Source organism: Pantoea sp. EKM21T, assembly GCF_011800405.1.
Taxonomy (GTDB): domain Bacteria; phylum Pseudomonadota; class Gammaproteobacteria; order Enterobacterales; family Enterobacteriaceae; genus Pantoea; species Pantoea agglomerans.
In genome coordinates, this window is sequence record NZ_JAALFV010000002.1 from 57,376 (window position 1) to 115,046 (window position 57,671).

Annotated in this window: 50 protein-coding genes (2 of these 50 only partly in view); 29 read left to right on the plus strand and 21 right to left on the minus strand. The window is 57.1% G+C overall.

Annotation, left to right across the window (positions count from 1 at the left end):
• The 3 genes from HFD87_RS03780 to HFD87_RS03790 all read left to right on the plus strand — a co-directional run.
• Positions 1–385, plus strand: partial view of an RNA polymerase sigma factor gene (locus HFD87_RS03780; RefSeq protein ID WP_010245893.1) — the 3' portion only. 161 nt of this gene lie to the left of the window's left edge; only the last 385 of its 546 coding nucleotides appear in the window; its start codon lies beyond the left edge, outside the window; it ends in the stop codon at positions 383–385.
• Positions 386–511: 126 nt separating this feature from the next.
• A complete protein-coding gene (locus tag HFD87_RS03785; RefSeq protein ID WP_167422965.1) occupies positions 512–1,987 on the plus strand; it encodes a PAS domain S-box protein in 1,476 nt (491 codons plus the stop codon).
• Positions 1,984–2,625 carry a response regulator transcription factor gene (locus tag HFD87_RS03790; protein WP_010245888.1) on the plus strand — a complete coding sequence of 214 codons (642 nt, stop codon included), beginning with the start codon at positions 1,984–1,986 and terminating at the stop codon, positions 2,623–2,625. Before HFD87_RS03785 ends, HFD87_RS03790 begins: the two co-directional genes overlap by 4 nt.
• Positions 2,626–2,820: 195 nt before the next feature.
• Here the strand turns inward: HFD87_RS03790 and ychF are convergent, their stop codons facing one another.
• Together ychF and pth are read right to left on the minus strand one after the other, a co-directional pair.
• Positions 2,821–3,912 (minus strand): redox-regulated ATPase YchF, encoded by a 1,092-nt coding sequence (gene ychF / locus HFD87_RS03795; protein WP_010245885.1) that lies wholly within the window; start codon positions 3,910–3,912, stop codon positions 2,821–2,823.
• A gap of 108 nt (positions 3,913–4,020) precedes the next feature.
• Entirely contained in the window at positions 4,021–4,608 is a 588-nt protein-coding gene (gene pth, locus HFD87_RS03800) for an aminoacyl-tRNA hydrolase (protein ID WP_167422966.1), read from the minus strand.
• Positions 4,609–4,863: 255 nt separating this feature from the next.
• Between pth and ychH the strand changes: the two genes are divergently transcribed.
• A complete protein-coding gene (gene ychH, locus HFD87_RS03805; RefSeq protein WP_010245880.1) occupies positions 4,864–5,139 on the plus strand; it encodes a stress-induced protein YchH in 276 nt (91 codons plus the stop codon).
• On the opposite strand, the gene HFD87_RS03810 is transcribed toward ychH, so the two are convergent.
• The 4 genes from HFD87_RS03810 to lolB all read right to left on the minus strand — a co-directional run bounded on the left by HFD87_RS03810 (position 5,136) and on the right by lolB (position 9,063).
• Positions 5,136–6,287, minus strand: a complete 1,152-nt coding sequence (locus HFD87_RS03810) for a GGDEF domain-containing protein (protein WP_167422967.1) — start codon at positions 6,285–6,287, stop codon at positions 5,136–5,138. The two genes, ychH and HFD87_RS03810, sit on opposite strands and share 4 nt — an antisense overlap.
• A gap of 214 nt (positions 6,288–6,501) precedes the next feature.
• Entirely contained in the window at positions 6,502–7,449 is a 948-nt protein-coding gene (gene prs, locus HFD87_RS03815; protein ID WP_010245874.1) for a ribose-phosphate diphosphokinase, read from the minus strand.
• A gap of 136 nt (positions 7,450–7,585) precedes the next feature.
• The gene (ispE, locus tag HFD87_RS03820; RefSeq protein ID WP_033771575.1) at positions 7,586–8,443 is read right to left on the minus strand and encodes a 4-(cytidine 5'-diphospho)-2-C-methyl-D-erythritol kinase; all 858 of its coding nucleotides are present in this window, start codon (positions 8,441–8,443) and stop codon (positions 7,586–7,588) included.
• Positions 8,440–9,063: a lipoprotein insertase outer membrane protein LolB gene (gene lolB / locus HFD87_RS03825; protein ID WP_167423092.1), complete on the minus strand. Its 624-nt coding sequence runs from the start codon at positions 9,061–9,063 to the stop codon at positions 8,440–8,442. The genes ispE and lolB overlap by 4 nt, the downstream gene beginning before the upstream one ends.
• A gap of 216 nt (positions 9,064–9,279) precedes the next feature.
• Between lolB and hemA the strand changes: the two genes are divergently transcribed.
• The 6 genes from hemA to kdsA are packed head-to-tail and all read left to right on the plus strand — an operon-like array spanning position 9,280 to position 14,601.
• Positions 9,280–10,536: a glutamyl-tRNA reductase gene (gene hemA, locus HFD87_RS03830; RefSeq protein WP_010669985.1), complete on the plus strand. Its 1,257-nt coding sequence runs from the start codon at positions 9,280–9,282 to the stop codon at positions 10,534–10,536.
• Between the two features lie 42 nt (positions 10,537–10,578).
• Complete coding sequence (gene prfA / locus HFD87_RS03835; protein WP_010245863.1) at positions 10,579–11,661, plus strand: peptide chain release factor 1; 1,083 nt, start codon at positions 10,579–10,581, stop codon at positions 11,659–11,661.
• Positions 11,661–12,494 carry a peptide chain release factor N(5)-glutamine methyltransferase gene (gene prmC / locus HFD87_RS03840; protein WP_167422968.1) on the plus strand — a complete coding sequence of 278 codons (834 nt, stop codon included), beginning with the start codon at positions 11,661–11,663 and terminating at the stop codon, positions 12,492–12,494. The genes prfA and prmC overlap by 1 nt, the downstream gene beginning before the upstream one ends.
• Before the next feature lie 23 nt (positions 12,495–12,517).
• Complete coding sequence (locus HFD87_RS03845; protein ID WP_022625782.1) at positions 12,518–12,910, plus strand: SirB2 family protein; 393 nt, start codon at positions 12,518–12,520, stop codon at positions 12,908–12,910.
• A gap of 1 nt (position 12,911) precedes the next feature.
• Positions 12,912–13,721 (plus strand): invasion regulator SirB1, encoded by an 810-nt coding sequence (sirB1, locus tag HFD87_RS03850; protein ID WP_167422969.1) that lies wholly within the window; start codon positions 12,912–12,914, stop codon positions 13,719–13,721.
• A gap of 25 nt (positions 13,722–13,746) precedes the next feature.
• A complete protein-coding gene (gene kdsA / locus HFD87_RS03855; protein WP_010669989.1) occupies positions 13,747–14,601 on the plus strand; it encodes a 3-deoxy-8-phosphooctulonate synthase in 855 nt (284 codons plus the stop codon).
• Positions 14,602–14,660: 59 nt separating this feature from the next.
• Here kdsA and chaA read toward each other — a convergent pair whose 3' ends face one another.
• Entirely contained in the window at positions 14,661–15,752 is a 1,092-nt protein-coding gene (gene chaA, locus HFD87_RS03860; RefSeq protein ID WP_010669990.1) for a sodium-potassium/proton antiporter ChaA, read from the minus strand.
• Between the two features lie 373 nt (positions 15,753–16,125).
• On the opposite strand from chaA, the gene chaB reads away from it, so the two are divergent.
• The gene (chaB, locus tag HFD87_RS03865) at positions 16,126–16,356 is read left to right on the plus strand and encodes a putative cation transport regulator ChaB (RefSeq protein ID WP_167422970.1); all 231 of its coding nucleotides are present in this window, start codon (positions 16,126–16,128) and stop codon (positions 16,354–16,356) included.
• A gap of 226 nt (positions 16,357–16,582) precedes the next feature.
• Positions 16,583–17,257, plus strand: coding sequence for a gamma-glutamylcyclotransferase (locus tag HFD87_RS03870; RefSeq protein WP_164480396.1), 675 nt, complete (start codon positions 16,583–16,585; stop codon positions 17,255–17,257).
• Between the two features lie 73 nt (positions 17,258–17,330).
• Here the strand turns inward: HFD87_RS03870 and HFD87_RS03875 are convergent, their stop codons facing one another.
• The 8 genes from HFD87_RS03875 to HFD87_RS03910 all read right to left on the minus strand — a co-directional run bounded on the left by HFD87_RS03875 (position 17,331) and on the right by HFD87_RS03910 (position 26,337).
• Positions 17,331–18,758, minus strand: coding sequence for a serine/threonine-protein kinase (locus HFD87_RS03875; RefSeq protein WP_022625780.1), 1,428 nt, complete (start codon positions 18,756–18,758; stop codon positions 17,331–17,333).
• A 44-nt stretch (positions 18,759–18,802) separates the two neighbouring features.
• Positions 18,803–19,756, minus strand: a complete 954-nt coding sequence (locus tag HFD87_RS03880; RefSeq protein WP_010245838.1) for a hypothetical protein — start codon at positions 19,754–19,756, stop codon at positions 18,803–18,805.
• A 14-nt stretch (positions 19,757–19,770) separates the two neighbouring features.
• Entirely contained in the window at positions 19,771–20,547 is a 777-nt protein-coding gene (locus HFD87_RS03885) for a PP2C family serine/threonine-protein phosphatase (protein ID WP_010669994.1), read from the minus strand.
• The gene (gene tagH, locus HFD87_RS03890) at positions 20,544–21,680 is read right to left on the minus strand and encodes a type VI secretion system-associated FHA domain protein TagH (protein WP_010669995.1); all 1,137 of its coding nucleotides are present in this window, start codon (positions 21,678–21,680) and stop codon (positions 20,544–20,546) included. The genes HFD87_RS03885 and tagH overlap by 4 nt, the downstream gene beginning before the upstream one ends.
• A gap of 36 nt (positions 21,681–21,716) precedes the next feature.
• Entirely contained in the window at positions 21,717–22,415 is a 699-nt protein-coding gene (tagF, locus tag HFD87_RS03895) for a type VI secretion system-associated protein TagF (protein WP_010245828.1), read from the minus strand.
• A 13-nt stretch (positions 22,416–22,428) separates the two neighbouring features.
• Complete coding sequence (gene tssM / locus HFD87_RS03900; RefSeq protein WP_167422971.1) at positions 22,429–24,543, minus strand: type VI secretion system membrane subunit TssM; 2,115 nt, start codon at positions 24,541–24,543, stop codon at positions 22,429–22,431.
• On the minus strand, positions 24,543–25,760 hold the full coding sequence (gene icmH, locus HFD87_RS03905; protein WP_010669997.1) for a type IVB secretion system protein IcmH/DotU: 1,218 nt from the start codon (positions 25,758–25,760) through the stop codon (positions 24,543–24,545). The genes tssM and icmH overlap by 1 nt, the downstream gene beginning before the upstream one ends.
• An 85-nt stretch (positions 25,761–25,845) precedes the next feature.
• A complete protein-coding gene (locus HFD87_RS03910; RefSeq protein ID WP_010245819.1) occupies positions 25,846–26,337 on the minus strand; it encodes a hypothetical protein in 492 nt (163 codons plus the stop codon).
• A 488-nt stretch (positions 26,338–26,825) separates the two neighbouring features.
• On the opposite strand from HFD87_RS03910, the gene HFD87_RS03915 reads away from it, so the two are divergent.
• From HFD87_RS03915 to cobA, 7 genes are all read left to right on the plus strand, one after another.
• Positions 26,826–28,040, plus strand: a complete 1,215-nt coding sequence (locus tag HFD87_RS03915; RefSeq protein WP_167422972.1) for a nitrate regulatory protein — start codon at positions 26,826–26,828, stop codon at positions 28,038–28,040.
• Between the two features lie 262 nt (positions 28,041–28,302).
• Positions 28,303–29,553, plus strand: coding sequence for a CmpA/NrtA family ABC transporter substrate-binding protein (locus tag HFD87_RS03920; RefSeq protein WP_010245814.1), 1,251 nt, complete (start codon positions 28,303–28,305; stop codon positions 29,551–29,553).
• Positions 29,554–29,564: 11 nt separating this feature from the next.
• Positions 29,565–30,440, plus strand: coding sequence for a nitrate ABC transporter permease (ntrB, locus tag HFD87_RS03925; protein WP_167422973.1), 876 nt, complete (start codon positions 29,565–29,567; stop codon positions 30,438–30,440).
• A gap of 10 nt (positions 30,441–30,450) precedes the next feature.
• Positions 30,451–31,239, plus strand: a complete 789-nt coding sequence (locus HFD87_RS03930; protein WP_010245808.1) for an ABC transporter ATP-binding protein — start codon at positions 30,451–30,453, stop codon at positions 31,237–31,239.
• A 10-nt stretch (positions 31,240–31,249) separates the two neighbouring features.
• Positions 31,250–35,314, plus strand: a complete 4,065-nt coding sequence (nirB, locus tag HFD87_RS03935) for a nitrite reductase large subunit NirB (protein WP_167422974.1) — start codon at positions 31,250–31,252, stop codon at positions 35,312–35,314.
• Complete coding sequence (locus HFD87_RS03940; RefSeq protein WP_167422975.1) at positions 35,311–37,929, plus strand: nitrate reductase; 2,619 nt, start codon at positions 35,311–35,313, stop codon at positions 37,927–37,929. The genes nirB and HFD87_RS03940 overlap by 4 nt, the downstream gene beginning before the upstream one ends.
• Entirely contained in the window at positions 37,929–38,768 is an 840-nt protein-coding gene (cobA, locus tag HFD87_RS03945; RefSeq protein WP_010670001.1) for a uroporphyrinogen-III C-methyltransferase, read from the plus strand. Before HFD87_RS03940 ends, cobA begins: the two co-directional genes overlap by 1 nt.
• A 452-nt stretch (positions 38,769–39,220) precedes the next feature.
• On the opposite strand, the gene HFD87_RS03950 is transcribed toward cobA, so the two are convergent.
• Positions 39,221–39,574, minus strand: a complete 354-nt coding sequence (locus HFD87_RS03950) for a DUF6404 family protein (RefSeq protein ID WP_031292988.1) — start codon at positions 39,572–39,574, stop codon at positions 39,221–39,223.
• A 109-nt stretch (positions 39,575–39,683) separates the two neighbouring features.
• A complete protein-coding gene (locus HFD87_RS03955) occupies positions 39,684–40,496 on the minus strand; it encodes a DeoR/GlpR family DNA-binding transcription regulator (protein WP_010245789.1) in 813 nt (270 codons plus the stop codon).
• Positions 40,497–40,848: 352 nt separating this feature from the next.
• Here HFD87_RS03955 and HFD87_RS03960 point away from each other — a divergent pair, with 352 nt between their 5' ends.
• From HFD87_RS03960 to HFD87_RS03990, 7 genes are all read left to right on the plus strand, one after another.
• On the plus strand, positions 40,849–41,646 hold the full coding sequence (locus HFD87_RS03960; protein WP_064691245.1) for a GolD/DthD family dehydrogenase: 798 nt from the start codon (positions 40,849–40,851) through the stop codon (positions 41,644–41,646).
• A gap of 55 nt (positions 41,647–41,701) precedes the next feature.
• Positions 41,702–42,637, plus strand: a complete 936-nt coding sequence (locus HFD87_RS03965) for a D-ribose ABC transporter substrate-binding protein (protein WP_124889915.1) — start codon at positions 41,702–41,704, stop codon at positions 42,635–42,637.
• Positions 42,638–42,682: 45 nt separating this feature from the next.
• The gene (locus HFD87_RS03970) at positions 42,683–43,294 is read left to right on the plus strand and encodes a DUF2291 family protein (RefSeq protein WP_124890444.1); all 612 of its coding nucleotides are present in this window, start codon (positions 42,683–42,685) and stop codon (positions 43,292–43,294) included.
• A 10-nt stretch (positions 43,295–43,304) separates the two neighbouring features.
• Positions 43,305–44,837: a sugar ABC transporter ATP-binding protein gene (locus HFD87_RS03975; protein ID WP_033779320.1), complete on the plus strand. Its 1,533-nt coding sequence runs from the start codon at positions 43,305–43,307 to the stop codon at positions 44,835–44,837.
• Positions 44,838–45,063: 226 nt separating this feature from the next.
• Positions 45,064–46,131 carry an ABC transporter permease gene (locus tag HFD87_RS03980; protein WP_010245772.1) on the plus strand — a complete coding sequence of 356 codons (1,068 nt, stop codon included), beginning with the start codon at positions 45,064–45,066 and terminating at the stop codon, positions 46,129–46,131.
• Between the two features lie 11 nt (positions 46,132–46,142).
• A complete protein-coding gene (locus HFD87_RS03985) occupies positions 46,143–46,940 on the plus strand; it encodes an SDR family oxidoreductase (protein WP_061704029.1) in 798 nt (265 codons plus the stop codon).
• Positions 46,941–47,113: 173 nt separating this feature from the next.
• The gene (locus tag HFD87_RS03990) at positions 47,114–48,547 is read left to right on the plus strand and encodes a YchO/YchP family invasin (protein ID WP_171820329.1); all 1,434 of its coding nucleotides are present in this window, start codon (positions 47,114–47,116) and stop codon (positions 48,545–48,547) included.
• A 167-nt stretch (positions 48,548–48,714) separates the two neighbouring features.
• Here HFD87_RS03990 and HFD87_RS03995 read toward each other — a convergent pair whose 3' ends face one another.
• The 3 genes from HFD87_RS03995 to HFD87_RS04005 form a co-directional block, all read right to left on the minus strand.
• Positions 48,715–48,915 carry a hypothetical protein gene (locus HFD87_RS03995; protein ID WP_194709459.1) on the minus strand — a complete coding sequence of 67 codons (201 nt, stop codon included), beginning with the start codon at positions 48,913–48,915 and terminating at the stop codon, positions 48,715–48,717.
• Positions 48,916–49,017: 102 nt separating this feature from the next.
• The gene (locus tag HFD87_RS04000; RefSeq protein ID WP_082203996.1) at positions 49,018–49,512 is read right to left on the minus strand and encodes a MarR family winged helix-turn-helix transcriptional regulator; all 495 of its coding nucleotides are present in this window, start codon (positions 49,510–49,512) and stop codon (positions 49,018–49,020) included.
• Positions 49,513–49,833: 321 nt separating this feature from the next.
• Positions 49,834–51,378 carry a methyl-accepting chemotaxis protein gene (locus tag HFD87_RS04005; protein ID WP_010245756.1) on the minus strand — a complete coding sequence of 515 codons (1,545 nt, stop codon included), beginning with the start codon at positions 51,376–51,378 and terminating at the stop codon, positions 49,834–49,836.
• A 552-nt stretch (positions 51,379–51,930) separates the two neighbouring features.
• Between HFD87_RS04005 and HFD87_RS04010 the strand changes: the two genes are divergently transcribed.
• Positions 51,931–53,487 carry a bifunctional diguanylate cyclase/phosphodiesterase gene (locus tag HFD87_RS04010; protein ID WP_167422976.1) on the plus strand — a complete coding sequence of 519 codons (1,557 nt, stop codon included), beginning with the start codon at positions 51,931–51,933 and terminating at the stop codon, positions 53,485–53,487.
• A gap of 76 nt (positions 53,488–53,563) precedes the next feature.
• Here the strand turns inward: HFD87_RS04010 and HFD87_RS04015 are convergent, their stop codons facing one another.
• Entirely contained in the window at positions 53,564–54,637 is a 1,074-nt protein-coding gene (locus HFD87_RS04015; RefSeq protein ID WP_022625766.1) for a porin, read from the minus strand.
• A 927-nt stretch (positions 54,638–55,564) separates the two neighbouring features.
• Here HFD87_RS04015 and HFD87_RS04020 point away from each other — a divergent pair.
• Both HFD87_RS04020 and astA read left to right on the plus strand, forming a co-directional pair.
• Positions 55,565–56,785 carry an aspartate aminotransferase family protein gene (locus HFD87_RS04020; protein WP_045140423.1) on the plus strand — a complete coding sequence of 407 codons (1,221 nt, stop codon included), beginning with the start codon at positions 55,565–55,567 and terminating at the stop codon, positions 56,783–56,785.
• Positions 56,782–57,671, plus strand: partial view of an arginine N-succinyltransferase gene (gene astA, locus HFD87_RS04025; protein ID WP_033757454.1) — the 5' portion only. Its footprint extends 142 nt past the window's final position; 890 of the gene's 1,032 nt are visible here — the first part of the coding sequence; it begins with the start codon at positions 56,782–56,784; its stop codon lies off the right edge, out of view. The genes HFD87_RS04020 and astA overlap by 4 nt, the downstream gene beginning before the upstream one ends.

The following is a 57,671-nucleotide window of genomic DNA, read 5'->3' on the forward strand; positions in this document are numbered from 1 at the left end:
TCTGGAAGTGTTGTGTAATCGCCATAAGTTTCGCGGCGCATCCCGTCCGGAAACGTGGGTATTTGGCATCGCAGTTAATTTGATTCGCAACTACTACAAATCAAAACAGATCCACTATCTGTTTGATAATCTTAATGATGAAGTTATCGCCGATCTGCTGCTGGATAATGATCCCAGCGATCTGACGGAAAACAGGCAATTACTGAGTCATACGCTGGCATCCCTCGAAATTTTACCGAAAGACGTCAGGGTGATGCTGTCTATCCTTGTGGAGGAGGAGGGCAGCTATCAGGATATCGCTCAGCAGTTAGAAATCCCGGTAGGCACCGTGCGCTCTCGGCTCTCACGCGCGCGGGAAACATTAAAGGGGAGAATTTACGCCTGAATATGGGCCTGCGAAAAATGGCAATTTAACTGCTAAGCTTATCAGCTCGTTAATATTTAGCGGGTTATGACTATCATGCCGTCGGAACGTTATTCTCTGCGGCTTGATAAATCCGTGGAGGGAATAATGCTTTTACAGGGTGTATCTGACCAGAATGACAATGACAAAACTACTATCACAGGTTTATCAAATATTGCCTTAAACAAAATTCATGATGCGATATATTTGATAGACAGCCAGCTGCATATCAAATATGTCAATGAAAAGGCCTGCCAGTTGACGGGATATTCCCGCGAGGCATTTTCGCAGCTCAGCTTTGACATCATTGATAAAGAGCTGCGCGACAATGATGTTTTTGCCCTGTGGTGGAAACTCAGTACCCGCCCTGAAGGGATACAATTCACTTCACATCATACCGGCCGGCATAACGTTTTTCCCGTAGAAGTGAGTTGTAGCGGATATCACCAGGATGGTGAGCTGCATATCTTATGCATTGTGCACGATATGCATGAAATTCGCCGGCAAAAAGAGCAGCAGCAACTTCGGGAAAAACAGCTGCATCAGGTAGTGGAAAATTCTCCCGACCTCATTTTACGGTTTGATTTGCAGACCCGCTGCCTCTATGCCAACCTGGCGGTCCGCAGCTGGTTTAATCTTAGCGAAAACGATATCAGTCGGGTGCCGCTGACTGAAAGCGTGCAGCGCGGGGGGATTGGACTGAGCCTGTTTAAGCTGGTCTCACGCACGATGGTTGATGAGAAAGTGGCCGAAGATGAGCTGGTGGTAAAGCATCAGGGTGATAAACGCACCCTGCATGTGCGCTGCGTGCCGGAATATGATTTACAGGGCGAGCTGGTTAGCGTGCTGGCGGTTGGGCGCGATATCACTGCAATCCGCAAGACCGAAGAGGAGTTGCGGCAGTTAACTCATAATCTCGAGCGGGCGCGGGAAGCGGAAAAAAAACAGCTGGCGCGTGATATTCATGACGAGCTGGGCCAGCATTTAACCGCTCTGCGTACAGGGTTGTCGCTGCTGGCGATGCGTAAAGATCAGCCTGTCGATGCGCAGCAGGCAAAAATTCAGCAGCTGATGGTGCATCTGGACAGCACGATTCAGGTGGTACGGGATGTCTCGACCCGCCTGCGGCCTAACGTTCTCAATCTTGGTTTAATTCCGGCGCTGGAATGGTTGCGCGATCAGTTTATAAAAAACAATGGAATCCGCTGCATTTTACTGGCACCTGATGAACATACCGTGGTGCTGGATGAAGCGACGCTGACGGCGGCGTTTCGCGTGGTACAGGAGTCTCTCACCAATGTCGTCCGCCATGCCAGAGCCAGCAATGTTTATATCTTCGTCAAACTCACGCCGGATGCGCTGCTCATCGAAGTTGTCGATAACGGTAAAGGGTTTCATCTGAATCGAGTGAAGAAAGGGACGTGTGGGCTGCACGGCATCAGGGAGCGAGGACGCATGCTAAATGGAGAAGCGACCATCGATAGTACACCTGGTAAAGGGACCCGGGTTAAACTGAAATTCCCCCTCTCTGTAAGCGCTAAATCAGTCGCATCCTGTCCGAAAACCGGGAGTATTAACCGATGAGTAAATGCATACGTCTGATGATTGCCGACGATCATGCCATTATGCGCGAGGGCCTGAAGCAAATTTTTGCTCTTGATGACAATATCGACGTGGTATGCGAAGCATCGGATAGCGGCCAGGTGCTGGAGCGCCTGCGTCAGCACGAAGTCGATCTGCTGCTGCTCGATATTTCGATGCCTGGCATGAGCGGAGAAGATCTGATTACCCGCCTGATGCCTCTCTATCCCCGGCTGCGCATTCTGGTATTGAGTATGTACAACGAACCGCAAATTACCCGGCGGGTGTTAAATAATGGTGCGCTGGGCTATATCACCAAAGACAAGTCGCCGGATGTTTTACTCAAAGCGATTCGCACCGTGGCGCAGGGATCACGCTATATCGATCACGATCTGGCACAGGAGATTATCTTCTCCGACTACCAGAGCAATAATCGTGCGCCTCATGAGAGCCTGACGATGCGCGAACGGCAAATCATGATCATGCTGGCCCACGGGGAGTCGATTAATGCGATAGCCGATGCGCTCTCCATCAGTAATAAAACCGTCAGCACCTATAAATCACGCATGATGAAGCGAATGAAATTTACCAATAATGCCCATATCGTGAAATATTCCCTGCAGCATAACCTGGTGCAATAACGTCTTAAGGCTCCGCCTGATAAGCCTCGGGCGGGGTCGATCTGAAAGTATTTTGCAGCACGGCTAATGGGAAGGACGTGTCCGCCTGAATTTTACCCCGACCGCATAATAAAAAATCCACGCCATGGCGTGGATTTTAGGGAGTCTGTCAGACTTCATAGTTTTGATGAAACCCCATGAGACAACAATCTTTAATCAGACGTTAAACAGGAAGTTCATCACATCGCCATCTTTCACGATGTACTCTTTACCTTCTGAACGCATCTTGCCGGCTTCTTTAGCACCTTGCTCGCCTTTATAAGCGATGAAATCTTCAAACGCGATGGTCTGGGCGCGGATAAAGCCTTTCTCGAAGTCGGTATGGATTTTACCGGCTGCCTGTGGAGCTGTCGCGCCAACCGGGATAGTCCATGCACGCACTTCTTTTACGCCAGCGGTGAAGTAGGTCTGCAGGTTCAGCAGGGAGTAACCAGCGCGGATAACGCGGTTCAGGCCTGGCTCTTCCAGTCCCAGCTCTGCCATGAACTCGTCACGGTCTTCATCTTCCAGCTCGGCGATATCCGACTCAACGGCGGCGCACACGGGCACCACGACTGAACCTTCCGCTTCGGCGATAGCGCGCACCTGATCCAGGTACGGGTTGTTCTCGAAACCATCTTCATTGACGTTAGCTATGTACATGGTGGGTTTCAGAGTCAGGAAGCTCAGATAGCGGATTGCCGCTTTGTCGTCCTCATCCAGATTCAGTGAACGCAGCATGCCCGCTTCAGAAAGATGCGGCAGACACTTCTCCAGCGCAGCCAGCTCAGCCTTAGCATCTTTGTCGCCGCCTTTGGCTTTCTTCTGCACGCGCTGAATCGCACGTTCACAGGTTTCAAGATCGGACAGCGCCAGCTCGGTGTTGATCACATCAATATCTTCAGCCGGGTTCACTTTACCCGCCACGTGGATGATGTTGTCGTTTTCAAAGCAGCGCACCACGTGGCCGATCGCTTCGGTTTCACGGATGTTGGTCAGGAACTGGTTGCCCAGGCCTTCACCTTTTGACGCGCCTTTTACCAGACCGGCGATATCGACGAATTCCATGGTAGTCGGCACCACGCGCTGCGGCTTAACAATCTCAGAAAGCTGGTCGAGACGCAGGTCAGGCATCGGCACCACGCCCGTGTTTGGCTCAATGGTGCAGAAGGGGAAGTTAGCCGCTTCGATGCCCGCTTTAGTCAGCGCGTTAAACAGAGTGGATTTACCGACGTTCGGCAGGCCCACGATACCGCATTTGAATCCCATGGTTTGATACCCTTTATAACTGGATGGACAGTGCGCCAGAAGGCGGACTGTCGGAGACGAATTGAAAAATTTCGCGCATTATACACGGAATCACGACGATTCGGGCGTTTAAGCAGGCTTGAAGGCGTGCAGCCGGTTCATCGCCTTGATACGATCCTCTTTCAGCCATAGTTCGGTGCAGCGCGCCGCCTCATCAATGGCATCATCAATCAGCTTCTGCTCACTGGCGGGCGGCTTGCCCAGCACAAATCCGGTCACCTTGTTGCGATCGCCGGGATGTCCGATACCGATGCGCAGCCGATGGAAATTGTTGTTGTTGCCCATTTTGCTGATGATATCTTTCAGCCCGTTATGGCCGCCATGCCCGCCGCCCTGCTTGAACTTCGCCACGCCGGGTGGCAGATCGAGTTCATCATGCGCCACCAGGATCTCTTCTGGCGCGATGCGATAAAAGGTCGCCATCGCCGCCACGGCTTTCCCGCTCAGGTTCATAGAGGTGGTCGGCACCAGCAGGCGCACATCCTCTCCGGCTATCGCCAGGCGTGCGGTATAGCCATAGAATTTGCCTTCCTCTTTCAGTGACTGATTGTGGCGCTCAGCCAGTAAATCCAGATACCAGGCACCGGCATTGTGGCGCGTGGCGGCATATTCAGCGCCTGGATTAGCAAGGCCCACAATCAGTTTAATGCTGCTCACAATGATTATCCTGCTGTTATCGCGAAAGGGCGTTAGTTTACTTCGCCACGGGCGAGATGACAAAGTACAAGCATCGAAATGGTTCATGACGGTGATTAATCATTTTCCATCTGAATCAACAGGCTGTAATCAGGGCCAGTTAATTATTTATGGCTGATGTGTGATCCAGTCCGCAACGTTATCTTCACCCATTGCCTAAGCTTATGGCACTTAACATTGTGTGCGGTTATTGACTCATATGGATGGAGGTGCAGCATGAAACATCAACACTGCCGCGTAGCGGGTAACAGCTTGATGGTACTGGGATTAGTCACAATGGTGCTGGGCGTGGGTTTCTCAATTATGAACCAGCTTCCCTCGCTTGATCTGCCAGATGCGCTGGCGCAGGGCGCAATCTTAGGCATCTTTGTTGGTGCAATGATGTGGCTGGTCGGGGCGGGTCTGAGTGGTCGTGAAAAGGTTGAAGATCGTTATTACTGGCATCGTCACTATGACAAACGTTGTCGCCGGTCGCACAATTCTCACCATTAACTGATGCCAGCAGTGACCGGATGCTGCGCTATGCGGTTCCGGCCGCTGGCCTTGGCGTGATAGAGCGCTTTATCCGCCAGTGCGAGTAAATCGTCAAAACCCTGCTGCTGATGTGTGACCGTGGCAAACCCAATGCTGACCGAATAGGCAATTGAATTGGGTTGTGACGCACAGACCTCCCGCCGAATCGTCTCGCACCAGGCCTCTGCCTCTGTTGCCGCCGCCGGAATTATTGCCGCAAACTCCTCTCCGCCCAGTCGCGCAAAACGCCCCTCAGCCGGTATCAATCCTCTGACAATGTCGCAAAAGTGAATCAATATCTGGTCGCCCTGTTGATGGCCATACCGATCGTTAATGCTCTTAAAATGATCCAGATCGAACAGAATCGCGCTAAAAGGTCGGTTCTGACGGCGGCATTGCGCCACAATCTTCTCTGCTTCATTAAATAAAGCCCGACGATTCCAGACGCTGGTCAGAGGATCGTGCATTGAGGCATGTTTTAAGACTGACTGCATCCGTTCATTCACCATGGCCAGGATAGTAAATGTCAGACCGATGACAAACAGAATCGATTCCAGGATGACGTAAATCGAGAAGTTTGATCCGCCAATGGCGCCAGGCAGCGTGCTGGGAATCGCGCTGTCCAGAAACAGGCGAGCCAGGTGAAACAGCAGATGGATCCACAGCAGCAACTGCGCAGGCCAGAAGGTCACCTTTAGCGTGGCACGCGCCAGCCAGACCAGCTGGATCAGTGCCGCGGTATAGACGATGCAGGCGATGCAGAGCACCAGCACCCGTTTGGGTAAGCTGTAATAGAATGCCGGGAAACAGCAGAGGAGTGCCCAGAGCAGGGCGCCCAGCAGCCAGTGAGTGCCGATGGGCTTACCGCAGAAGCGCCGGAACGCATTTAACAATCCGCCGTAAGCCAGCATCACTAAAACGTTACCCACTGCAACGGGCAGGAAATGCAGGCCACTGCTGCGCAGGCTACTTAAGAATACCGCAATCAGGGTAAAAACCAGCGACAGGCAGGTGAAGCCGAGAACGCGATCATACTGCGATCCGATCCAGGCAAAAAACATGATGATGCTCAGAAACCCCAGCACATAAAGCTCGCAGACAAATAACGTATAGATATCCAGGCTCATGGCGGTCAGGGTTCTTATGAAAAGTGCGCTGCAAATTACCACTTAACGGCACAGGGCAGAAGCGGGGAACGCGGCGTTTTATCAAAAGAGTGGGTGGCGTTGAAAATAGTCGATTTTGGGGAAATTTATCGCGAAAATATCAGAAAAAGAAGCGCGTTAATCGGGCGCCCGGCAGGCATAAAAAAACCGGGCACAGGGCCCGGTTCCGCGAAGATTAATGCTCGAACATTGCCGAGATTGACTCTTCGTTACTGATGCGGCGAATGGCTTCGGCCAGCATGCCAGATAAGGTCAGCGTGCGCACATTCGGCAGTGACTTAATTTCCTGAGAGAGTGGGATGGTATCGCAGACGATTACCTGGTCGAGCACAGATTTACGCAGGTTTTCAACCGCATTGCCGGAGAAGATCGGGTGGGTCGCGTAAGCAAATACGCGTTTAGCACCACGCTCTTTCAGCGCTTCAGCCGCTTTGCACAGCGTGCCGCCGGTGTCGATCATGTCGTCGACCAGCACGCAGTCGCGGCCAGCAACGTCACCAATGATGTGCATCACCTGAGAAACGTTCGCGCGAGGGCGGCGTTTATCGATGATGGCCATATCGGTGTCGTTCAGCAGTTTAGCGATAGCACGGGCACGTACTACGCCACCAATATCGGGAGAAACAACAATCGGGTTTTCCAGACCGATCTGCATCATATCTTCCAGCAGGATCGGACTGCCAAATACGTTATCAACCGGGACGTCGAAGAAGCCCTGGATCTGCTCGGCGTGCAGGTCAACCGTCAGAACACGGTCAACACCGACGCTGGAAAGGAAGTCTGCCACTACTTTAGCGGTGATAGGTACACGCGCGGAACGCACGCGGCGATCCTGACGGGCATAACCAAAGTAGGGGATGACTGCGGTAATACGACCAGCAGAAGCACGACGCAGCGCGTCGACCATCACAACCAGTTCCATCAGATTATCGTTGGTGGGGGCACAGGTGGACTGGATGATGAAAATATCACCACCGCGTACATTTTCGTTGATCTGTACGCTCACTTCACCATCACTGAAACGTCCTACAGCGGCGTCTCCCAGGCTGGTGTAAAGGCGGTTGGCAATACGTTGTGCTAGTTCCGGGGTGGCGTTACCAGCAAATAGCTTCATATCAGGCACGAGAAGAACCTCAGGCTTTGCGTCCAGAGAATGAACGGCATGACTGTAACCGGCGCGTACGGTCATGTGCGTTCACACGGGTGTGTTGATGCGAAACGTGCAGTGTCCGGAACGTGGTGACACTGTCACGCATTCGCTAATCGCCTCGCAGGGTACGCTGTAGCGGCGAAACATTTACGCCCCGGGCTACAAATGCGCGTACCCCATTCGGGGCAAGCTCCAGCACCTGGCGGGCAGCAGACTCGGTGTCGAATTCAGCAAACACACAAGCGCCCGTGCCAGTCAGGCGTGACGGCGCGTATTCTAGCAGCCAGGAAACAAGCTCATCAACCTCACGAAAACGTTTTCTTACCACTGCTTCACAATCATTGGTGAAGGGTGATGCTAAAAGCGTCGATAAACTGCGCGATGGAGTATCTCGCGTCAGTTCGGGGTCGTTGAATACTACTGGGGTGCTGATATTCACGCCGGGATGGGCGACAAGATACCACTTTTCTTCCGGCTCTGCGGGATGAAGTTGTTCACCCACCCCCTGGGCGAAGGCCGCGAAGCCCTGGACAAACACCGGCACATCCGCGCCCAGCTTCACACCCATCGACGCCAGCTCATCCGGCGTGAAGCCGGTTTGCCACAGATGATTCAGCGCCACCAGTACGGTTGCCGCATCAGAGGAGCCGCCACCGAGACCGCCACCCATGGGCAGGTTTTTCTCAACGGCAATCTGCGCGCCCGCGTGAGCGGACAGGCGATTGTTATCCTGCGCCGCCTGTTTCAGCATGTTTGCGGCGCGGACAATCAGGTTATCCGCATCCGCAACGCCTGCCACGGGCGTTAACAGTGTAATCGAGCCGCTTTGATCGACAGTAATCTGCAGCTGGTCACCGTAATCAAGAAACTGAAACAGCGTCTGCAGGTTGTGATAGCCGTCGGGACGACGGCCGGTGATGTAGAGAAAAAGATTCAGTTTTGCCGGGGCAGGCCAGTGGGTGATCATTGAACGGTCCAGCCGTCCATACGCAGTTTAATCCGCTGGTCACCCTCTTTCAGCTCCAGGCTCGAAGGCAGCGGCGGGGTGACTTTGCTGTCGTAGCCCGCAATAGAGACCTGCCAGTTCTGACCGTCGCGGCTGTAGTTCAGGCTGCTCAGCTGATAGCTCTCGTTGAGCTGATAGTCGGTGGCATCGCCTGGCAGACCCATCATCCACTGGCGCAGATTCGCCAGCGGAATGTTCATGCCGGTCAGCTGCGAAATCATTTTCTGCGCATCGTTGCTGACGTAACGCTTTCCATTGTTATCGACGATCTGTACCACTGAGCCCTGCGCATCCAGCTGCAGTTCGGTGCTGCCCAGCGGATTGGTCAGCAGCAGGCGATAGCGATCGGGCGCGGTCTGCTGCCAGTTGAAGCGGGCATAGACTTTCTGCTTGTCAGAAAGATAGGCAAAGGCGCCGCGGGTCTGATAGTGCGTGACCTTTGAGACCGCCTGCTGATGCTGTTGCCACTGTGGCGCGGTAACGCTGGGGCCCGGGCCTTGCGGTTTGTTGACGCTACAGGCTGCCAGCAGCACGCTGGCAAGGGGCAAAAGGCGCAACAGATTGCGTGGTGAATTAAGCATCAAGTGGTCATCTCCTCGGACACATTTATTATTCGTAACGGATAACGCTAACCGTCCCGGTTTTAACCGTCAATGCTGTTATGCAGCAAATTGAGCACGATCGGGTTAATCTTATTACAGTCATAGCCTTTGTATGGCTTTTCTTGATCTGCCGCATCTTGTAGAATGCGCCTCACAAAACCCTGACATTATTGGGACATCCCAACCAAAACCGCTATGACGCTGCTCGCTCTCGGAATCAATCACAAGACAGCCCCCATTGCTCTGCGCGAACGCGTCTCGTTCGGGCCGGAGACGCTTGAGCAGGCGTTAAACAGCCTGTTATCACAGCCAATGGTGCAGAGCGGCGTGGTGTTGTCCACCTGTAACCGGACTGAACTCTACCTGAGTGTAGAGCAGCAGGCCGACTTACAGGCGCGTCTGGTGAGCTGGTTATGCAATTATCATCAGCTGGATGAAGAGGATGTGCGAAACAGCCTCTACTGGCATCAGGATAACGAGGCGGTCAGCCACCTGATGCGCGTCGCCAGCGGACTCGACTCACTGGTGCTGGGCGAACCGCAAATCCTCGGTCAGGTGAAAAAAGCCTTTGCCGACTCCTCACGCGGTCAGGCGCTGAGCAGTGAACTGGAACGCATGTTCCAGAAAACCTTCTCGGTTGCCAAACGCGTGCGTACGGAAACCGATATCGGTGCCAACGCGGTGTCGGTGGCGTTTGCCGCCTGTACGCTGGCCCGTCAGATCTTCGAATCGCTCTCCTCCGTCAATGTCTTGCTGGTTGGCGCAGGTGAGACCATTGAGCTGGTGGCGCGTCATCTGCGTGAACATCAGGTCAAAAATCTGATCATCGCCAACCGTACCCGCGAACGCGCCGAAACGCTGGCGTCGGAAGTGGGTGCAGAGGTGATCACCCTGGCGGAGATCGACGCCCGTCTGGCAGAAGCCGACATTATTATCTCGTCAACCTCCAGTCCGCTACCGATTATCGGTAAGGGGATGATGGAGCGCGCGCTGAAAGCGCGACGTAACAAGCCAATGCTGCTGGTCGACATTGCAGTTCCGCGCGACGTAGAGCCGGAAGTGGGCGACCTGCCTAACGCCTATCTCTACAGCGTGGATGACCTGCAGGCGATCATCGAGCAGAACCTGGCGCAGCGCAAAGCGGCCGCGGTTCAGGCCGAAAGCATCGTGGTTCAGGAAAGCAGCGAATTCATGGCGTGGCTGCGCTCACAGGGCGCGGTGAATACGATCCGTGAATATCGTTCTCAGGCGGAAGAGATCCGCGCTGAGCTGGAAGGCCGTGCGCTGCAGGCGCTGCAGCAGGGTGCCGATCCGCAGAAAGTCATGCAGGAACTGGCGCACAAGCTGACCAACCGTTTAATACACGCTCCAACCAAATCACTTCAGCAGGCCGCCCGCGACGGCGATAATGAACGCCTGCAGATTTTACGCGACAGCCTGGGTCTCGATTAGGCACACCGCTGTCGCCACCTGTTACGGGAATCCCACATTTAAATGAAAACCTCTATAGTTGCCAAACTGGAAGCCCTGCAGGAGCGCCACGAAGAAGTGGAAGCGATGCTGGGCGATGCAGGCGTGATCGCCGATCAGGAGCGTTTCCGTGCGCTGTCACGCGAATATGCTCAGCTGACCGATGTGACCCGTTGCTTCCGCGACTGGCAGCAGGTGCAGGAAGATATCGAAACCGCGCAGCAGATGCTCGACGATCCTGAAATGCGTGACATGGCGCAGGAAGAGTTGCAGGAAGCGCGTGAGAAGAGTGACGTGCTGGAGCAGCAGTTGCAGGTTCTGTTGCTGCCGAAAGATCCGGATGATGAGCGCGCCTGTTTTATCGAAGTGCGCGCCGGAACCGGCGGCGATGAAGCGGCGATTTTCGCCGGCGATCTCTTCCGCATGTACAGCCGCTATGCCGAAGCGCGTCGCTGGCGCGTGGAGATCATCAGCGCCAACGAAGGCGAGCATGGCGGTTACAAAGAAGTGATTGCCCGCGTCACCGGCGAAGGTGCCTATGGACGCCTGAAGTTTGAGTCAGGCGGCCATCGCGTGCAGCGCGTGCCGGAGACCGAATCCCAGGGCCGCATTCACACCTCAGCCTGTACCGTTGCCGTGATGCCGGAAATCCCGGAAGCGGAACTGCCGGAAATCAATGCGGGCGATCTGAAGATCGATACTTTCCGCTCATCCGGCGCAGGCGGTCAGCACGTTAACACCACCGACTCCGCTATTCGTATTACCCACCTGCCAACCGGTATCGTGGTGGAGTGTCAGGACGAACGTTCACAGCATAAAAACAAAGCCAAAGCGCTGGCGGTGCTGGGCTCGCGTATTCATGCTGCAGAGATGGCCCGCCGTCACGCCGCCGAAGCCAGTACCCGACGCAACCTGCTGGGCAGCGGCGATCGTTCTGACCGTAACCGCACCTACAACTTTCCGCAGGGCCGCGTGACCGATCACCGTATCAACCTGACCATCTACCGTCTGGATGAAGTGATGGAAGGGAAACTCGACAGCCTGATTGAGCCGATTGTTCAGGAGTACCAGGCCGATCAGCTGGCAGCGCTGGCTGGTCAGGATTAATGGATATTCGTCACTGGCTGAAACAGGCGGTCGCCACGCTGTGCGGTGGTGACAGTCCGAAGCGTGACGCAGAGATCCTGTTAGGTTTTGTGACCGGCAAATCACGCAGCTGGTTAATCGCCTTTGATGAAACGGTGCTCAGCGATGAGCAGCTGACGCAGCTGGATAGCCTGCTGGCGCGTCGCGCCCGCGGTGAGCCGGTGGCGCATCTGGTGGGCGAACGCGAGTTCTGGTCGCTGCCATTGCGCGTCAATGACGCCACGCTGATCCCGCGCCCGGATACCGAACTGCTGGTTGAACAGGCGCTGGCGCATCTGCCCCCGACACCGGCAACCATTCTGGACATGGGCACCGGCACCGGAGCGATTGCGCTGGCGCTGGCCAGCGAGCGTCCCGATTGTCAGGTCACCGGCGTGGATCGCATTGAAGCCGCCGTTGAGCTGGCGAACAGTAATGCGCAGCAGCTCAGCCTCACCAACACCACCTTTCTGCTCAGTCACTGGTTCCAGGCGCTGACGCCACAGCGCTTTACCCTCATTGTCAGTAACCCACCCTACATAGATGCCTGCGATGTTCATCTGGAGCAGGGTGACGTGCGCTTTGAACCGCGCAGCGCGCTGGTGGCGGATGAAGCGGGACTGGCGGATCTGCGTACGCTGATCGAGCAGGCACCCACGTGGCTGCTGCCGGGTGGCTGGCTGCTGCTGGAACATGGCTGGCAGCAGGGCGAGGCGGTGGCCACGCTGATGCGGCAAAAAGGCTATCACGCCGTGGAAACCGTCGATGATTACGGTGGCAATCCGCGTGTGACCTTAGGTCAGCTCCCTTCATAAAAGCGCTTTGAAAAGGATTCATGATGTTCGCCTTTTATCCCCTGATTAAAAATCTGCACATCTTAACGGTGGTGCTTACCGTGACGCTGTTCCTGCTGCGGTTTTACTGGCTGCGCCGTGGATCGGCAATGATGACGAAACGCTGGGTGCGCATCCTGCCGCACGCTAACGACACCCTGTTACTGGTGACCGGCGTCTCGCTGGTGATGATTACCCACTTCTATCCCTTTACACCGCAAGGAAGCTGGCTGACGGAGAAGCTTTTAGCGGTTATCATCTACATCGCCTTAGGATTTGTGGCATTGAGTCGCCGTCCACGCACTGATCGCACCCGCTGGATCGCTTTTCTGGTAGCGTTAATCGCCCTGGTGGCCATCATTAAGCTGGCGCTGACCAAAATGCCGTTATGGGGATAGCATGACCTCGACCGAACAATTAGATTTCAGCCAGACACCGCTGTGTGAAGCGGTGATTGGTGCCACGCTTGCCATCCGCGCCGATTTCCCGGCGTTGTCGGTGGAAGCACAACTTGCGGCGTTAGTCGCCGAAGCACGTGACTATGTCAGCCATACTGAAGATGCTGACATGCAGCTCGAAAAGCTGCTGGAACTGTTCTATCGCCAGTGGGGATTTTGCGGTGCCAGTGGCGTCTACAATCTTTCTGATGCCCTCTGGATCGACAATGTGCTGAAGACCCGTCGGGGCACGGCGGTGTCACTGGGCGTTATCCTGCTGCACATCGCCGCCGAGCTGGAACTGCCGCTGATGCCGGTGATCTTCCCGACGCAGCTGATTCTGCGCGCCGACTGGATTGATGGCGATAAGTGGATGATCAACCCATTTAATGGCGAAACCCTTGACTGGCACACGCTGGAAGTGTGGCTCAAAGGCAATATCAGCCCGACAGCGCGTCTGTATGACGACGATCTCGACGAAGCCAAAACCGTCACCGTGATGCGCAAGATGCTCGACACACTGAAAGCGGCGTTGATGGAAGAGAAGAAGATGGAGCTGGCGCTGAACGTCAGTCAGGTGCTGTTGCGTATCGATCCTGACGATCCCTACGAAATCCGCGATCGCGGTTTGATCTACGCGCAGCTGGAGTGCGACCATATCGCCCTGAATGATTTAACGTACTTCGTTGAGCAGTGTCCTGAAGACCCGGTCAGCGAAATGATCAAAGTTCAGATTCACGCAATCGAACAAAAACAGGTCACGCTGCACTAAGCGGACCCACTGAAAAGGAAAGGGCATGACACAGAAAGTCGTGAGTATTGGCGATATCAAAGTTGCAAACGATCTGCCATTTGTACTGTTTGGCGGGATGAACGTTCTGGAGTCGCGCGACCTGGCGATGCGCATCTGCGAACACTACGTTACCGTCACCAGTAAACTTGGTATTCCTTACGTATTCAAAGCGTCATTTGATAAAGCGAACCGCTCCTCTATTCACTCCTATCGCGGCCCAGGCCTGGAAGAGGGGATGAAGATTTTCCAGGAGCTGAAGCAGGCTTTCGGCGTCAAAATTATCACCGATGTGCATGAAGCGTCCCAGGCGCAGCCGGTCTCTGAAGTGGTTGATGTGATCCAGCTGCCCGCGTTTCTGGCGCGTCAGACTGACCTGGTGGAAGCGATGGCGAAAACCGGCGCGGTCATTAACGTCAAGAAGCCCCAGTTCGTCAGCCCGGGTCAGATGGGCAACATCGTTGATAAGTTCGCTGAAGGTGGCAACGAGCAGGTCATCCTGTGCGATCGCGGCAGCAATTTCGGCTACGACAATCTGGTTGTCGACATGCTCGGCTTTAACGTGATGAAGAAAGTCACCAAAAACAGCCCGGTGATTTTCGATGTGACCCATGCGCTGCAGACGCGCGATCCGTTTGGCGCAGCATCAGGCGGTCGTCGTGCTCAGGTGGCTGAGCTGGCGCGTGCCGGTATGGCGGTCGGCATTGCCGGTCTGTTTATCGAAGCGCACCCGGATCCTGAACACGCCCTGTGTGACGGCCCGTCCGCGTTACCGCTGGATAAGCTGGAGCCATTCCTGGTGCAGATGAAAGCGATTGACGATCTGGTGAAAAGCTTCCCGGAACTCGATACCAGCAAATAAGTTTGCTGCAAAAAAAGAGCGATTAATCGCTCTTTTTTTTCGCCTGAAATCCGGTGACGTTACAGCATGATGGTCATCAGATAACCGATAAACAACGCCAGATGCGCGGCTCCATTCAGTACATTTGTGCGTCCGGTCGAGAAGGAGAGCTGACAGAGAATCAGCGACGCCATCATAATCACCATCTGTGGCGGCTCCAGACCAAATATCAGCTCCTGTCCGGTCAGGGTGGCGATAATGGTTACTGCCGGTACTGTGAGTGAGATGGTCGCCAGCACTGAACCAAAGAAGAGGTTCATGGCGCGCTGCACCTGATTCATCAGCACGGCCCTGATCGCCCCCAGGCCTTCCGGTGAGAGGATCAGCAGGGCCACCAGGAAACCGGTAAACTGTGCCGGCGCATTCAAATCCGTCAGCAGGCTTTCCAGCGTATTAGCATTCATCTTGGTCACGGCAATGACCGCAATCAGATGCACGATCAGCCAGCTGGTATGCCAGAAGCTGCTGTGGGCAGACGGTTTGCCATGATGCGGGTCGCCATCATCGCTCTCATCTTCATGCTCATAGACAAACAGGCTCTGGTGGGTTTTGGTCTGAATCAGCAGGAACACGCCATACATCGCCGCTGAAATCGCCGCGATCAGCAGTGCCTGAGTGACAGAGAAATTACCGCCCGGCAGTGCGTTGGGAAACACCAGCACCAGAATCGCCAGGGGAAAGATAGCGATCAGATATTGCTTCACGCCCGCCAGATTCACGTATTGTGTCGCAAACTTATTACCGCCCAGCAGCAGCGCAAAGCCAACCAGTCCGCCGGTTACAATCATCACGATCGAATAGAGCGTATCGCGCATCAGCCCGGGTGCGGCATCGCCGGTCGCCATCAGCGCCGAGATCAGGCTCACTTCCAGAATCACCACGGACAGACTCAGGATCAGAGAGCCATAGGGCTCGCCCAGCCGGTGCGCCAGCACGTCGGCATGTCGTACAACGCTAAAGGCGCTGCTCAGAATGGCAACCAGCGCCACTAAGTTGATACCGACTACAATCGGAAATGATGTGGTTGCACCAAAAAAATAGAGTATACCCAGCGTGATAAGGGGAAGTATCAGCGAGAATTCCTTGTGACGTGTTTTTTCATGTGAAGGCATTCACCATCCTCTCTGGTTAATGATTATCCGGACACAGCGAGTGCTGCTGTTAGAAATATAATCAGTTTTAGGGCAGGGCGCAGTTTATCTTTTCACCGGTCCGAACGGGAAAAATTTACTGCTTTTTACTTAAATGCAATAAATGGTCGAAGTGGTATTAACCTGAAGTTATCTCAAATATTGCAATATTAATCAGGCCACAACAATTTCTCTTTAACCATCTATCTGACCGCCAAATGCCGTAAAATCTGCTTCTCATTGTAACTTGTGTGGCCTGTTTCTGGTTTTTAATTTGAAGTGCAGATAAGTGGCTGTTTGTATTTTTGTTCTGTTGCGCCAGGCTTAACAGGAATCCATAAACTGAGGAGCCGTTATGCCTTACTCTAAACGAACCGACTTACCTGACAACGTAAAACACGTGCTTCCCGCGCATGCGCAGGATATCTATCAGCAGGCATTTAACAGCGCGTGGGAAGAATATAAAGAGGCTAAGGATCGACGCGGCGATGATTCGCGGGAAGAGGTGGCGCACAAAGTCGCCTGGGCAGCCGTGAAAAAAGAGTATGAGAAAGGTGATGACGATAAGTGGCTTCCTAAACGTTAATGCCGTCGCTAGCCTGTTCACGCCAAAGGGCCAGGATTATCTGGCCCTTTTTTTCATCTTCGCTATAAGGTTTATCTGGTTTTTTTTAACCTGCGACCGGAATCACGCTTGTAACCCCGCGCGGAAATAGATTAATGTCAATTTGATGAACGAAACGCAGCGCCGTTTTGGAGATCATGTTACAGGAGCCATTCTGCAGGACGCCGTTGATGTTGAGGAGGTCGCATTGCTTACCCGGGAATTTCTATTAAAAGCGGATTGTAAAACGTCGTTCGGGGATATCGAAGAGGCGTTGCTCTGGAGTTGCGAGCAGCGCGCGGCCTCGCTGGCAGCCACCCTGGCCTGTCGTCCCGATCACAGCCCGGTATGGATCTTTGGTTACGGCTCGCTGATGTGGAACCCGATTTTTGAGGCGGATGAAGTGGCGTCCGGTTCGCTGGAGGGCTGGCACCGTGCTTTCTGCCTGCGGCTGATTGCCGGACGTGGCACCGCCACGCATCCCGGCCGCATGCTAGCGCTGAAGCAGGGCGGCAGAACCACGGGTCTGGCGTTTCGTCTGCCGGAAGAGCGGCTGCATGAAGAGCTGGCGCTGCTGTGGAAGCGTGAGATGATCACTGGCTGCTATCTTCCAACCTGGTGTGAATTACAGCTGGAGGATGGTCGCAGCGTCACTGCGCTGACCTTTATTATGGATCCGCGTCATCCGCTGTATGAATCGGACTCCTGCCCGGAGGCGATTGCGCCATTGATTGCTGCGGCCAGTGGCCCGCTCGGCTCGAATGCGCAATATCTGTTTGCTCTGGAAGAGGAGCTGACCCGGCGCGGCATGGAGGAGGAGAGTCTGAGCCGGCTGGCCCATCAGGTGCGGACATTGCAGCAAGCCTGTCTGAAGCAGGCCTGAACCGGGGCATAAGCAGAGTAAAAGGGCGCGACAGTGTCGCGCCCTTTTACGATCCGGGTGCGGGTTACCGGGCTTAGTTACCCGGATTAATCAGCCAGGTGCCGGGCTTATCGATGGTCAGGGATTGTGTATGCGTCTCACTGCCATTCTTAACATCAATTTTGTACTGTCCCGCCGCCAGATTCAGCGCGGCAAATCCACTGCTGCCCGGTTTTACCTCGACCGGCTGTCCGTTAAGCACCACGCTTTCACCGCTCTCCAGCTTAAGATAGACGGTCGCCAGCGCGGCCGGAACGGCAGCGGCTGACGGAATTGATGCGGGCGCCTGCGTCATGGCTGAGCTGTTGTTAACCACCTCTGGTGTGGCACTGTGGCGATTCGCCAGCCAGGTGGCGACAACCACGGCCAGAATAGCCACGGCAGCCAGACCCAGCAATCCAGGCGACAGTTTACGCACCGTGCGCGGCGTCACCGGCTCGGCGGAGGCGGCGGCATGATTCATCGCCATCACCACTGGCGCAGCAGCCTCCACCGGCTCCTCGACCGGCAGAGCAGGCGACTCGCCCGGCACCGGGAAGCTGTTTACCACCGCTTCCACATCACTGACCGGCAGATCAATCAACGCGGCAAAGGCATCAATCGTTTGTGGGCGATCGCCTGGCTTCATTGCCAGCGCGCAGTCAATGGCATGCAGCAGCGGCAGTGAGTAGCCTTCTGGCTGGCGTTCCACCAGCGGCTGATAATTATCTTCAATGCAGCGCACCACGCTGACCGGCGGCGGATTACCGGTAATCAGGTTATGCAGCACCGCGCCCAGGGCGTAGATATCGGTCCACGGCCCCTGTTCAACTTCACCCTCTTCGCTGTACTGCTCAATCGGCGCAAAGCCAGGTTTAAGCATGATTTCCGTTTCGTCAGAGAGGTTGCCAATCTCTTTACGCGCCGAGCCAAAATCGAGCAGAACCGGCAGCTGGTTCTCCTGAATCTGAATATTGTCGAGCGAGATATCGCGATGCAGATAGCCGGCCTGATGGATGGTGCTGATGGCACCCAGCAGCGGCGGCAGCAGGCGGCGGATCCAGGCTTCAGTGATCGACGCCGGGCTGGTTACCTGCCACTCTTTCAGCGTCATACCACTGTAGTAGAGCGTGCCCATATAGGCTGTGCCGTTCTGCTCCCAGAAGCGCAGCACGTGCAGCAGTCCCGGATGGTTAAAGCGGGCCAGCAGACGCGCTTCCTGAATAAAGCTGGTGAGCCCGGCATTAAACAGCTTCTGGAAACGCTCACCGCGCAGCTCCAGCGTTAAGTCGGCGGCACGGACTGCCAGCGACACCGGCATGTACTCTTTGATTGCAATAGTGCGTTCAAGCTGGTGATCCCACGCGCGATAGACGATGCCGAAGCCGCCGCCTCCGATCACTTCCTTGATCTCAAACTCATTGAAACGGTATCCGTCAGGCAGGGCATTCGGAACGGTTTTCGGATTATCATTTGCCGACATAGTGAACTCTCTGTACACGGCCTGCTCGCCAGGCTGCGCGGTAATTAATTGATGTTACGCCAGGCACCAATGGCAGGATCAACCAGATCCGCGTGCAGGGTGTCGATGAGTAACACATTCACTTTTTGCTGTGGCATGAAATAGGGCGCCCAGTGGCTGCGCAACGTATCAACTCGCGATTTCACAGCGTCAGCATCCTGCTGCGCAGCATTCTTATCCATCTTTATCAACAGGGCACCATTGAAGCGCCAGACATGTTGTTTGGCATCAAAGGGAAGCACCAGCCAGCTATCATTCGCATCCGGGCGTGTCACAATCATGCGCTGATTGTTCGCGGCGATAACCTCCAGCTTGCTGTCCGGGATCGTCAGATTGGCGATGGGATAGCCCTGATAAAAGGTGACTGCCACCGGCGTTGGGTGGTCTGGGGTCGCCAGCATCAACTCACTTTTGCCTTCTGCCCAGCCATCCGGTGAGCACTGCTGCTTGCTGACATCCGGGATAAACAGGGTCTGGGCATTTTCATCCCAGGCGGTGCGAAAATGGCAGCCGCTGGGGAGATCAAAATGTTGCAGCGGCGTGCTGTTGGCGGGCCGAGACAGGTCAAGCGGTGCAGCATTACTCTCACTGGCGCTGGCGGTGGCATCTGCCATCACGATAGGACGCCAGTTCTGCAGCTTACTGGCGCTGCCGCTGGCCAGTACGCCACCCTCTTTACTGGTCATCTGCCAGGGCAGCTCGTCCAGTAATCCGCACTGATTAGCGAGCAGGGTGCCGACGCGCGGTAAAAAGGTGGTCAGCACCGCCGAATCCTTACTTTTGCCGGAGACGATGCGCAGTGGCAGCGTCTCTTTGCACCAGTCGTCAGGCGCTTTACTCACCACATTATCGATATAGACCTCCAGCGCCAGGCTGGGGGAGTAGACAACCCGATAATTTTCAGCCTGGGCGTGAAAGGCAATCAGCAGGGTGATGATGCCGGGCAACCACAGTTTCATAAGGATCCTTGGAATCAAAAACGAGGCGGCAGAAAGCGCGCCGAATCAGCCAGTGAATAGAGCAGCGTTGCCTCCTCCGGCTCACCAATCCAGACCGCCAGTGCGCTGAGATTATCTTTCTTAACGTTGCGGCTCACCGCCTGTTCCATCAGAGCCAGCCACTCTTCGCAGGCATTCACCATGCGCAGCGCCTGTTCCATTTCATGACTGGCCAGATTCAGCCAGAAGCCATCGGTGCAGACCAGAAACGCGTCGCCATCCTCCAGCGCAATCTCCTGCGAAAAGCTCACTAAGCGAGGCGGTTCAGCGCCGAGCGCATTATAGAGTAAATTACTGTTAATGCCGGTATTTTCATAGCCCGCTTCTTTCAGCTGCTGGGCCAGACTGTGATCGCGAGTGACCTCATGAAGCACGCCGCGGCGGAAGTGGTAAACCCGGCTGTCACCGGCATGCGCCCACCATGCGCGCTGTTTTTCGCGGTCGATAAACAGGGCCGCCAGCGTGGTGCTCATGCGGGAATATTTCGGATTTTTACCCTGTGCCTCATGCAGCGCTAAGCGGCACTGTTCAATCGCCTGATGGGTTATCTCCGGCGTCAGGTCGGCGTGCGCCTGTAACTGGCTCAGCAGGGTGTCACGCACCAGCTGTGCCGCCATCTCGCCGCCGGGCAGACCGGCCACGCCATCGCAGACCACAAAGCAGGCTTTACGCTCATCCAGCTCTGCGCCGGTGCGATCCTGATTCTCATCGCGTAGCCCCTGCTGGCAGCGGCTGGCAAAAACGATTTTCATGGTTCATCTACCCGCGTCTGAGAGTCCTTATACTGATTCACCTCCATGTCATAGGCATGGAGAAAGGCCTCGCCAAACAGCGTATGGAAATCATCTTCGATCTCTCCGGCCGTACGCTGATAATTACGGGTGAAGTAGTCCCACAGCGCCGCCTTCTTCATGGCGGAAAAGGGCATTTTTGACACCACGCCATCGGCACGCGCCTGCTCCTCCAGCCGCTGCGGATTAAAGGATTGCAGCATCGCCGCAATAATGGCGCGGATACCGGCAATCATCCCCAGCTGGTGGGCCTGCAAATCGACCAGGGCATCGCGTACCGCCTGTTCCGGCGGCATAAACCCGGGCATCTGGCTCTGGTACATCTGCATCAGCACGGTTTTGCCGGAGGGCAGGATCTTGAACGGATTGTTGGCCTCATTCAGGATCATCGTCATGTCCGCTTTGACACCACGCTTGAGAATGGATCGCGAAGAGAGCAGCGCGACGGTGCCCTGGGAAAAGAGGCTCAGCATCCGGCCAGTAATGCGCATCTGCTCTTCATCCACCGGCGTGGCGTGACCGTTGCTCAGCCCCATCCCCTCCAGCAGTGCGGCGATTAGCCGATCCTGATCCACCGGCTGCGCCGTCAGCGCCCGACGCGGCTCGCTGGCCTGGGGATCGATAGCCAGTCGCGCATCGTTGTGGCGCTCGTGGCGTGAGGGCGTTGCCTCACTGACCAGCAGCCGGTCCTCAACCTCATGATGTTCGTGGATGCCCAGCGGATTCGCGGGCTGAGCGCTGTCGCCAGCAAACAGCGCCAGCGGATCGCTCTGCGTGTCGTGGCAGGCGGGGTCTCGTACTTCCAGCGCATAGTCACCGATGCGCAGCGCATCGCCATGCTTCAGCACGACCTGCATGCCGCGACCCAGGGTAATGCCGTTATGCTCCACCGGGGTCACGCTGCCCTGGTTCGTCAGACGGCACTCTCCGTCATGCGACAGGTGAACCAGCGCCTGCAGACGCGAAATGGCCCGAGTCTCATCTGGCAGCACCAGATCGTTGTCCTGACTGCGGCCAATGGTGCCGCCAGGCGGTTGAAACGCGACGCTTCTGACCGGAACATCCGTAGTGCATTGCACAATGGTAAATTGCATGAGTTATCCCAGATTGAACGGCAAACGCTTCCGGCCTCACTCGAACATGGGAGGATAGAGGCCATTACGTCCCGGCTGTGAACCTGCCGCCGGGTTAAACAGTAACGAAAACAGTTGCGCGGTGAGGTTGCCGCTGTGCTTGTGGGTCGCGTGGGCAAAACCATCACTGCGGTTACTCCACCAGTAGCTCATATGCTGCTGAGGGTCGAAACGTTCAGCCACTTCACGCCAGCTCAGCGTGCAGGGCAGATCCTGAAAACCGATCACATCCATGATTTCAGAGGGCTTCCTGGCCGGGACCAGCAGCGGTGGCAAAGCCTGTATCTGCTGCTCTAACTGCTCGCCGTTCAGCGGTGTCTGAACCGCCCGTAACAGTGTCGCGCCCAGATCCTGAAACCAGTCACCGGAAATGGTCAGCTGAGCAGGATGCCACTGAGCCAGCGTGAAGCTGTGCAGGGCCAGCAGCGGCCAGGCGCGTCCGACGCGGTCACAGGAGGGCAGCAGACAGCCCATCTGTATCTGCGGCCGGGTCGCGGTAACCGGCAGCACAAAGTTCCACACCGGCGCGTGGAGAAAGTCCGCACTGTAGGAATACGCCTGCTGATGCCAGTGCATTAATCCCTGCTGGAACCAGTGATTCCACGGGCTAATCTGTTGCTCGCTCAGTCGATGGTGCAAAAAGTCACCGGTCGACGGCAGCTTGCCATACCAGCCGGGGGCCGTGTAAGCAGCCATGTTCACCTCACCATTACTCGCTATGCGAGTTTGATTGCGGGGCCGGGTGCCGCGGCGCTACCGCCAGCATGCTGCCCGACTGATCCGCAATTTTCAGATTCTCTGCAAGCTTGCGCATCATCAGTGCATTATCACGTGCATAAGGCGACGACTGAATCTGCTGATCCAGCAGCTGGCTCAGGTGCCAGTCAAGCTGCTGCAGGTCGCGGGCGCTTACCGTATCGGGCAGGGAGCGCTGTAAATTTTGCAGCAGCCAGGCCCGTAAAAACTCGCCATCATAATTACGCGGTTGATAGAGCATCTGATAGGCGCGCAGCGCATTGCGGCTGTAGGCGTTATCATCACCCGGGTCGTTGCGCAGGATATTCGTGATCTGCTGCGCCACACGCGGCAGCAACAAAGACTTAAGCGCATTTTGATAAAGCACCCAGGCGGCATCGCTGATCTGATTACCCCGGTATAAGCCCGCCCGCATAGTAAGCGGCGGATTATCGAGGGAAAAGCGCGCCGAGAGCGGCAACTTCACCAGGTTATTCAGAAAGGGTAGCAGATCAAAAATATTATCAGCAGGCTGATGAATCACCTGCTGACTTTGCTCACGGATAAGCGGTACCCGTGCGGCTACCTGCTGCAGATACTGTTGATTCTGGTAGTAACTGATGCCCCACAGGCTGGAGGCGATCAGCAGGGCGCCTGCCAGCACGCCGTAGCCAATCCAGTGGAACAGCTGATTACGGTACTCCCAGCGGCGATTACTGCCGGCCAGGCCGCTCTCTTTGAATATCAGATCGCTGAGCAGGTCACGAATAAAAAAGCTCTGGCCTTTGTTGCCGGGAATTGGACTGTTGCGATTAACGCTGTCCCAGGCCGCAATCGAGTGATCGCCCGCCTGACGCAATTGCAGTTTGCGGCTCAGTTCACCCATCACCCGATCAAACGGCAGGCCTTCCTGCGTTCCGCTGGTGAAGAAGAGGCCGCGCGGGCTCCAGGCGACCGCATCCTGATGGTCAGAAAAAACGATATCCAGATATTCGTTCAGCAGTGGACGCAGCGAGGCGAACTCCTGCGGGAAGAGGAAGCACTCAGCGCGCTCGTTCAGGTCGCGCTCATGGGTCATCTGCTCCGCCAGTTGTTGCTGGAGCTGCTGTTCCAGCCGCTGAAACTGCTGGCCAAAATGGCGATGCCAGTCATCTTTGTGCGGCTTGCCCAGCTCCCAGTTAAACGTGAAGCCCCAGATAGCATCACGCCGCGCCTTATCAATGGAGCCGAAGTAGCTCATAAAGCCTTTCAGCAGATCGGTTTTGGTGACCATCACATAAACCGGGAAGTGAATACCGGTCTGCTGATGCAGTTCTGCCATGCGCTCTCGCAGCGCGCTGGCCTGGGCGAAACGCGCTTCGGCTGAATCACTCAGCAGATCGGCGACGCTGATGGTCATGATCACACCGTTAATCGGCTGGCGGGTGCGATAGCGTTTCAGCAGGTTGATAAAGCTGTGCCATTCCGCGGCATCTCGCACGCGCTGGCTCTCCTGCAACGCATAACGACCGGCGGTATCAATCAGCACCGCGCTGTCAGTAAACCACCAGTCACAGTTGCGGGTGCCCCCGACGCCGCGGACCGCATTTTTGCCCAGCGTATCGGTCAGAGGGAAATCGAGGCCGGCATTAAACAGCGCGGTGGTTTTACCGGCGCCGGGCGCACCCATGACCAGGTACCAGGGCAGCTGATAGAGATAATTAGCGTTAAAGCGTGAGAGCAGGTTCCCGCTGTGACGACGGCCAAACTGGGTGCGTTTCAGCTGCATCGCAGCTTCGCTGAAGCGCTGGTTGAGCCGCTCTTCGGTCATCTGACGTTCCGCCGGGTCGTCGTTGCCCGACAGCTGAAGCTGGGTCAGTAAGCGGCTGTTGAACCAGGCACGATAGAGCGACGGGATCAGCTGGAACAGGATCCAGAGAAAATAGAGGGCGCTCACGGTGAGCTGGCGAGGCAGCACGGGTTCCAGTGGGCGCGATTCGCCCCATGACCAGAACGGCCCCAGCATCCAGACCAGACAGCTCAGCGCCGTGACGCCAATAAAGCTCCACAGCAGGCGATGCGTTAGCAGCAGGCGAAGGGAGGCGCGCATTATTGTGCTCCTTGATGATTACTGAGCGTTTCAGGCGCGGCAAACAGGGTGATTTCAACGCGGCGGTTGCGGGTCCGGTTTTCGCTGCTGTCGTTGGGCAGCAGCGGGTCGCTGTCGCCGCGGCCTTCGGAGCGAACCGTATGACCGTCAGCCAGTTGCAGTTGTAACAACTGGGTGATGGCGCGGGCGCGGGCAAATGAGAACTCATAGCTGGAGGCAAAGCGGCTGTTATCCACCGGATGATCATCGGTAAACACCGACACCAGAATGGTCCCTTTGACATCTTTCATCGCGGTTGAGACGCGGGCCAGCAGGGCGCGCCCGACCGGATTGATCACCGTGCCCTGTTCGGCGAACAGTTTGTCCGCGGGGATGATCACTTTGCTGCCAAAGGCACCATCGCTGACCTCAAGCTGCCCGGCTGCAATCACATCATTCAGGCGCTGACGCAGATCGAGCAACGCCTGCGGGGAAGAGGGACGACGGCCCGCGGTAATCTGCGGCAGCGGCGTCTGATAGATGGTACGCAGCAGCGGTTCGGCGGCATTGCCGAGACGCCAGTTCAGGCCGCTGTAGATCAGGCAGCCGATCAGCGCGACCAGCATGGCACAGGCCCAGAGCGGCACCATCGGGCGGGCGAGGGTGCTCACCAGCGGATGCACTTCAACCAGTGGCGGTTGCGCTGTCTGGCGCTGGGCACGCGTTTCGTCAATCAGGGTTTTCAGGCGTTTACGGATACCATCGCACTGGGCGCGACCATTTTCACTGCCGCGATAGCGGCCTTCATAGCCCAGCAGCAGGCAGTATTGCACCACTTCCAGCAGCCAGAGGTGTTGTTGCGGGCTTTGTGAAATGCGCGACAGCAGTTGAAAGAATTTTTCGCCGCCCCAGCTTTCATTATGGAAGGTCACCAGCATGCCGTTGCCAGACCAGACGCCGCGCGTGCCCCAGGGAGTTTGCGCAGCCGCTTCATCGAGCGCGCTGCAGATGCAGTAACGCGCGCCGATAATCATCTCAAACGGCAGCCCTGCCTGTTTACAGCGTTGTTCAAACTGGCGGATTTCATCGATCAGAGACTGGCGCAGACCCGCAGGGTCATCGTGGGTGGCTGCCTGACGAATTTGCACCACCGCGTTCAGCAGTGGCGCCGCAGCCTGAAGTAAGAGATTCTCATTGCCTGAGGGGGTCGCCTCACGCGCAGGGGATTCCACAGTCATTAATTCGTGATCTTCCAGCCAATGGCAAATCCCTGTACCCGCAGCCCGGGACGGTTCTGCGGGCAATATGCGCCGGATTTCATATTCAGTCTAAGATCCAGGTCGCGGTATCGTTAGTCCGGCAGGCTTTGCTGGCGCCACCGACGGCCACACAGACCTGTTTCGTTTTGCGGGGACGGGGACGATCGCTCTGCACGGTGGCATCGTAACGGCTGCTTTCTACACCCGCTTTTAACGGCACATAACCGATCAGCGGGCCGTCAGCCTGGTCAGCAATCGCCAGCCAGCTGTGTTCCACATTACCTAATACTTCGAACGGTTTACCCGTTTCGAGATAGCGAACCACTTTGCCGCCGTAATCAGGCGAGGTCATGACGGATGCGCCATAAAGCGCCCGCCAGGTCTGATTGACCGGCTCAAATTCAGTCGGTGCCGCGACAGCGTGTCGATGGACCAGTTTGACGCCGTTAATTTCGCTGGTAACCAGCGTATCGTCAGTGACGGGCGGCGGCGGGGCCTTACAGCCTGCCAGGGTAAGAACCGCCAGCAGCGTTAACGCAAGACTCTTTTTCACCATGTTCCTCGTGATCTCATCAAAGTATCTGCATATTGCCAGGCCCGATGCCAGGAGGCGATCTTTATCGCGCCGCATCGTGCCGAAATTCTGTTTTTAAAAAAAGGGTCAGATTACATCGGGATAGTAACGCATTCAGTTTACCTAAGACTTTTGAGAATTCAAACCATTGCACCCGCGGCTGATGCGTGATAGCAGGCGCTTTTCAGGCAGGCTGCGATGTAAGAAAAGCACCAGGCAATGTGATAGTTAAATCGAACTGAATTATCGCAGAGACAAACTGGTTGAGAACAGTGCCGCGCATTCTGACATGCAATGAATCCGATTGGAAACTATTAAGATTTACTAATAACTTGTTGCCGAAAAAATTTATCAGTTTGCGTTAAGAAACTTATCAAAATCAGATTTTACGCCCCTGCTCAGACCCTCTTTTTTCAGGAAAGCGGCACGCCTTTTGCTTCTGAAAGGTTTTAACCGCACTGAGGTGAGCAATGAGGGACGCCCTGACCTGGCTGCAGGCATCACGCGCGAGCGATATCGCCAGCCTGCAACGTCTTCTGGAAACCGGCGAGCTGATGGCTGCCGTCAGTGAACTGGTCCATCGGTTGCAGCGGGAACGTGGCGCAAACAAGCTCTGGATCTGCTCTGACGGAGCGCTGTTCAGCGCCGAACGTCATGCCCGCCAGCAGGAGGTCAGCGCCGGCCTGGAGCATTTTTATCAGGCGCTGCCGGCCGCCATAGCGCAGCCCGGCTACAGCCGCTTCTGCAACCTGATTGCCGCTGCCCTGCAGGCGCTGGCCGGACTGCCTGCGCTGCGCCAGCAAATCAGCCAGCGTGAGCTTGATCAGGCCGCGGCGATGGCCGCCTTTAACCAGGTTATCCGTACTTTACTCAATCTGGTGTTTGAGGCGGCCGACACCGCCAGCTATCCCGGCATCTCCCGTGCACTGATCGCCCTGTTCAGTTTTATGCAGGGCAAAGAACTGGCCGGGCAGGAGCGGGCCATCGGCTCAGCCGGCTTTGCGGCGCGTCAGTTCACCCCCGACCAGCGCAGCCAGATGGTCGCCCTGATTGCGGCACAGGAGCAGAGCTTTATCACCTTCCGGGAGTTTGCTGACAGCGCCGCGTGTGAATCCTGGCAGCCGCTGGCTCAGGCCAGCCGCGACATCGAACGCCTTCGTCGCATCGCCTGCACCGGCGGCCGTTGTGATGAGACCGGCGCGCTGCACTGGTTTTCCCTGCTCTCTGAGCGGCTGGATCAGATGAAAATGCTGGAGGATGCCCTGACGGCGACATTGATGCAGCGCTGCCGGGCTGCCATTGATCAGGCACAACAGCAGGCGGCAGGAACAGTGGTGCAGGGCGACAGCAATTTTTCGCTTTACGTCTCCGGGGCGGACTGGCTGCCTGGCGCGGCGGCGCTCGACAGCGACGGTCTGGCCCCGCAGCTGGGGCGCTCGGTGCTATCGCTGATTGGCGAACAGTCGCAGCGTTTGCAGCAGCAGGCGGATGAACTGGCGGCGATGCGCGCCTCACTGGACGAGCGGCGGGTGATCGATCAGGCCAAACACTGGCTGATGCAGCAGCAGGGTTTCACAGAAGAGGCCGCCTGGCAGGCATTACGCAAAAGTGCGATGAATCAGAATAAGCGGGTACTGGAGATCGCGCAGGCGGTACTGGCGGTAGCGAAGACCCTGAGCAACTAACCCGGATGAGGTAGCTGCACAACCTTTGTGCGTGATCTGCGTCAGAAACGTGCAAAAACGGTTAATTTTTCAACAGTGCGTCACCGCAGATCGGCATTAAGGCTGTTTCGGCGATCTGGCACATCCTTTGCTTAATCCCTATAGAGAGTACGCATTGCTCCCGCCAATGGCGGTGGGGTCAGTGCTTTGGATAAAGGCGTCCATCCGCAGGCTTCGGCTTGTCGGAGGACGCCTTTTTTTATTTCTGTTCAGGGGCAACAAGATGAGCAAAACGCCATTTTCACTGACACGACGTCAGGCGCTGATCTCCGGCGCCGCGCTGGGTGCGGCCTGGATCGTTCCGGGATTACGAAATGCGGTCTGGGCAGCGGGATCAGATGCGCCAGAAAAAGCGCAGGTGCGGGTCGGCTTTATCCCGCTCACTGACTGCGCGCCGGTGGTGATGGCCTCTGTGAAAGGCTTCGACAAAAAGTATGGTCTCACATTGCAGGTCAGCAAAGAGGCGAGCTGGGCGGCGGTGCGCGACAAACTGACCTCCGGTGAGCTGGATGCGGCGCATGTGCTCTACGGCATGATCTACGCCCTGCAACTGGGCGTAGCGGGTCCGCAGCACGACATGGCGAACCTGATGACGCTCAACCATAACGGCCAGGCGATCACCCTGTCGAACCAGCTGAAAGCCAGTGGGGTCACCGATGCGGCCAGCCTGAAAAAGGCCATTGATGGCAGCGCCAAAGGCAGCTTTACCTTCGCCCATACCTTTCCGACCAGCACCCATGCCATGTGGCTCTATTACTGGCTCGCCAATGCGGGCATCCACCCGTTTGATGACGTGCGCACCGTGGTCGTGCCGCCGCCGCAGATGGTGATGAACATGAAAATTGGCAACATGAGCGGCTTCTGCGTTGGTGAGCCGTGGAACCAGCGCGCCATCAGCGACAACATCGGTTTTACCGCCGCCACCAGCCAGCAGATCTGGCCGGAGCATCCGGAAAAAGTGCTCGGCACCCGCGCAGAGTGGGTGAAAGAGAACCCCAACACGGCCCGTGCACTCACCGCCGCTGTGCTGGAGGCCGCGCGCTGGATTGATGCCTCGGACGACAACCGCCGCGAAACCGCGCAGGTGTTAGCCGGCCGCGCCTGGATCAATACCAAAGTGGAGACGTTACAGGGTCGGATGCTCGGTCAGTATCAGAACGGCCTGGGGCAGTCGTGGCAGGACGCTCACCCGATGCGCTTCTTTGACAACGGCAACGTCAGTTTTCCCTGGCTCTCAGACGGCATGTGGTTCCTGACCCAGATGAAACGCTGGGGCCTGCTTGCCAGCGATCCCGACTACCTCGCGGTGGCGCGCCAGATCAACCGCATCGACATCTACAAACAGGCCGCCAGCGCAGTCGGACAGGTTGCACTGCCCGCCAGTGAAATGCGCAGCAGTACCTTCATCGACGGCAAGGTCTGGGATGGCAGCGATCCTGCCGCCTATGCCGCCAGTTTCGCTATCAAACGTTAAGAGAGGTTGCTATGAAAACTGACGCGCGCGCCCCCCTGGCGCAGCCGGTGCAGAGTCACAACAGTGCCACCGTTATTCCGTTACAGGTCACCCCGAAAGCCGCAGCCCGTCCGGCGCGTCTGCGTCCGCTGTTGCAGCGCGCCATTCCCGCCACCGGTGGCCTGTTATTAATGCTGCTGGTGTGGCAGATCGCGGCGCTGTCGCAACCGGGTTTCCCTTCGCCTTACGCCACCTGGCAGGCCGCTCAGGTCCTGTTCGCTGACCCGTTCTACAGCAACGGCCCCAACGATCAGGGCATCGGCTGGAACGTGCTGGCGTCGCTGCAACGCGTCGGCATTGGATTCGGCCTGGCCGCGCTGGTCGGCATTCCGGCGGGCTTTTTAATCGGTCGCTTTAGCTTTATGGCGCAGATGTTCAATCCCGTCATCGCCCTGCTGCGGCCGGTGAGTCCGCTGGCCTGGCTGCCGATTGGCCTGCTGCTGTTTCAGCGCGCCGAGCCTGCCGCCAGCTGGACCATTTTTATCTGTTCGATCTGGCCAATGATCATCAACACCGCCGAAGGGGTACAGCGTATCCCGCAGGATTACCTCAACGTGGCGCGGGTGTTACAGCTCTCTGAGTGGACGGTGATGCGCCGGATCCTGCTGCCCGCCGTGCTGCCCGCGGTGCTGACCGGGGTCCGTCTCTCTATCGGCATCGCCTGGCTGGTGATCGTCGCCGCCGAAATGCTGACCGGCGGACTGGGCATCGGCTTCTGGATCTGGAATGAGTGGAACAACCTCAACGTGGAAAACATTCTGGTCGCCATTCTGGTCATCGGCGTAATCGGGCTGCTGCTGGAACAGGGGCTGATGCTGCTGGTCCGTCGTTTTAGCTGGGATAAATAAGGAGAGCACGATGCAACAGATCATTCGCGTCCAGCAGGTCAGCCAGCGTTTTGCCACCGCCAGCGGCGAGTTTCTGGCGCTGGACAATGTCAGTTTTGATATTCACGAAGGGGAAACCCTGAGCCTGATCGGCCACTCCGGCTGCGGCAAATCGACGCTGCTGAACCTGATTGCCGGTTTAACCCGGCCCAGCAGCGGCGTGCTGCTGTGTGATAACCGCGAAATCACCGGCCCCGGCCCGGAGCGCGCGGTGGTGTTTCAGAACCATTCGCTGCTGCCGTGGCTGACGGCATTTCAGAATGTCGAGCTGGCGGTGCAACAGGTGTTTAAAGGGCGCTTCAGCAAAGCGGAGATGCGTGACTGGATCGAGCACAACCTTAACCGGGTGCAGATGAGCCATGCCATGCACAAGCGGCCCGGCGAAATATCCGGCGGTATGAAGCAACGCGTCGGTATTGCGCGGGCGCTGGCGATGAAGCCACGCGTGCTGCTGCTGGATGAGCCGTTTGGCGCGCTGGACGCCTTAACCCGCGCTCATCTGCAGGACAGCGTGATGCGCATTCAGCAGGAGCTGAACACCACCATCGTGCTGATTACCCATGACGTGGATGAAGCCGTGCTGCTGTCAGACCGGGTGCTGATGATGACTAACGGCCCGGCGGCGCAGGTTGGCGAGATCCTCACTGTCGATCTGCCACGTCCGCGTTCACGGGTGGCGCTGGCGGATGAGCCGCGCTACCACCAGTTGCGACAGAAAGTGCTGCATTTCCTCTATGAAAAACAGACCACTGCGGCGTAAGGAACAGACCATGAAGCAACGGTTGCTGGTGATAGGTAATGGCATGGCGGGAATGCAGATGGTGGAGAGCCTGCTGCAACGTGCACCGCAGCGCTTCGCCATCACGGTCATTGGCCGCGAGCCGCACGGCAATTACAACCGTGTGCTGCTCTCGCCGGTGCTGGCGGGTGAAACGCCGTTCAGTGAAACGCTGATCCACGATCGCGACTGGTATGAGCGGCACGGCGTCACGCTGCTATCCGGCGAAACCGTGCTGCAGGTCGATCTGGCGGCACGTACAGTGCAGACCGATTATCGCCAGCTGGGCTGGGATCGGCTGGTGTTTGCCACCGGTTCACAGCCCCGTTTGCCCGCCATTCCCGGCATCAACGCGGATTGCGTACTGGGTTTTCGCAGTATCGCCGACGTCCGGCAACTCCTGGCGTGCCAGGGACCGGTGGTGGTGTTGGGCGGTGGTTTTCTCGGCATTGAAGCGGCGGCGGCACTCTGTGTCCGTGGGCGTGAGGTTACGCTGGTTCATCACAAACCCTGGCTGCTGGATCGCCAGCTGGATGCAAAGGCGGGCGAGCTGTTGCTGACGGCACTCCAGCAGCGCGGTATCCGCTGCGTGCTGAACAGCGGACTCACGGCGATTGACGAGGCGGGTGTGACGCTGACCAGCGGGCGTCACTGCGCCGCCACGCAGGTGGTGATTGCCATCGGCGTTCAGCCAGAGATAACGCTGGCGCAGGCGGCGGGTCTGCCGTGTCAGCGCGGCATTCTGGTCGATGGGCAGTTACGCACAGCGGTCCCGTCGGTGTACGCCGTAGGCGAGTGCTGCGAAATTGCCGGCGAAAGCTTTGGCCTGGTCGCACCCTGCCTGACGCAGGCGCAGATTCTGGCCGCACAGCTGGCGGGGTCGCCACTGGCGGACTTTGTCAGCCAGCCGCAGGCGACGCGGCTCAAAGTCAGTGGCATTTCGCTGTTCAGCGCCGGGGATGTCAGTGAGGCACCCTCCATCAGCAGTTTTGATCCGATCTCCGGCGACTACCGCCGTCTGTTTCTTCGTCAGGGCCGCCTCTGTGGCGTATTGCTCTCTGGCGACACCCGGCAGGGTCCCGCGCTGCTGGCGCTTCTGCTGCACACCGAAGCTGTCACGCTCGAAGCCCTGTTCGATTCCCGTCAACCTGAACCGCAGCCGCAGGCTGCAGAGAGTCCTGAGATGAGTAAACCGGTATTAGCCGTGGTGGGTCACGGCATGGTCAGTCACCACTTTCTTGAACAGCTGGTTGCCCGCGAACTGCATCAGCACTACCACATCGTGGTTTACGGCGAGGAGCGTCAGCAGGCTTACGATCGGGTGCATCTGTCGGACTATTTCAACGGCAAAACGGCCGACGATCTGTCGCTGGTCAGCGCGGACTTTTTTACCCTGCACGGCATCGAACTGCGCAGCGGCTGCGCAGTCGTGGCGATCAATCGTCAGCAGCGCAGTCTGCGTGACAGCGGGGGCAATGAGCTGGCGTGGGATAAGCTGGTGCTGGCCACCGGCTCGCGTGCTTTTGTACCGCCGGTACCGGGCCACGACGACGAACGCTGCTTTGTCTACCGCACGCTGGACGACCTTGATGCCATTGCCGCCTGCGCCCGCCACAGCCAGCGCGGCATTGTGATTGGCGGCGGCCTGCTGGGTCTGGAGGCGGCAAATGCGCTGCGGCAGCTCGGGCTGGAAACGCATGTGGTGGAGTTTGCGCCACGCCTGATGGCAGTGCAGCTCGATGAGGGCGGTGCGCTGATGCTGCGCCAGAAGATCGATGCGCTGGGCGTCACGGTTCACACCTCAAAACAGACCGAACTGATTGAGCGTCAGACCAACGGTAGCGTGGTGCTGCGCTTTGCTGACGGCAGCAGTTTACCCGGCGATCTGGTGCTGTTCTCCGCCGGTATCCGGCCGCGCGATGAGCTGGCACGTGAAGCGGGCCTGACGCTGGGACCGCGCGGCGGCATTGAGATCAACGATCGCTGCCAGACCAGCGATGAAGAGGTGTTTGCCATTGGTGAATGCGCACTGTGGAACGGTCAGATCTTTGGTCTGGTCGCGCCAGGCTATCAGATGGCACGCGTGCTGGCCGGGCATCTGGCGGCTGAATCCACCGCCTTCAGCGGCGCGGACATGAGTACCAGACTGAAACTGCTGGGGGTGGAGGTGGCGTCGTTTGGTGACGCGCATGGCCGCACGCCGGGCAGTCAGCACTATCACTGGACCGACGGGCCAAAAGGCATCTACAAGAAAATCGTGGTTTCTGCCGACAGCACCCGGCTGCTGGGCGGCGTGCTGGTCGGTGACAGCAGCGACTACGCCACGCTGCTGCAGATGATGCTCAATGAGTTACCGCTGCCTGCCGCGCCAGAAAGCCTTATCCTGCCTGCGCTGTCGGGGGCGCCGAAAGCGCCAGGCGTCGCGGCGTTGCCTGACAGCGCCCAGGTCTGCTCCTGTCACAACGTCAGCAAGGGCGAAATCTGCGCGGCGGTGAAAGGCGGATGCGGTGAGATGAGCAGCATCAAAAGCTGCACCAAAGCGGCTACGGGCTGCGGCGGCTGTGCGGCACTGGTAAAACAGGTGATGGAGTTTGAGCTGGAAAACCTCGGTGTCGAGGTAAAAAAAGATATCTGTGAACATTTCAGCTATTCGCGCCAGGAACTTTATCACCTGGTGCGGGCCGGTGAGTTCAGAACCTTTGATGCGCTGCTGACGTCACATGGTCGGGGGCAGGGTTGTGAAGTGTGCAAACCGCTGGTGGCGTCACTGCTCGCCTCATGCTGGAACGACTATCTGCTAAAACCGGCGCATCTGCCGTTGCAGGACACCAACGACCGCTATTTCGCCAATATCCAGAAAGATGGCACCTATTCGGTGGTGCCGCGCGTCCCGGCGGGCGAAATCACGCCGCAGGGGTTGATCTCGATTGGCGAGGTGGCGGCGCGTTACGATCTTTACACCAAAATCACCGGCGGTCAGCGTATCGACCTGTTTGGCGCGCGGCTCGATCAACTGCCTGATATCTGGCAGACGCTACTGGCGGCGGGTTTTGAAACCGGTCACGCCTACGGCAAGTCGCTGCGCACTGTGAAGTCCTGTGTGGGGTCGACCTGGTGCCGCTACGGCGTGCAGGATTCAACCGCTTTCGCCATTGCGCTGGAGAACCGCTACAAGGGGCTGCGCGCCCCACACAAGATCAAGATGGCGGTATCGGGCTGTACCCGCGAATGTGCGGAAGCGCAGAGCAAAGATATCGGGGTGATCGCCACGGAAAAGGGCTGGAATCTCTATGTGTGTGGCAATGGCGGCATGAAGCCGCGCCACGCCGACCTGTTCGCCAGCGATCTCGATGATGCCACGCTGCTGCGTTATGTCGACCGCCTGCTGATGTTCTATATCCGCACCGCAGACAGGCTGCAGCGCACCAGCGTCTGGATGGACAATCTGGAAGGCGGCCTGGACTATCTGCGTCAGGTGGTGATTGAGGATAGCCTCGGTCTGGGCGAGACGCTGGAGCAGGAGATGCAGCGGGTGGTGGACGCGTATCAGTGCGAGTGGCAGACCACGCTGGCGGATCCTTCACGACTTGCGCTGTTTACCCCTACGGTCAACAGCGATCGCCCGGATGAGACGCTGCACTACAGCCGGGTGCGCGGTCAGCGTCAGCCGGAGGCCGTTACCGATCGTCCGCTGTTACCGCCGCCAGCCGAGCCGTGGAGCGCGGTGTGTACACTGGAGGCGATTCCTCAGCAGGCGGGGATCGGGGCGCGACTGGGTAGCGAACGTGTTGCGCTGTTCCGCTTTGGCGATGCGCTTTTTGCGCTGGAAGACCGCGAACCCGGCAGCGACGCCAGCGTGCTCTCACGTGGGATCCTTGGCGATGTGGGCGGCGAGCCGGTGGTGATCTCCCCGCTCTATAAGCAGCGGATACGGTTGCGTGACGGACAGAGCCTGGATAACCCGCAGCATCAGCTGCGCTGCTGGCCGGTGAAGTTGGAAGCGGGTCAGATCTGGCTGGCAAATCGTCCGCTGGATCAGCTGGCGCAGGCATCATGAACAGTACCTGTCCCTATTGCGGCGTCGGCTGTGGCGTCTGCGTCACCCCGCAGGGGGCGCATCAGGCAAGCGTGATCGGCGATCCGCACCATCCCGCGAATGCAGGTCGGTTGTGCGTAAAAGGCGCAGCGCTGGGCCAGACCCTGACGCCGCAAGGGCGTTTGCTGAACGCCGAGGTTAACGGGCAGCGCGTCAGCCTGGACGCTGCGCTGGATGCGGCGGCGGCGGGATTGCGGGCGGTTATCGATCAGTATGGCCCGCAGGCGGTGGCGTTTTACGGCTCCGGCCAGCTGTTGACCGAGGATTACTACGTCGCCAATAAGCTGATGAAGGGCTACATCGGTGCAGCCAACATCGATACGAATTCGCGGCTCTGCATGGCGTCGGCGGTGGTCGGTTATAAGCGGGCGCTGGGGGCCGATGCGGTGCCCTGCTGCTATGAGGATCTGGAGCAGGCCGACCTGGTGCTGCTGGTGGGGTCTAATGCTGCCTGGGCGCATCCGGTGGTGTGGCAGCGGCTGATGCAGGCGAAGCTGCAACGTCCGGCGATGTGTATTGTCGTTATCGATCCGCGGCGTACGGCGAGTTGCGATCAGGCCGATCTCCACCTGCCGTTGCGGCCCGGCAGCGATACGGCGTTGTTTTCCGGTCTGCTGCACTGGCTGGTGCAGCAGGATGGCATTGATGCCAGCATGTTGCCGCACCTGAATGGTGTGGACGAGACGCTGACCGCCGCAGCGCAGTGGGGTGTGGCGCGAGTGGCAGAGGCATGTGACTTAACCGTGCAGCAGGTCGCGCACTTTTTCCAGCTTTTCAGCCAGCACGATCGGGTGCTGACGCTATGGTGCATGGGGATTAATCAGTCCGCCACCGGCAGCGACAATAACCAGGCGATTCTTAATCTGCATCTGCTGACGGGCAAAATAGGCCGCGCGGGCTGTGGTCCTTTTTCGCTGACCGGACAGCCAAATGCCATGGGCGGACGGGAGGTGGGTGGCCTGGCGAATCAGCTGGCGGCGCATATGAATTTTACTGAAGCGGATTGCGAACGGGTGCAGCGTTTCTGGCGCAGTCCGGCCATTGCCCGGGAACCGGGACTGACTGCACTGGATCTTTTCCGGGCACTGGCGGATGGCACGGTGAAAGCAGTGTGGATTATGGGCACCAATCCGGCGGTGTCGATGCCTGAGGGCAACCGCGTCGCGCAGGCGCTGGCGGCCTGTCCGCTGGTGATTGTATCAGATGTGATGGCGCAGACCGATACCAGCGCCTTTGCCAATATTCTGCTGCCCGCCCAGGGGTGGGGCGAGAAGAACGGCACGGTGACCAATTCCGAGCGGCGTATTTCACGTCAGCGCGCTTTTGCCGCCGCACCCGGTGACGCCCGGCCTGACTGGTGGTTGCTGTCGCAGGTGGCCAGGCGTTTAGGGTTTGATGAAGGCTTTAACTGGCAGCATCCGGCAGAGATTTTCCGTGAGCATGCGGCGTTGTCAGGTTTCGAGAACCGGGGCGCCAGGGCGTTTGATATCAGCGGCCTGGCGCAATTGAGTAATGCTGACTGGGATGCGCTGCGTCCGGTGCAGTGGCCGGTTAACGCGGCCTGTCCGCAGGGCTGCGCCCGGCTGTTTGGCAATCGTCGGTTTTTTCATCCGGATGGTAAGGCCCGGTTGCGGGTGCCGGCCACGCCGGTTGTCGCCCCGCGCGAACCGGCGTATCCGTTGTTGATGAATACCGGACGGGTGCGCGATCAGTGGCACACCATGACGCGTACCGGGCTGGTGCCGCGTCTGATGCAGCATTGCGATGAACCGTTTGTCGCGCTGCATCCGGCGGATGCGGCAACGTATGGCGTGACGGCGGGCGGACTGGCGCGGGTGCAGTCTGTTCAGGGCTGGATTAGCGTGCGGGTGCGTGTCGATGCCGGGATGCGGCGCGGCGAGCTGTTTGTGCCGATGCACTGGAACCGGCAGTTCAGTCAGCAGAGTCACGTCGATTTACTGGTGGCCGCCCGCGCCTGTCCGTTTTCGGGGCAGCCCGCGCTGAAGCAGACGTCGGTGCGGATTCTGCCGTTGAGGGTGAGCTGGCAGGGCTGGCTATGGCAGCGCGAGATAGCGCAGCCCACAGGGTTGCGTTACTGGGCGCGTACCCCCTATCCGGCGGTGCAGCGTTATGCGGTGGCGGGCGAGGGCTCGCCGCAGGTCTGGCTGGACGGGCAGGTTGTTCTTTCAGGCTGTCACAGGCAGGTTGCGACCGGCAGCGGCAATGATTACCGGTTGCTGGCATGGCGTGACGGCGAGTTGCAGCTGGCGTTTTATGCCGGCTCCGTGTTGCCGTCGATTGATAGTGCGTGGGTCGCCGAGGCCTTTAGTCATGCGCCGCAGGATGCGGCAGGGCGGCACAGTGTACTGGCAGGACAGCCCGCGCAGGGCGCGGCCACGGGACGGATTATTTGCAGTTGTATGGCGGTGGGTGAGCAGACGATTTTACAGGCGGTGGCGCAGGGGTGTCGTACAACTCAGGCGTTGGGCGAAAAGCTAAAGTGCGGCACGCAGTGCGGCTCCTGTATTCCGGAGCTGAAGCAGTTGTTGCTGTCCGAAGTGATGTCGGAGGAATGATGACACGAGCAATTGATTCTCTGGATAAGTTACTGGCCCCGGTGGATGCCGTGTCGCAACAGGGCGCGGTGTGGCTGGTGGGTGCGGGCCCTGGCGATGTGGAACTGCTGACCGTTAAGGCGTTGCGGTTGCTGCAGCGTGCTGAGGTGGTGGTATATGACCGGCTGGTGAGTGACGCGGTGATGGCGGAGGTGCCGGAGCAGGCGTTGTGTATTGATGTGGGTAAGCAGCCGGGGCAGCATGGTCTGAAGCAGGCGCAGATTAATCAGTTGCTGGTGGAACTGGCGCGCAGTGGACGCAATGTAATCCGGCTGAAGGGGGGCGATCCGTTTGTTTTTGGTCGCGGAGGCGAGGAGATGGTGAGCGTGCAGCAGGCCGGGATTCGCTGTGAGGTCGTGCCAGGGATTACGGCGGCTGTGGGCTGTGCGGCAGCCAGCGGAATTCCGTTGACGCATCGGGATTGCGCGCAGTCTTTGCGGTTGATTACCGGGCATGGGCGGAACGGCGAGCCGCAGCTGGAGGCGGCTGCGCTGACGGCGGTGAATCAGACGCTGGTGTTTTATATGGGGTTGAGCTGGAGTGCGTCGATCAGTGCGCAGTTGCAGGCGCAGGGACGTGATGCGGAGACGCCGGTGGCGATTATTGAGAATGGGACCCGGCCCGATCAGCGGGTGTTGATTACCACGCTGGGGGGATTAGCGGAGACGGTGGCGCGGGATAAGCCGGTGTCTCCGTCGTTGCTGATGGTGGGTGAAGTGGTGCGGTTTTATCGGGCGGATTTGCAGGTGCGGGGTGGGGAGACGGTGAGCCGGTGCGTCGTGCAGGAAAGACCTGCCTGATCGCAAAGGGATCCCGCATCCCTGCGGACTGAGCTCGCCATCCCTGGCTCGCACACTTTGCTCTTCAGGCAGGGCTTACCTGCACTGTTGGCATTGGTGCGGGGTTTTGCGGGATCAGGTCTGGATTGAGTGGGCGTATGTCTTGGTGGTAAGGCCGGAACGGTGCGGCATGCAGGAAAGGCCTGCCTGATCGCAAAGGGATCACGCATCCCTGCAGACTGGGCTCGCCATCCCTGGCTCGCACACTTTGCTCTTCAGGCAGGCCCTTCCTGCCCGGCTGGCGGCGGTGCGGTTTTTTTTGGGATCAGATCTGGATTGAGTGCGGTTGATGAGAGTGGAAGTGCCCGAGCAGGACGAAAAGAGCAGTCCAGTGTGGGAAGGCAGGTGAGGGTTGGTAAGACGGTGCGTCGTGCAGGTGCACTGTATAAAAGACGATGGAGCTTTAGCTGGCTTTAAAGCTCCTCCCACACAGGCAGGTTGTGAACCTTTTTTCGATATGCGTGAAACAGTGCCATTGTCGTACCGAAGAACAGACCTGCGATCAGATTGGGTATCAGCGAATAGTTGTCGTCAGACACGCCCGGAAGAGAAGGCAATAAGAGCAGCAGTGGCATCATAAGCGTGTACATGCTGGCAAACACCACAAGATTGAGCCAGAAAGGAGTGAAACTCGGGGGTGGAAGATGGATATTCATTTTCCATAACAAACGATGTAATGGCGGAGCAGAGTTACTCGGCCATATTTTCTTCGCTGCCATCAGGGCTAAAGCCCGCGCTTTCCTACGCTCGAAAATCTCGTTTTTCATCGTTTTATCATCCGTTACATCCCTGCTTAGCATTCGCTCTGGAGCGTAACTTAATCCTGTGGCTGTCTGATGACAGCGAGTGGCTGAATCGATGTTGTTTCAACAAGCATTACATCGCCCGCTTCAGCGGCAGCGGGGCCACCAGCACTTTCACGCCTAGCGCTTCAAACGCTTTGACCTGCGCAGTGCTGATGCCGCTGTCGGTGATCAGGTAGTGGATATTGCTCCAGTCACAGGGCAGCGCGAACATCGAAACCTTGTCGATTTTGCTGGAGTCAGCGACCACGTAAACCGTGCTGGCGGATTTGATCATCGCCAGCTTTACCTTGATGTCGGTTTCACTGGGGAAGCTCAGGCCCAGACGCGGTGAGATGCAGGCGGTCGCCAGGAAGAGTTTACCGGCCAGCACGTTTTCGAAGAAGCTGGCCGCCTTTTCGCCGGAGGTAGAGAGCGTCGGAAATTTAAAGGTACCGCCGGTCAGCAGGATGTTGATCCCCGGCTCGCCGCCCAGTTTCAGGGCGATATTCACCGCGGTTGTCACGACCGACAGGCGGCGGATGTGGCTGATGGCATCGGTGATCGCGGTGGTCGTGGTGCCGGAATCGAAAATCACCGTGTCGCCATTTTCGATATGCTGCGCCGCCAGCCGGCCAATCGCCTCTTTCTCTTCCAGATGTGTCTGCCGCTCCAGCAGCATCGCCCCGGTATTCTGTTTGCCCGTCATCAGCGTCGCGCCACCATGGTAGCGCTGCACAAAGCCCTGTTTTTGCAGCATGCGAAGGTCGCTGCGTAAGGTGGCTTCGGTCAGTCCAAAGGTCTCCGTCAAAGCTTTAACCGTGACCGTGCCATCCTCACGGATCATCTCCAGAATTTTCTCGCGGCGTTGCTGCATGTCAGCGAACTGCTCACTTTTGCTTTTCAATCGAAATGCTCCCTTTTCCAATAACCTGAGAAGTCGGGCGAACAAGGTCTTTGTGGCTGAGTTTAACGCGCCATTTTTATGAATGCGAGATAGCCTGATCTGCCTTTGGTTTTCGAACGAAAATATAAAATGTGCAGGTTATTGAATCTCTCACGCTTTCCGGATTGCAACCAGCTGCCTTTATTTCGGGACTGGAAGCCAGATCACGTCTTTTCAATCAGATAAGCCGCTTTGCAGGGCAGATGGTCGAAATTTGATCTGCTCCACACAACATTTCTTTTCGATAGCTTATATTTTTGTTCGAAAATGAGTGAGTCAACGGCATCGGCAAAAATCTGAGGGGAAGAGTGGGATGAGTGGTGAATATGACGTAAACCTGCGCTACGGCGTGGATACCACAATGAATCTGGCTGGCAAAGTGGCCGTCGTGACCGGCGGGCTGGGCGGTATCGCGATGGCGACCAATGGCATGTTGCTGGAGAAGGGAGCGAGTCTGGCACTACTCTATCCGCCGTTTGAAGCAGAGAAGGTGGCCAGCCTGAGGGCAGATTTCCCCGTCGAGCGGGTGCAGTTTGTCTGCTGTGACGTTACCGATCCCGCGTCGGTTGAACAGGCTTTTGACGATGTGGTTTCCCACTATGGCCGGATCGATATCCTGGTGAACTGCGCAGGCTACGTGATGCTGCAGCCGGTGATCGAGACCGATTTTGCCGAGTGGCAGAAGCAGATTGCGGTGAATCTCACCGGGCCTTTTCTCTGCTCACAGGCCGCCGCACGGCTGATGATCCGTGCCGGTGCGGGCGGCAAAATTATTAATATCGCCTCCCAGGCGGCATCCATCGCTATCGACAACCATGTCGCCTACACCTCAGCCAAAGCGGGCCTGCTGGGCATGACCAAAGTGATGGCCAAAGAGTTTGCCCCGCATCGCATTAACGTTAACACCCTGTCGCCCACCGTAGTGCTGACGCCGATGGGCGAAAAGGCCTGGCGCGGCGAGAAGGGCGAGCAGATGAAGAAGCTGATTCCGCTCGGACGCTTTGCTTATACCGATGAGATCGCCGCTGCGGTGCTGTTTTTCGCCAGCAACGGCAGCGACATGATCACCGGCGCCGATTTGATGATCGATGGGGGCTTTACCATCTGGTAAGGCCAATCCAGCACCCGGGAATTCATACCCTGCCATAACGATAAGAGAGAACATCATGAAAAACCGTACTTTGCTGTGCACTGCCGTGGCTGCCTGTCTGGTTTCGCAGGCGGCGTTTGCCGCCGAAAAGGGCACCATTATGATTCTGGTTAACTCACTCGATAATCCCTACTACGCCTCCGAAGCCAAAGGCGCCAATCTCAAAGCACAGGAGCTGGGTTACAAAACAACGGTGCTGTCGCACGGCGAAGATGTGAAAAAGCAGAGCGAACTGATCGACGCCGCTATCGGTAAAAAAGTGCAGGGTATCGTGCTGGATAACGCCGACTCCACCGCCAGCGTGGCGGCGATTAAAAAAGCCAAAGATGCCGGGATCCCGGTGGTGCTGATCAACCGCGAAATCCCGGTGGATGACGTGGCGCTGGCGCAGATCACCCACAACAACTTCCAGGCGGGTTCAGACGTTGCCAACGTCTTTGTTGAAAAGATGGGCGAAAAGGGCAAATACGCCGAACTCGCCTGTAACCTGGCGGATAACAACTGCGTGACACGCTCGAAATCGTTCCATCAGGTGCTGGATCAGTATCCTGATATGCAGAGCGTGGCGCGTCAGGATGCCAAAGGCACGCTGATCGACGGCAAGCGCATTATGGACAGCATCCTGCAGGCGCATCCGGATGTGAAAGGGGTGATCTGCGGTAACGGCCCGGTGGCGCTGGGTGCCATTGCCGCGCTGAAGGCGGCCGGTCGCAACGATGTCATCGTGGTGGGGATTGATGGCAGCAACGACGAACGCGATGCGGTGAAGGCGGGCACGCTGAAAGCCACGGTCATGTTGCAGGCGCAGGCGATTGCCGCTGAAGGGGTGACCGATCTCCATAACTTCATTCAGAAGGGCGTGAAGCCGGAAAAACAGCGGGTGATGTTCCGCGGCATTCTGATTACCCCGGAAAACGCTAAAGGTGTACAGGACTTTAACTACAAGTCGTAATTAAACGCTGTCGCGCCTGCGAAAGCGGGCGCCAGGGAGAAGATGATGTCCCGAAGAGTCTGGCTGACGCTGGTGGTCTTGCTGTTAAGCGGCTGCAAAATTGTGTCGCAGCAGGAGCTGGCTGCCCTGAAAAATCCCCCCAATCCGAAAATGGCGAACATCGACCAGCTCTGGCAGCAGAAACTGGTGCCGCAGGTTCAGGCAGAGGCTAAACCGATGGCGACGCTGATGAAGTCATTGCAGTCTGCCAAAGACTTTGACAGTGCCTGTCAGAGCTACGGTTATCGCAGTCAGGCTGAGAATCCCTGTGTCTTCAGCGTCTCGGTTAGCGGCGAGGTGACCGCCGTAAATACCACGTCACGCAGCGGAAAGATGACCGTGAAAGATGAATCAGGTGACAGTGTCACAATTCAGGTGGGGCCAATCATTCGTGGCACCGCTTTGCGGGATGTCTACAAAGGCGTGAGCTATCAGGACTTCAATGACCAGGTGCTGTTTGGTGATTACGGCAAGGCGATTAACCAGCACGCCTCCACTCTGATGCAGCAGTTTGCGCCGAAGGTGGGCGATAAAGTGAGGGTTTCCGGCGTGTTCAGCAGCTGGGACATTCCGCAGCAGCTGCCGGATATCACTCCGGCTGCGATCACCCGGCAATAAGGAGCGGCAGATGCAAAATCCTCAACCGCAACAGTCCGGCGACGTGATTATCGAAACGCGCAACGTGTCGCGTCTTTATCCCGGCGTGACCGCGCTCGATCAGGTCAGTTATCGGGTCTACCGCAATAAAGTTAACGTGCTGATCGGTGAGAACGGCGCCGGTAAGTCCACCATGATGAAGATGCTGGCGGGTGTAGAGACGCCGTCGTCGGGCGAGATTCTGCTGGATGGCAAGGTGGTGTCGCTGAACTCCACGCATCAGGCAGAGAAGCAGGGGATCAGCATCATTTTTCAGGAGCTGAATCTGTTTCCCAACATGAACGTGATGGACAACATCTTTATCGCCAATGAGTATTTCCAGCGCGGGGTGATCAATGAAAAGTATCAGTACGCGCTGGCAAAGTCGCTGCTGGAGCGGCTGCAGCTGGATGTCGATCCTTACGCGCCGCTGGGTGAGCTGGGTATTGGCCATCAGCAGCTGGTGGAGATCGCCCGGGCGCTGTCGAAGGATACCCGGGTGCTGATCATGGATGAACCGACCAGCGCCCTGAGCCAGTCTGAAGTGAAAGTGCTGTTTAACGTCATCGATCAGCTTAAGCGGCGCGGTGTCACCATTATCTACATCTCTCACCGGCTGGAAGAGCTGATGGAGATTGGCGATCACATCACCATTTTCCGCGATGGCCGTTTTATTAGTGAGCGCGAGGTACGGGACGCCAGCGTGCCGTGGATTATCGCCCAGATGGTGGGTGACAAGAAAAAGCAGTTCGACTATCAGCCTGCGCCACAGGGGGAAACGGTGCTGGAGGTAGAGGGCCTGACTGCGCTGCATCAGAACGGCGGTTACAAGCTGAATGAGGTCAGTTTTACGCTGCGCAAAGGCGAGGTGATCGGCATTTATGGTCTGCTGGGTGCCGGACGCACCGAGCTGTTCAAGGGGCTGATTGGCCTGATGCCCTGTCAGTCGGGCCGGGTACGTTTAGCGGGCAGGGATCTGGCGAAACGCAGCTTCCAGCAGCGGCTGAAAAGTGGCATAGCGCTGGTGCCCGAAGATCGCAAAGGCGAAGGGGTGATTGAACTGATGTCGGTCACCGCCAACATGACGCTCTCTGACTTCAGCCTGCGCGGTTTTCGACGTGCGCTGGGGCTGTTAAATCCTGCCAGGGAGCAGCAGCGGGTCAGTGAGATGATCGGCCATCTGGCGATTAAAGTCAGCGATCCCGACCTGCCGGTTACGGCGCTGAGCGGCGGTAATCAGCAGAAGGTGGTGCTGGGTAAAGCGCTGATGACCGGGCCGCAGGTGGTGCTGCTGGATGAGCCAACGCGCGGTATCGACGTGGGTGCCAAAACCGACGTCTATCACCTGATTGGCAGTCTGGCACAGCAGGGGCTGGCAGTGATGTTCTCCTCGTCTGAACTGGATGAGGTGATGGCGCTGGCGGACCGCATTTTAGTGATGGCCGATGGCCGGATTACTGCCGATCTGCCGCGCGCAGAGGCGACGCGAGAACATCTGATTGCGGCATCAACCCCGCAGGATTAAGAGCCTGACCCATCAGGCTATTTTATTTGTCCGTCTGAACCTGGGCAGTGGTCACACAGGCTGCTTTAGCAACCTGAACGCCCGTCAGGGCGGCCCTGAAGGGGCGAGCACAGCGAGTAATCCTCACGTACTGCGTGTACGTGCCGGTTGTTCCGCGCTGTCCGTGTCCAGACTGCCTGAAACCATTACGCTGGCGGGCCAGACTCTAAGCTGGCCGGAGAATTTCATGAACCAAAAATATCTGCTCTATATGTACCTGCTCAAGGCCCGCACCTTTATTGCGTTGCTGATTGTGGTCGGCTTTTTCAGCGTGATGGTGCCGAACTTTCTCACCCCCTCTAACTTGCTGATCATGACGCAGCACGTGGCGATTACCGGCCTGCTGGCCATTGGTATGACGCTGGTGATCCTGACCGGCGGTATCGATCTCTCGGTGGGTGCGGTCGCCGGGATCTGCGGCATGGTGGCGGGCGCACTGCTCACCAATGGTATCCCGTTGTGGGGCGGCAATACGCTGTTTCTCAACGTGCCTGAAGTGATTCTGGTGGTGGCCATCTTTGGCGTGCTGGTGGGGCTGATTAACGGCACGGTGATCACCCGACTGGGCGTCGCACCCTTTATCTGCACCCTGGGCATGATGTATGTGGCGCGCGGTGCGGCGTTGCTGTTCAACGACGGCGGCACCTACGCCAACCTGGTGGGAGTGCCCGCGCTGGGCAACACCGGCTTTTCGCTGCTCGGCTCCGGCACCGTACTGGGCGTTTATCTGCCAATCTGGCTGATGCTCGGCTTTTTACTGCTCGGCCTCTACCTGACGCGCAAAACCCCGCTGGGTCGTTATATCTATGCCATTGGCGGCAATGAGTCCGCCGCGCGACTGGCGGGCGTACCGATTATCAAGGTGAAAGTCTTTGTCTACGCCTTTTCCGGCCTCTGCGCGGGGCTTGTCGGGCTGGTGGTGGCCTCTCAGTTGCAGACTGCGCACCCGATGACCGGCAACATGTTTGAGATGGATGCCATTGGTGCCACCGTGCTGGGCGGCACGGCGCTGGCGGGTGGACGTGGCCGGGTTTCCGGCTCGATTATTGGCGCTTTCGTTATCGTCTTCCTGGCGGATGGCATGGTGATGATGGGCGTCAGCGATTTCTGGCAGATGGTGATCAAAGGTCTGGTGATTGTGACTGCGGTAGTCATCGACCAGTTCCAGCAACGTCTGCAAAGCAAAGTGGTGCTGCTGCGTCGCCATGAAAAAAAGCAGCAGGCAGCCCCCCTTACTGATGTTCGTCACAGTTAACAGGAGCGATTATGAGCCGCGAACAACGTGGAAAAACAGTGGTGATAACCGGTGCCTGTCGTGGCATCGGGGCCGGGATCGCGGCGCGTTTCGCCCGCGACGGGGCCAGGCTGGTGATGGTGTCGAATGCTGACCGGGTGTTCGCTACAGCCGACCAGCTTCAGCAGCAGTATGGCAGTGAGATTCTGGCGCTGCAGGTCGATATCACGGATGAAGCTGCGGTGCAGCAGCTCTATCAGCAGGCCTTTGAACGCTTTGGTCAGATCGACGTCTCGATACAGAATGCGGGCGTGATCACCATTGATCGCTTCGACACCATGCCGAAAAGCGACTTTGAGCGGATTCTGGCGGTTAACACCACCGGCGTCTGGCTTTGCTGCCGTGAAGCGGCGAAATATATGGTGCAGCAGCGCAGTGGCAGCCTGATCAACACCTCATCGGGGCAGGGACGACAGGGCTTTATTTACACGCCGCACTACGCCGCCAGCAAAATGGGGGTGATAGGCATTACCCAGAGTCTGGCGCTGGAGCTGGCGCCGTGGAACATTACGGTCAACGCTTTTTGTCCCGGCATCATTGAGAGTGAGATGTGGGACTACAACGATCGCGTCTGGGGCGAGATCCTCAGCAGCGAGGAGAAAACCTACGGTAAAGGGGAGCTGATGGCGGAGTGGGTGCAAAACATTCCGCTGAAGCGCGCCGGTCAGCCGGAAGATGTCGCCGGACTGGTGGCGTTTCTGGCATCAGAGGATGCGCGCTACATCACCGGGCAGACCATCAATGTGGATGGCGGTTTAATCTTCTCCTGATGCAGTGAGAGATCGCAGGCCTGCTGTAAACGCAGGCCTTTTTCTGACCCGGACTTTTCTGTTATATGCACAATTCGCCGCTGCTGTCCTGCATCGCCGTCACAATATGTTAAGGTAATAGCTGATGATTTTTGTTTAATTGCAGCTACGAACTAATCAATGTGCCGGGTGACATGATACGGAAAACAGGGGTTCTCTCTTTGATTGCGCTGTCTCTGACTGCCACGCAGAGCGCCCGCGCCTTCCAGACTGAAACAGCGGTGTCAGAGACGCCATTCGACAATCCTGCGCGCTACAGTCAGTCGCTGCCGACGCTCGGCGGTGCCAGCGATCAGGATGAAGAGTGGAGCAAAAAGCTGGCGGCCGTGGCCAAAAGTATCGGTGAAGCGAGTAACAACAGCGACAGCAATGTCACGTTTGGTCAGCAGGCGGGTGTCTGGGCGTTCAATCATCTGCGCGATGAAGTGGCCGATCGGGTTGAGAGCGAAGGGCAGTCACTGCTTTCCCCTTACGGCACCGCGCAGCTGGATCTGAAAGTCGACATGAACGGAAACTTTACCGGCACCGGCGGCGATCTCTTCAGCGCACTGGCCGACGAAAACAGCCGACTCACCTTCAGCCAGCTTGGTCTGCACGATACCGGCGATGGCCTGGTTGGCAATGCAGGACTGGGGCAACGCTGGGATGCCGGTGACTGGCTGCTGGGTTACAACGGCTTTGTTGACCGCGTGTTCAGCAGCGGCCTGCAACGCGCCTCTGTGGGCACGGAAGCGTGGAGCGATTCAATGCGCTTCTCGGCCAACTACTATCAGCCGCTTTCCGGCTGGAAAAATCTGGGCGATTCGCAGCAGCAGCGCATGGCGCGCGGCTACGATATTACCAGCCAGAGCTATCTGCCCTTTTATCGTCAGCTGGGCGTTTCGGTGAGCTATCAGCAATATCTGGGTGAGAATGTCGATCTGTTTAACAGCGGCAACCGCTATCACAATCCCTCCGCCATGTCGTTTGGCCTCTCTTACACTCCCGTGCCGCTGGTGACGCTGTCCGCTACCCATAAAACCAGCAGCGCCGGTGAGAGTCAGGATCAGCTGGGGCTGAAACTCAACTATCGCTTTGGCGTGGCGCTGCGACGTCAGCTCGATGCCGGAAACGTCGCGGAGGCGCACTCCCTGCGCGGCAGCCGTTACGATACCGTCACCCGCAGTGATACGCCGGTGCTCGCTTTCCGTCAGCGCAAAACGCTGTCCGTGTTTCTGGCAACCCCGCCCTGGCAGTTAAGCAGTGGCGAGAGTCTGCCACTGAAGCTGCAGGTGCGCGCCAGCAATGCTATCAAGGCGGTAAGCTGGCAGGGCGATACGCAGGCGCTGAGCCTGACACCTCCGGCCAATAACGCCGATCCGCAGGGCTGGAGTGTGATCTTACCGCAGTGGGATCCATCGCCAGACGCCAGCAACGAATATCGCCTGTCGGTAACACTGGAGGATAGCAAGCAGCAGCGTGTGACCTCTAACTGGATCACCCTTAAAATTCAGCCACCGATGACCGTGGACGAGGCCCCGCAGAACGATCGTTATGATTTGATGGCACCCGGTGGCACCACACTTTAGTTGGGATGCTTTACTGCACAGAAAGGATAGGGGGGAGTTAATAGCGGCGGTGGTGTGCAGACGCTGTTGTTAACGTCTGCAGGCCCGACAGCGGTTACTGGCAGAGATATGTTGTCGGGTTGACGAAGGCGCGGGCAGCGCCGCCGTTTAGCGCAGCGGCCCGGTTATCAGTTAACCATGCTCATCACAATACGCACCGCTCTGGCGTAGACCTCTCGCTGACCGTTTACCGACCGTGCCTGCTGATGCTGCAGGAATGCAATTATGTCCTGTAAGCCTGCCGTCTTGCCTGACTTCAGCAGGCTCGACACGGCCTGCCCTACAACGGCATGGACGTCAGCCATATCTGCCGGTTTATCGGTACTCAATAGAAACTCCAGCGCAACCGTTCTGTTGAATAGCACCTGAAGAGGCAACACTCAGGCGATTCAGCTTTATCAGCCTGGTCACAGGTTTTTTATAAGCCGGCATCATGGCAGGGCCTTAAGCAGCTTTTCACGCAGCGTTGCCACCTGGGTTGTCAGCTCACCAAGTTCACTACAGGCGGTATCCATCACCGAGATCATATCAGCCGGGACGCCAGCCGCCGCGACTTTAAGCTGGTGGCCCTGTTCTGTCAGGGAGATCAGCACCCGGCGCTCATCATTTCCCGTGTCACGCTGGCGGCAGATAATGCCCGCGCTTTCAAGCCGCTTCAGAAGCTGGCTGAGCGTGCCGGAATCAAGCCGGACGCGTGCACCAATATCAGAGACGGTCAGGCGATCTTTCTCCCACAGCACCAGCAGCACCAGATATTGCGGATAGGTCACTCCCAGCGGTTTTAACCGCGACTGATAGAGCTTTGTCATGGCAAGTGAGGCGGAATAGAGCGCAAAGCAGAGAAACTGGTCGATGGTTTCAGGCGCTGCACTGGCGGGAGGCGTATCGGAGATCCCCGCGGGTTCGTCATTCATATCTTTACTCATTCTGAGTCCGGGGTGGGACAGCCAGACCCCAGGCTGTTGGTCAGCCGTGAAGTCTCGCGAATAGTATATCGGGGAGATGTTGATTTCGGCAGCATCTCTTTCTGGTGTAAGACACCAGACTTTTAAGCGCTATCGCAGCGGGAGAAAAAGCCTTTAGCTGCGCCGCCGATTTAAAGTCGGCACAGTATTGAGTCAAATTAAATTGAAGTCAACATAACCGGTCGCAACCCTTGCGCACAACGTGCGCCGGGTGCAACGCAGCTAAGATCGGCAGGACAATTTCAGCATTTAACCCAGGCTGAAGCCGCCCGCCGATACGGCTTATACGGTGAAGGTCTCTACCATGCCGCGCAGGTCGCGCGCCTGGGCCAGCAGTGACTGCGATGCAGAAGAGGACTCTTCCACCAGCGCGGCGTTATTCTGCGTGACGCCATCCATCTGACTCACCGCAATACTGACCTGGGAGATGCCCTGCATCTGTTCACCGGAGGAGAGGGAGAGGTTGTCCATAGCATCGGCCAGTTCACCGACGCGGCTGACAATCTTCAGGATGCGCTCACCCGTTCCGGCCGCTACGGTTACGCCATCCTCGACCTGCGTCACGGCCTGCTCAATCAGCTGCTTAATGTCGCGTGCTGCGGTGGCGCTGCGCTGGGCCAGTGAGCGGACTTCACCCGCGACCACGGCAAATCCGCGGCCCTCTTCACCAGCGCGCGCCGCTTCGACGGCGGCGTTGAGCGCCAGAATATTGGTCTGGAAAGCGATGCCTTCAATCACCGAGGTAATATCGCGTACCCGAACGGCACTCAGCGAAATGTCATGCATGGTTTCTGACAGGCGCTGGACATCTGCTTCGCCCGCCTGGGCCAGGGTGGCGGCCTCGCGCGCTGAACCGGCAGTCTGCTGCGCGCCCGCGGCGTTGCTTTTTACCGTGGCGGTGAGCTGCTCCATGCTGGCGGCCGTTTCCTGCAACGCAGCAGCCTGCTGCTCGGTACGGGATGAAAGCTCGGTATTGCCCTGCGAAATCTCATCGGCCGCCAGCGCCACCGAGGCGGATGCCCCTTTGATCTGCGTAACCAGTTCGCGCAGGTTGGTCTGCATGCCGCTGAGCGACGCAAGCAGGCTGGTGCTGTCGCCACGGCGCAGCGTGACCGGCGAGGTGAGATCACCGGCGGCAATCGCAGCAGCCAGCGTCTGAGCCTGCACCGGTTCGCCGCCCAGCTGGCGCATCAGTATCCGCACAATAAATGCGCAGGTGACGACGGCAGCCAGCACGGAGAGCACTGCCAGGATGATCAGTATCCAGGTGGTGCGGGCGATAGCGATGCCGTTATCCACTACCGCATCCCGGCTGCTGCGCATCTCAAGCTCGGTCAGATCGTTTATCGCCTTCAGCAGGCTCTGCTGAGCCGGACGCGCCACCTTTAACAGATAGTCGGTGACCTCCTGCTGACGATTTTCCATCCCCAGTTTCCCGGCGGTCATCAGCGTGGAGAGGGCGGCCTCTTCAGTGGACTCGATTCTGCTCATCGCCTCCCGTCCTGCCTGTCCGGGGTCGGTCTGCATCATGCCTGAGAGTGCTTCGCGGTTGCTGATATAAAGCGCGCGCTGTTTTTGCAGACGTTCCCATTCTGGCTTCATGGCAACGGGATCGGTCAGCAGAGCAAGGTTACGCACCGCGATTGCCATATCCCGCACGCCACCGCGCATATCCAGCACCGTCTGGTACTTTTTCAAACGGACATTAACCACCTCGTCCATACCATCGCGAGCGCTATCCAGCGCGTGAATCGCGGTGCCGGTACAGATAATAAACAGCAGAATAAGCAAGCCAAAACCTGCGCTAAGGCGCGTTGAAATTTTCATCTCTCGTTCCGAAAGAGTTCATTGGGTAAACCGGTATCGGCAGGCGAGAGAACTTCTGGAGAGTTACGTTTAACTAAATTGTTCGCTATTTAATTTAACGAAATTAAAAATTGCACGTATACCCACCCCGTTATGCCGCAAAAATCGTAATGGGAGTGATAACGAAATTCCGGCCAATATCCTGATAAATCGCTTTTTATCGCCTTGCGAGTGTGCGCCTTTTCGCGCGGTGCAGCCGCGCGATACGCCAGCGTCATAACCCGTCAAAAACACCGGAGTGCACAAATTTAACCGGACGGGCCTGTTAATCTGGCTGCTGCTGCCGATAGAACACTATTCGACATTGATGACGTAACCGACACGCATCGGGCTCCGCAGAACGTCTGCCTCACTGCCGTAAGGCGGGTGAGAACGTGCGAATGCGATGAGTAAAAATAGCGGAGGGGTGATAATTGTCGGCAGCTTAGCAGACATTGTATGAGAAGTACGCCCCGGTTTTTTACTGAAAATTAAAACAAAACTCTGACACTTTCCATCACCGGGAACTAACGCATGCGCCTGAAACTTTTCTGGCTCGCAATGCTGAATATTGCGACCATCATTTTACTCTCCACGCTGTGGGAATTCGGGCTCGAGGCGTGGATCTCCAGCCTGCTGGGCCTGAGCTATGATCCCGATTTTGAAACCAGCGAGCGGCTGCGGTTTATCCTGACCTCCACCTCGTTTGCCGGACTGGCAATGATTATTCCGGCGCTGCTTATCGCGGGTCTGATCCGCAACACGCTGCGTGCGGAAAAAAATGCGCTCAGGCTGGCCGGAACTGATGCGCTGACGGGAGTCATGAACCGCCGATCGTTCACTGCACACATTGCTGCGCTTGATGCCGACGGGACGCCCTACACCCTGACGCTGCTCGACATCAATGACTTTAAGAATATCAATGATCTGAACGGTCATCGTCAGGGCGACGCCACGCTGGTCGCGCTGGCCAATCTGTTGACCACCTCGGCGGGTACCGGGAGTCAGGTGTTTCGCATCGGCGGGGATGAATTTGCCATTGTTGCCCAGGCTTCACAGGCAGATCAGGCGCTGGCCGCCGCCGAAAGCTTCTGCCAGCATGCGGCATCCATCCGGACCGGTCCGCACACCTTCCTGAGCCTTTCAGCAGGCATCGCCAGCTCATTCTGCACGGGTCAGGCCGATGTCGTGCGGGCGGCGGATCTGGCGCTGTACGAGGCGAAGCAGGATAAGTGCGCCTGTCTGGCACGATTCTCCCCGGACATGGAGCTGCGCTTTCGCCAGCGGGAAAGGCTGGAGCAGGAGGTTGTTGCCGCTGTAAGCGGTCACGCCATCGTTCCCTTTCTGCAGCCGCTGGTTTCACTGCGCACCGGTAACATTACCGGCTTTGAGATACTGGCGCGCTGGATCACTGCGTCCGGTCAGACGGTTTCGCCTGCAGAGTTTCTGCCAGTGGTGGAGCGGCTGGGGTTGATGGACAGCATGACCGTGGCGCTGCTGCAGGATGCTGTCAGTGCAACCCGGGCATGGCCAGCCGGGCTCTGCCTGTCGCTGAACATTACCCCGGAGCAGTTGCTGAGACCGTCGCTGACCAGCTGTTTGTCCAGCATTATGCAGCATGCCGGGCCGGTAATGCTGGAACTTGAAATCACCGAACAGAATGTCATGGCCATTTCTGACGATGCCCGCCAGGCGATCCGTCTGCTGAAAGAGGCCGGTATCGGAGTGGTGCTGGATGATTTTGGCACCGGCTACTCCAACCTGTCGGTTTTGCTGGGGCTGGGTATTACCAAAATCAAAATTGACCAGACGTTTATCGCCGGAATCGTGACCGGATCTGAGCAGCGAAAAGTGGTGGAAACGCTGCTGGCACTCTGTCAGGGGCTTAATGTGATCATTACTGCAGAGGGCATTGAGGATGTCGCCACGCTGAGGTGGCTGAGAAAGCGCGGCTGTGATTACGGTCAGGGATATCTCTTCAGCCGTCCGGTTCCTGCCGGGCAGGCCACCACGTTGCTGGCGTCCGCTAACGTGGAGGAATTGATGCAGGAAGAGGCGATGGCCGTTAGCTTAGTCAGGTCGCTGGGCTGAAAGCGCGTAACACTCTCTGTGGTCGTGTTTAAAACAAAAAACGGGCCCGGCGGTCAGAGCCGGGCCCGCTGTCACATCAGAACTGGTAAATCAGACCCAGGGCTGTGATGTCGTCGGTCGCCAGGCGAAGCGGATTGTTATCTTTCAACAGGTTGATGCGGTATTCACCATAGACCGACATGTTCTTGTTGAAGTAGTAAGTGGCACCCACGGCGGTGTATTTAATGATGTCGGCATCGCCGATATTCTCAATTTCCTTGCCTTTGGATGAGACGTAACCCACGGACGGACGGAAGCCGTTCAGGAACTGATACTGCGCCACGGCTTCAAAGTTCTGCGCTTTGTTAGCGAAACCGCCGGTTATCGGCGTGGCGTTCAGCGTTTCACCGTACATGGCAGCCAGATAGACCTGGTTTGCATCATATTTCACCGAGGTCGCCCAGTGCTGGGCTTTTTCGCCTTCTCCGCGTGCGGCAGCGTTCTGCGCCGTGGTGCGATCCAGGCTGGCAAACGCGCCGGCAAAGCTCAGGCCGAAATCGAAGTCATAGGAAGCGGAGAGGGCGAAGCCGTCGCCGTTGGAACGACGCACGCCGTCAATGTTACTGCTGCGATCGTTTTTGCCCTGATACTGCGCGGCAAGGTTTAAGCCGTCGACCAGACCAAAGAAATTGCTGTTACGCCAGGTCAGCACACCGGTTGAGCGGCCAGAGAGAAAGGCGTCGGTATAACCGGAGTCGCCGCCGAAGAACGGCAGCATATCGGTATAACTCAGCACGTCATAGACCAGGCCGTAGTTACGTCCGTAATCCAGCGAACCTGCCTCGCCAAACTTCAGGCCAGCATAGCCCAGACGGGTACGGTTGGTGGCCTGGGCGTCACTGCCCTCGGAGTTATGCAGACTGTACTGATACTGCCAGAAACCGTAGCCGGTAAGCTGGTCAGTAATCTTTGTCTCGCCTTTAAAGCCAAAGCGGGCATAAGAGGAGGTATCACCATCGTTGTTGTTATCGTCAGAAAAGAGGTGTGACACGTTAATCTTGCCGACCAGATCCAGCTTATTGCCATCCTTGTTATAAACTTCTGCGGCCTGCGCGGAGGAGAGACCGATCAGTAACGGCATGACAGCCGCCAGTAAAGTGCGCTTCATCATTTAATTATTACCCTGTATTCATTAATTATTATTCCCCTGATATGGGGTGAAAAGAAAATGACACAAAAAGGTAAAACTACAAAGTGCAATAAAAGTAACAAAATGTGATGTCTATATTCAGCTGATGGATAACAGCGAGGAACAGAAGATTAAATTGTAAAGTAATAAGATTTTCTTCTAATAAGTAATCATGAGTTATCTGATTTTATATCTATATTTATCAATATATTATGTTTGTATGTAGTGGTCTTAAATGGGCTTTTTTTGTACACTTTTAAATCAATATAACCCCTGATTTAATTATGGGTGATTATCCGATAAGAATAGCTTTATAAGGCTTTTATCCTAACCATTAGTCTGCGTATTAATATTTGTTCATCTTTATAGAATATTCTTTCTGGCCCGATAATCACCTCCGGAATAATAGTCAGAGTTGCTGATTAAATATTGATCATCCTGTTTATAAAATAGCCTGAAAAAGATACGCGGATTAATGTGTCTGCAGGGGGAAATGAAAAACTTTTGTTAAATAAAGCCAGGGTGTTCTGACATTTCCGGGCGAGTTCCCCGCGTAATCGCTGCACCATCGCGAGGCAAACTGCGCTAAAACAGGGCAGTGGAGGGGCTTTTCTGGAGATAATTTATCAGCGATCACAAAAGCGATATTTCATCCCGTGAATGCATAATTCTGCTGTTTAAAACCCGGTTCTGGCGCTGCAATCAGACAACTATTCACTATATATGCAAATTAAGTGAATATTGTCAGCGTCTAACTCATTGATATTACGTCGTGAAGACCATTTTATGCATTAATTCTCTGGCTGGCACGTTAACTGCACTCTACAGTAGGGCTGCACTACAACATCTTTTAACAATTTTAAAACATAAGCTTTACCCGGCCGGTAAAGTAAAGCAGGAGAGTGGGTTATGGCACTGCACGTTTCACGTCACGATTTCGATCAATGGATGATGCCGGTTTATGCGCCTGCGACTTTTATACCGGTTCGCGCGGAAGGCTCCACCGTCTGGGATCAAAACGGCAAAGATTATATCGACTTCGCCGGTGGCATTGCCGTCAATGCGTTAGGGCATGCGCATCCGGCATTACAACAGGCGCTGCAGGAACAGGCCGCACGTTTATGGCATACCGGTAATGGCTACACCAACGAACCGATCCTGCGGCTGGCGAAGCAGTTGATCGATGCCACCTTCGCTGACCGGGTGTTCTTCTGTAACTCCGGGGCGGAGGCGAACGAAGCGGCGCTGAAACTGGCGCGCAAGGTGGCGCATGATCGTGTCGGTCCGCATAAAAGTGGCATCGTGGCGTTTAAGAATGCATTTCATGGCCGCACCCTGTTTACGGTAACAGCCGGTGGTCAGCCCGCTTACTCAAAAGATTTTGCGCCGCTGCCGCCAGAGATCCAGCATGCCCCGTTTAACGATCTGGCTGCGGCAGCTGAACTGATTAATGACCATACCTGCGCAGTCATTGTTGAACCCATTCAGGGTGAAGGCGGCGTGCTGCCTGCCGATCCGGCGTTCCTGCGTGGATTGCGTGAGCTCTGTGATAAGCATCAGGCTCTGCTGATTTTTGATGAAGTGCAGAGCGGCGTTGGCCGTACCGGTTCGCTTTATGCCTACATGCATTATGGCGTCACGCCGGATGTGCTCACCAGCGCCAAAGCGCTGGGCGGCGGCTTCCCGATTGGTGCGATGCTGACGCGCGAAGATCTGGCGCTGGTGATGGGCGTTGGCACCCACGGCACCACCTATGGCGGCAATCCGCTGGCGGGCGCAGTGGCAGGTAAAGTCATGGAGCTGATCAATCAGCCTGAACTGATGGCGGGTGTAACAGAACGTCACCAGTGGATTGTGGCGGCACTGGATGAGATCAACCAGCGTCTGAACCTGTTCAAAGAAGTGCGCGGTCTTGGCCTGCTGATTGGCGCGGTGCTCAGCGACGATTTTGCCGGTAAAGCCAAAGCGATCAACCTTGCCGCCGCGGAAATGGGCGTCATGGTGCTGATTGCGGGTGCCAATGTGGTGCGTTTTGCCCCGGCGCTGAATATCAGTGAGCAGGAAGTGAAGCTGGGCATGGCCCGCTTTGCCGAAGTGTGTGAAAGCCTGGTGCGAGGGTCAACATCATGATGGTAATCCGTCCGGTTGAACGCGATGACTTAAGCCAGCTGATGGCGCTGGCGGGCAAAACCGGTGGCGGGCTGACCTCGTTGCCGGTTGATAGCGCGACGCTTCAGGCGCGTATCGATCGATCGCTGCAGACCTGGGAGGATTCTCTGCCACGTGCCGAGCAGGGCTATGTCTTTGTGCTGGCCGATAGCGAAGATAACCGCGCCGTCGGCATCTGCGCCATTGAGGTGGCGGTGGGGCTGCAGGATCCCTGGTACAATTTTCGCGTCGGTACCCAGGTGCACGCCTCAAAAGAGCTGAATGTTTATGCCGCGCTGCCTACCCTGTCGCTGAGTAACGACCATACCGGCAGCAGTGAGCTCTGCACGCTGTTTCTCGATCCCGATTACCGTGATGGCAAAAACGGCTATCTGCTGTCGAAGTCACGCTTCCTGTTTATGGCCAGTTTCCGTGAACGTTTCACCAACCGGGTGGTGGCCGAGATGCGTGGCGTCAGCGATGAGCAGGGCCATTCGCCGTTCTGGGAGAGCGTCGGCAGCCGCTTCTTCTCTATGGAATTCAGCAAAGCGGACTTCCTTAGTGGCACCGGACAGAAATCGTTTATCGCTGAACTGATGCCGAAACATCCGCTCTACATCGACTACCTGACACCGGAAGCGCAGGCGGTGATTGGACAGGTCCATCCGCAAACCGCGCCTGCGCGGGCGGTACTGGAAGCAGAGGGCTTCCGCTACCTCAATTATGTCGACATTTTTGATGGCGGCCCGACCCTGGAGTGCGATATCGATCATATCCGTGCGGTGCGTAAAAGCCGTCTGCGCAGCGCAGAACGGGGCGAAAACCCGGCTGATGGCCCGCTCTGTCTGGTTGCCAATAGCGATTATCG

Bases quoted from the DNA above. Each gene is read 5' to 3' on its own strand.
- HFD87_RS03785 (WP_167422965.1), top strand. From the start codon at position 512: ATGCTTTTACAGGGTGTATCTGACCAGAATGACAATGACAAAACTACT.
- HFD87_RS03790 (WP_010245888.1), top strand. From the start codon at position 1,984: ATGAGTAAATGCATACGTCTGATGATTGCCGACGATCATGCCATTATG.
- ychF (WP_010245885.1), bottom strand. From the start codon at position 3,912: ATGGGATTCAAATGCGGTATCGTGGGCCTGCCGAACGTCGGTAAATCC.
- ychH (WP_010245880.1), top strand. From the start codon at position 4,864: ATGAAACATCAACACTGCCGCGTAGCGGGTAACAGCTTGATGGTACTG.
- HFD87_RS03810 (WP_167422967.1), bottom strand. From the start codon at position 6,287: ATGAGCCTGGATATCTATACGTTATTTGTCTGCGAGCTTTATGTGCTG.
- ispE (WP_033771575.1), bottom strand. From the start codon at position 8,443: ATGATCACCCACTGGCCTGCCCCGGCAAAACTGAATCTTTTTCTCTAC.
- lolB (WP_167423092.1), bottom strand. From the start codon at position 9,063: ATGCTTAATTCACCACGCAATCTGTTGCGCCTTTTGCCCCTTGCCAGC.
- hemA (WP_010669985.1), top strand. From the start codon at position 9,280: ATGACGCTGCTCGCTCTCGGAATCAATCACAAGACAGCCCCCATTGCT.
- prfA (WP_010245863.1), top strand. From the start codon at position 10,579: ATGAAAACCTCTATAGTTGCCAAACTGGAAGCCCTGCAGGAGCGCCAC.
- prmC (WP_167422968.1), top strand. From the start codon at position 11,661: ATGGATATTCGTCACTGGCTGAAACAGGCGGTCGCCACGCTGTGCGGT.
- HFD87_RS03845 (WP_022625782.1), top strand. From the start codon at position 12,518: ATGTTCGCCTTTTATCCCCTGATTAAAAATCTGCACATCTTAACGGTG.
- sirB1 (WP_167422969.1), top strand. From the start codon at position 12,912: ATGACCTCGACCGAACAATTAGATTTCAGCCAGACACCGCTGTGTGAA.
- kdsA (WP_010669989.1), top strand. From the start codon at position 13,747: ATGACACAGAAAGTCGTGAGTATTGGCGATATCAAAGTTGCAAACGAT.
- chaA (WP_010669990.1), bottom strand. From the start codon at position 15,752: ATGCCTTCACATGAAAAAACACGTCACAAGGAATTCTCGCTGATACTT.
- chaB (WP_167422970.1), top strand. From the start codon at position 16,126: ATGCCTTACTCTAAACGAACCGACTTACCTGACAACGTAAAACACGTG.
- HFD87_RS03875 (WP_022625780.1), bottom strand. From the start codon at position 18,758: ATGTCGGCAAATGATAATCCGAAAACCGTTCCGAATGCCCTGCCTGAC.
- HFD87_RS03880 (WP_010245838.1), bottom strand. From the start codon at position 19,756: ATGAAACTGTGGTTGCCCGGCATCATCACCCTGCTGATTGCCTTTCAC.
- HFD87_RS03885 (WP_010669994.1), bottom strand. From the start codon at position 20,547: ATGAAAATCGTTTTTGCCAGCCGCTGCCAGCAGGGGCTACGCGATGAG.
- tagH (WP_010669995.1), bottom strand. From the start codon at position 21,680: ATGCAATTTACCATTGTGCAATGCACTACGGATGTTCCGGTCAGAAGC.
- tagF (WP_010245828.1), bottom strand. From the start codon at position 22,415: ATGGCTGCTTACACGGCCCCCGGCTGGTATGGCAAGCTGCCGTCGACC.
- tssM (WP_167422971.1), bottom strand. From the start codon at position 24,543: ATGCGCGCCTCCCTTCGCCTGCTGCTAACGCATCGCCTGCTGTGGAGC.
- icmH (WP_010669997.1), bottom strand. From the start codon at position 25,760: ATGACTGTGGAATCCCCTGCGCGTGAGGCGACCCCCTCAGGCAATGAG.
- HFD87_RS03910 (WP_010245819.1), bottom strand. From the start codon at position 26,337: ATGGTGAAAAAGAGTCTTGCGTTAACGCTGCTGGCGGTTCTTACCCTG.
- HFD87_RS03915 (WP_167422972.1), top strand. From the start codon at position 26,826: ATGAGGGACGCCCTGACCTGGCTGCAGGCATCACGCGCGAGCGATATC.
- HFD87_RS03920 (WP_010245814.1), top strand. From the start codon at position 28,303: ATGAGCAAAACGCCATTTTCACTGACACGACGTCAGGCGCTGATCTCC.
- ntrB (WP_167422973.1), top strand. From the start codon at position 29,565: ATGAAAACTGACGCGCGCGCCCCCCTGGCGCAGCCGGTGCAGAGTCAC.
- HFD87_RS03930 (WP_010245808.1), top strand. From the start codon at position 30,451: ATGCAACAGATCATTCGCGTCCAGCAGGTCAGCCAGCGTTTTGCCACC.
- nirB (WP_167422974.1), top strand. From the start codon at position 31,250: ATGAAGCAACGGTTGCTGGTGATAGGTAATGGCATGGCGGGAATGCAG.
- HFD87_RS03940 (WP_167422975.1), top strand. From the start codon at position 35,311: ATGAACAGTACCTGTCCCTATTGCGGCGTCGGCTGTGGCGTCTGCGTC.
- cobA (WP_010670001.1), top strand. From the start codon at position 37,929: ATGACACGAGCAATTGATTCTCTGGATAAGTTACTGGCCCCGGTGGAT.
- HFD87_RS03950 (WP_031292988.1), bottom strand. From the start codon at position 39,574: ATGAAAAACGAGATTTTCGAGCGTAGGAAAGCGCGGGCTTTAGCCCTG.
- HFD87_RS03960 (WP_064691245.1), top strand. From the start codon at position 40,849: ATGAGTGGTGAATATGACGTAAACCTGCGCTACGGCGTGGATACCACA.
- HFD87_RS03965 (WP_124889915.1), top strand. From the start codon at position 41,702: ATGAAAAACCGTACTTTGCTGTGCACTGCCGTGGCTGCCTGTCTGGTT.
- HFD87_RS03970 (WP_124890444.1), top strand. From the start codon at position 42,683: ATGTCCCGAAGAGTCTGGCTGACGCTGGTGGTCTTGCTGTTAAGCGGC.
- HFD87_RS03975 (WP_033779320.1), top strand. From the start codon at position 43,305: ATGCAAAATCCTCAACCGCAACAGTCCGGCGACGTGATTATCGAAACG.
- HFD87_RS03980 (WP_010245772.1), top strand. From the start codon at position 45,064: ATGAACCAAAAATATCTGCTCTATATGTACCTGCTCAAGGCCCGCACC.
- HFD87_RS03985 (WP_061704029.1), top strand. From the start codon at position 46,143: ATGAGCCGCGAACAACGTGGAAAAACAGTGGTGATAACCGGTGCCTGT.
- HFD87_RS03990 (WP_171820329.1), top strand. From the start codon at position 47,114: ATGATACGGAAAACAGGGGTTCTCTCTTTGATTGCGCTGTCTCTGACT.
- HFD87_RS04000 (WP_082203996.1), bottom strand. From the start codon at position 49,512: ATGAGTAAAGATATGAATGACGAACCCGCGGGGATCTCCGATACGCCT.
- HFD87_RS04005 (WP_010245756.1), bottom strand. From the start codon at position 51,378: ATGAAAATTTCAACGCGCCTTAGCGCAGGTTTTGGCTTGCTTATTCTG.
- HFD87_RS04010 (WP_167422976.1), top strand. From the start codon at position 51,931: ATGCGCCTGAAACTTTTCTGGCTCGCAATGCTGAATATTGCGACCATC.
- HFD87_RS04015 (WP_022625766.1), bottom strand. From the start codon at position 54,637: ATGATGAAGCGCACTTTACTGGCGGCTGTCATGCCGTTACTGATCGGT.
- HFD87_RS04020 (WP_045140423.1), top strand. From the start codon at position 55,565: ATGGCACTGCACGTTTCACGTCACGATTTCGATCAATGGATGATGCCG.